This window comes from Paradesertivirga mongoliensis, from assembly GCF_024436395.1.
In the GTDB taxonomy this organism is placed as follows: domain Bacteria; phylum Bacteroidota; class Bacteroidia; order Sphingobacteriales; family Sphingobacteriaceae; genus Paradesertivirga; species Paradesertivirga mongoliensis.
This window is the reverse complement of record NZ_JAFMZO010000002.1, coordinates 630,599-688,269: the sequence shown is the minus strand read 5'-3', so window position 1 is coordinate 688,269 and position 57,671 is coordinate 630,599. Positions and strand designations below refer to the sequence as shown.

At 44.2% G+C, this 57,671-nt stretch carries 55 protein-coding genes (2 of these 55 running past the window's edge); 36 read left to right on the top strand and 19 right to left on the bottom strand.

Features of this window, described 5'->3' with window-relative positions; genetic code table 11:
- The 6 genes from J3P43_RS09200 to J3P43_RS09175 form a co-directional block, all read left to right on the top strand.
- Window positions 1–710, top strand: the end of a protein-coding gene (locus J3P43_RS09200) for a type I restriction-modification system subunit M (RefSeq protein WP_255901400.1). The gene continues 940 nt to the left of window position 1, outside the view; 710 of the gene's 1,650 nt are visible here — the last part of the coding sequence; its start codon lies beyond the left edge, outside the window; its stop codon occupies window positions 708–710.
- Between the two features lie 106 nt (window positions 711–816).
- Window positions 817–1,656, top strand: a complete 840-nt coding sequence (locus tag J3P43_RS09195) for a putative phage abortive infection protein (protein WP_255901396.1) — start codon at window positions 817–819, stop codon at window positions 1,654–1,656.
- A 382-nt stretch (window positions 1,657–2,038) separates the two neighbouring features.
- Complete coding sequence (locus J3P43_RS09190) at window positions 2,039–2,197, top strand: YgjP-like metallopeptidase domain-containing protein (RefSeq protein WP_379126074.1); 159 nt, start codon at window positions 2,039–2,041, stop codon at window positions 2,195–2,197.
- Window positions 2,194–3,312, top strand: coding sequence for a DGQHR domain-containing protein (locus tag J3P43_RS09185; protein ID WP_255901392.1), 1,119 nt, complete (start codon window positions 2,194–2,196; stop codon window positions 3,310–3,312). Before J3P43_RS09190 ends, J3P43_RS09185 begins: the two co-directional genes overlap by 4 nt.
- Complete coding sequence (locus J3P43_RS09180; RefSeq protein ID WP_255901390.1) at window positions 3,309–3,650, top strand: GIY-YIG nuclease family protein; 342 nt, start codon at window positions 3,309–3,311, stop codon at window positions 3,648–3,650. The genes J3P43_RS09185 and J3P43_RS09180 overlap by 4 nt, the downstream gene beginning before the upstream one ends.
- Before the next feature lie 44 nt (window positions 3,651–3,694).
- A complete protein-coding gene (locus J3P43_RS09175) occupies window positions 3,695–4,885 on the top strand; it encodes a HEPN domain-containing protein (RefSeq protein WP_255901388.1) in 1,191 nt (396 codons plus the stop codon).
- A 665-nt stretch (window positions 4,886–5,550) separates the two neighbouring features.
- Here the strand turns inward: J3P43_RS09175 and katG are convergent.
- Window positions 5,551–7,836 carry a catalase/peroxidase HPI gene (gene katG, locus J3P43_RS09170; protein WP_255901385.1) on the bottom strand — a complete coding sequence of 762 codons (2,286 nt, stop codon included), beginning with the start codon at window positions 7,834–7,836 and terminating at the stop codon, window positions 5,551–5,553.
- Between the two features lie 250 nt (window positions 7,837–8,086).
- Here katG and J3P43_RS09165 point away from each other — a divergent pair, with 250 nt between their 5' ends.
- Entirely contained in the window at window positions 8,087–8,275 is a 189-nt protein-coding gene (locus tag J3P43_RS09165) for a hypothetical protein (protein WP_255901384.1), read from the top strand.
- Between the two features lie 403 nt (window positions 8,276–8,678).
- On the opposite strand, the gene J3P43_RS09160 is transcribed toward J3P43_RS09165, so the two are convergent.
- Window positions 8,679–9,167 carry an energy transducer TonB gene (locus tag J3P43_RS09160; protein WP_255901383.1) on the bottom strand — a complete coding sequence of 163 codons (489 nt, stop codon included), beginning with the start codon at window positions 9,165–9,167 and terminating at the stop codon, window positions 8,679–8,681.
- Window positions 9,164–9,382: a helix-turn-helix domain-containing protein gene (locus tag J3P43_RS09155; protein ID WP_255901381.1), complete on the bottom strand. Its 219-nt coding sequence runs from the start codon at window positions 9,380–9,382 to the stop codon at window positions 9,164–9,166. The genes J3P43_RS09160 and J3P43_RS09155 overlap by 4 nt, the downstream gene beginning before the upstream one ends.
- A 121-nt stretch (window positions 9,383–9,503) precedes the next feature.
- Here J3P43_RS09155 and J3P43_RS09150 point away from each other — a divergent pair, with 121 nt between their 5' ends.
- From J3P43_RS09150 to J3P43_RS09140, 3 genes are all read left to right on the top strand, one after another.
- Complete coding sequence (locus J3P43_RS09150) at window positions 9,504–9,860, top strand: hypothetical protein (protein ID WP_255901380.1); 357 nt, start codon at window positions 9,504–9,506, stop codon at window positions 9,858–9,860.
- A 305-nt stretch (window positions 9,861–10,165) separates the two neighbouring features.
- Window positions 10,166–10,891 (top strand): hypothetical protein, encoded by a 726-nt coding sequence (locus J3P43_RS09145; RefSeq protein WP_255901379.1) that lies wholly within the window; start codon window positions 10,166–10,168, stop codon window positions 10,889–10,891.
- Between the two features lie 199 nt (window positions 10,892–11,090).
- Window positions 11,091–11,345, top strand: a complete 255-nt coding sequence (locus J3P43_RS09140; protein ID WP_255901377.1) for a hypothetical protein — start codon at window positions 11,091–11,093, stop codon at window positions 11,343–11,345.
- Window positions 11,346–11,443: 98 nt separating this feature from the next.
- On the opposite strand, the gene J3P43_RS09135 is transcribed toward J3P43_RS09140, so the two are convergent.
- The gene (locus J3P43_RS09135; protein WP_255901376.1) at window positions 11,444–11,833 is read right to left on the bottom strand and encodes a hypothetical protein; all 390 of its coding nucleotides are present in this window, start codon (window positions 11,831–11,833) and stop codon (window positions 11,444–11,446) included.
- A gap of 48 nt (window positions 11,834–11,881) precedes the next feature.
- Here J3P43_RS09135 and J3P43_RS09130 point away from each other — a divergent pair, with 48 nt between their 5' ends.
- Complete coding sequence (locus tag J3P43_RS09130) at window positions 11,882–12,541, top strand: hypothetical protein (protein WP_255901375.1); 660 nt, start codon at window positions 11,882–11,884, stop codon at window positions 12,539–12,541.
- Window positions 12,542–13,164: 623 nt separating this feature from the next.
- Here J3P43_RS09130 and J3P43_RS09125 read toward each other — a convergent pair.
- A complete protein-coding gene (locus J3P43_RS09125; RefSeq protein ID WP_255901374.1) occupies window positions 13,165–14,448 on the bottom strand; it encodes an energy transducer TonB in 1,284 nt (427 codons plus the stop codon).
- A gap of 459 nt (window positions 14,449–14,907) precedes the next feature.
- Window positions 14,908–16,392: an alpha/beta hydrolase family protein gene (locus J3P43_RS09120; protein WP_255901372.1), complete on the bottom strand. Its 1,485-nt coding sequence runs from the start codon at window positions 16,390–16,392 to the stop codon at window positions 14,908–14,910.
- A 249-nt stretch (window positions 16,393–16,641) separates the two neighbouring features.
- Between J3P43_RS09120 and J3P43_RS09115 the strand changes: the two genes are divergently transcribed.
- Both J3P43_RS09115 and J3P43_RS09110 read left to right on the top strand, forming a co-directional pair.
- Entirely contained in the window at window positions 16,642–17,520 is an 879-nt protein-coding gene (locus J3P43_RS09115; protein WP_255901371.1) for an alpha/beta hydrolase, read from the top strand.
- 116 nt (window positions 17,521–17,636) lie between these two features.
- Entirely contained in the window at window positions 17,637–18,392 is a 756-nt protein-coding gene (locus tag J3P43_RS09110; RefSeq protein ID WP_255901370.1) for a hypothetical protein, read from the top strand.
- Between the two features lie 123 nt (window positions 18,393–18,515).
- Here J3P43_RS09110 and J3P43_RS09105 read toward each other — a convergent pair whose 3' ends face one another.
- On the bottom strand, window positions 18,516–18,785 hold the full coding sequence (locus J3P43_RS09105; RefSeq protein WP_255901368.1) for a hypothetical protein: 270 nt from the start codon (window positions 18,783–18,785) through the stop codon (window positions 18,516–18,518).
- Between the two features lie 718 nt (window positions 18,786–19,503).
- Here J3P43_RS09105 and J3P43_RS09100 point away from each other — a divergent pair.
- From J3P43_RS09100 to J3P43_RS09090, 3 genes are all read left to right on the top strand, one after another.
- Window positions 19,504–19,908, top strand: a complete 405-nt coding sequence (locus tag J3P43_RS09100; protein WP_255901367.1) for a transcriptional regulator — start codon at window positions 19,504–19,506, stop codon at window positions 19,906–19,908.
- A gap of 28 nt (window positions 19,909–19,936) precedes the next feature.
- Complete coding sequence (locus J3P43_RS09095) at window positions 19,937–20,182, top strand: hypothetical protein (protein WP_255901366.1); 246 nt, start codon at window positions 19,937–19,939, stop codon at window positions 20,180–20,182.
- Window positions 20,183–20,399: 217 nt separating this feature from the next.
- Window positions 20,400–21,680 carry a PAS domain-containing protein gene (locus J3P43_RS09090; protein WP_255901365.1) on the top strand — a complete coding sequence of 427 codons (1,281 nt, stop codon included), beginning with the start codon at window positions 20,400–20,402 and terminating at the stop codon, window positions 21,678–21,680.
- A 397-nt stretch (window positions 21,681–22,077) separates the two neighbouring features.
- Here J3P43_RS09090 and J3P43_RS09085 read toward each other — a convergent pair whose 3' ends face one another.
- Window positions 22,078–26,142, bottom strand: coding sequence for an FG-GAP-like repeat-containing protein (locus J3P43_RS09085; RefSeq protein WP_255901363.1), 4,065 nt, complete (start codon window positions 26,140–26,142; stop codon window positions 22,078–22,080).
- Between the two features lie 411 nt (window positions 26,143–26,553).
- Between J3P43_RS09085 and J3P43_RS09080 the strand changes: the two genes are divergently transcribed.
- Together J3P43_RS09080 and J3P43_RS09075 are read left to right on the top strand one after the other, a co-directional pair.
- Window positions 26,554–27,459 carry an EamA family transporter gene (locus J3P43_RS09080; RefSeq protein ID WP_255901362.1) on the top strand — a complete coding sequence of 302 codons (906 nt, stop codon included), beginning with the start codon at window positions 26,554–26,556 and terminating at the stop codon, window positions 27,457–27,459.
- A 609-nt stretch (window positions 27,460–28,068) separates the two neighbouring features.
- Window positions 28,069–28,716, top strand: a complete 648-nt coding sequence (locus J3P43_RS09075; RefSeq protein WP_255901361.1) for an LURP-one-related family protein — start codon at window positions 28,069–28,071, stop codon at window positions 28,714–28,716.
- Window positions 28,717–29,317: 601 nt separating this feature from the next.
- Here J3P43_RS09075 and J3P43_RS09070 read toward each other — a convergent pair.
- Window positions 29,318–29,614 (bottom strand): GIY-YIG nuclease family protein, encoded by a 297-nt coding sequence (locus tag J3P43_RS09070; protein ID WP_255901359.1) that lies wholly within the window; start codon window positions 29,612–29,614, stop codon window positions 29,318–29,320.
- 375 nt (window positions 29,615–29,989) lie between these two features.
- Between J3P43_RS09070 and J3P43_RS09065 the strand changes: the two genes are divergently transcribed.
- Together J3P43_RS09065 and J3P43_RS09060 are read left to right on the top strand one after the other, a co-directional pair.
- A complete protein-coding gene (locus tag J3P43_RS09065; protein WP_255901358.1) occupies window positions 29,990–31,066 on the top strand; it encodes a calcium:cation antiporter in 1,077 nt (358 codons plus the stop codon).
- Between the two features lie 101 nt (window positions 31,067–31,167).
- Complete coding sequence (locus J3P43_RS09060; protein ID WP_255901356.1) at window positions 31,168–32,022, top strand: hypothetical protein; 855 nt, start codon at window positions 31,168–31,170, stop codon at window positions 32,020–32,022.
- 27 nt (window positions 32,023–32,049) lie between these two features.
- On the opposite strand, the gene J3P43_RS09055 is transcribed toward J3P43_RS09060, so the two are convergent.
- Both J3P43_RS09055 and J3P43_RS09050 read right to left on the bottom strand, forming a co-directional pair.
- Entirely contained in the window at window positions 32,050–32,274 is a 225-nt protein-coding gene (locus J3P43_RS09055) for a hypothetical protein (protein WP_255901355.1), read from the bottom strand.
- A gap of 553 nt (window positions 32,275–32,827) precedes the next feature.
- Complete coding sequence (locus J3P43_RS09050) at window positions 32,828–34,357, bottom strand: pectate lyase family protein (RefSeq protein ID WP_255901353.1); 1,530 nt, start codon at window positions 34,355–34,357, stop codon at window positions 32,828–32,830.
- A gap of 199 nt (window positions 34,358–34,556) precedes the next feature.
- On the opposite strand from J3P43_RS09050, the gene J3P43_RS09045 reads away from it, so the two are divergent.
- The 3 genes from J3P43_RS09045 (at window position 34,557) to J3P43_RS09035 (ending at window position 36,691) form a co-directional block, all read left to right on the top strand.
- Window positions 34,557–35,807, top strand: a complete 1,251-nt coding sequence (locus J3P43_RS09045; RefSeq protein WP_255901352.1) for a cation:proton antiporter — start codon at window positions 34,557–34,559, stop codon at window positions 35,805–35,807.
- 192 nt (window positions 35,808–35,999) lie between these two features.
- Window positions 36,000–36,236 carry a hypothetical protein gene (locus J3P43_RS09040; protein ID WP_255901351.1) on the top strand — a complete coding sequence of 79 codons (237 nt, stop codon included), beginning with the start codon at window positions 36,000–36,002 and terminating at the stop codon, window positions 36,234–36,236.
- Complete coding sequence (locus J3P43_RS09035) at window positions 36,233–36,691, top strand: hypothetical protein (RefSeq protein ID WP_255901350.1); 459 nt, start codon at window positions 36,233–36,235, stop codon at window positions 36,689–36,691. Before J3P43_RS09040 ends, J3P43_RS09035 begins: the two co-directional genes overlap by 4 nt.
- 191 nt (window positions 36,692–36,882) lie before the next feature.
- On the opposite strand, the gene J3P43_RS09030 is transcribed toward J3P43_RS09035, so the two are convergent.
- The 3 genes from J3P43_RS09030 to J3P43_RS09020 all read right to left on the bottom strand — a co-directional run bounded on the left by J3P43_RS09030 (window position 36,883) and on the right by J3P43_RS09020 (window position 39,290).
- Window positions 36,883–37,281 (bottom strand): GreA/GreB family elongation factor, encoded by a 399-nt coding sequence (locus tag J3P43_RS09030; RefSeq protein WP_255901348.1) that lies wholly within the window; start codon window positions 37,279–37,281, stop codon window positions 36,883–36,885.
- A gap of 246 nt (window positions 37,282–37,527) precedes the next feature.
- A complete protein-coding gene (locus J3P43_RS09025; protein WP_255901347.1) occupies window positions 37,528–37,671 on the bottom strand; it encodes a hypothetical protein in 144 nt (47 codons plus the stop codon).
- Between the two features lie 371 nt (window positions 37,672–38,042).
- Complete coding sequence (locus tag J3P43_RS09020; RefSeq protein ID WP_255901346.1) at window positions 38,043–39,290, bottom strand: glucuronyl esterase domain-containing protein; 1,248 nt, start codon at window positions 39,288–39,290, stop codon at window positions 38,043–38,045.
- Between the two features lie 300 nt (window positions 39,291–39,590).
- Here J3P43_RS09020 and J3P43_RS09015 point away from each other — a divergent pair, with 300 nt between their 5' ends.
- Window positions 39,591–40,559, top strand: coding sequence for a methylenetetrahydrofolate reductase (locus J3P43_RS09015; RefSeq protein WP_255901343.1), 969 nt, complete (start codon window positions 39,591–39,593; stop codon window positions 40,557–40,559).
- A gap of 368 nt (window positions 40,560–40,927) precedes the next feature.
- On the opposite strand, the gene J3P43_RS09010 is transcribed toward J3P43_RS09015, so the two are convergent.
- Window positions 40,928–43,213: a monovalent cation:proton antiporter family protein gene (locus J3P43_RS09010; RefSeq protein WP_255901342.1), complete on the bottom strand. Its 2,286-nt coding sequence runs from the start codon at window positions 43,211–43,213 to the stop codon at window positions 40,928–40,930.
- A 311-nt stretch (window positions 43,214–43,524) separates the two neighbouring features.
- On the opposite strand from J3P43_RS09010, the gene J3P43_RS09005 reads away from it, so the two are divergent.
- The 5 genes from J3P43_RS09005 to ygiD all read left to right on the top strand — a co-directional run bounded on the left by J3P43_RS09005 (window position 43,525) and on the right by ygiD (window position 46,929).
- On the top strand, window positions 43,525–44,106 hold the full coding sequence (locus tag J3P43_RS09005) for a Crp/Fnr family transcriptional regulator (RefSeq protein ID WP_255901341.1): 582 nt from the start codon (window positions 43,525–43,527) through the stop codon (window positions 44,104–44,106).
- 119 nt (window positions 44,107–44,225) lie between these two features.
- Window positions 44,226–44,888, top strand: coding sequence for an NADPH-dependent F420 reductase (locus J3P43_RS09000; protein WP_255901340.1), 663 nt, complete (start codon window positions 44,226–44,228; stop codon window positions 44,886–44,888).
- A 54-nt stretch (window positions 44,889–44,942) separates the two neighbouring features.
- Window positions 44,943–45,515: a YceI family protein gene (locus J3P43_RS08995; RefSeq protein WP_255901338.1), complete on the top strand. Its 573-nt coding sequence runs from the start codon at window positions 44,943–44,945 to the stop codon at window positions 45,513–45,515.
- A 44-nt stretch (window positions 45,516–45,559) separates the two neighbouring features.
- Entirely contained in the window at window positions 45,560–46,027 is a 468-nt protein-coding gene (locus J3P43_RS08990; protein WP_255901337.1) for a DoxX family protein, read from the top strand.
- Between the two features lie 20 nt (window positions 46,028–46,047).
- Entirely contained in the window at window positions 46,048–46,929 is an 882-nt protein-coding gene (gene ygiD / locus J3P43_RS08985; RefSeq protein ID WP_369414786.1) for a 4,5-DOPA-extradiol-dioxygenase, read from the top strand.
- 39 nt (window positions 46,930–46,968) lie between these two features.
- On the opposite strand, the gene J3P43_RS08980 is transcribed toward ygiD, so the two are convergent.
- Together J3P43_RS08980 and J3P43_RS08975 are read right to left on the bottom strand one after the other, a co-directional pair.
- A complete protein-coding gene (locus tag J3P43_RS08980) occupies window positions 46,969–47,484 on the bottom strand; it encodes a YdeI/OmpD-associated family protein (RefSeq protein WP_255901336.1) in 516 nt (171 codons plus the stop codon).
- A 115-nt stretch (window positions 47,485–47,599) separates the two neighbouring features.
- Window positions 47,600–47,956: a hypothetical protein gene (locus tag J3P43_RS08975; RefSeq protein WP_255901334.1), complete on the bottom strand. Its 357-nt coding sequence runs from the start codon at window positions 47,954–47,956 to the stop codon at window positions 47,600–47,602.
- A 260-nt stretch (window positions 47,957–48,216) separates the two neighbouring features.
- Between J3P43_RS08975 and J3P43_RS08970 the strand changes: the two genes are divergently transcribed.
- From J3P43_RS08970 to J3P43_RS08960, 3 genes are all read left to right on the top strand, one after another.
- Window positions 48,217–48,966, top strand: coding sequence for a hypothetical protein (locus J3P43_RS08970; RefSeq protein ID WP_255901323.1), 750 nt, complete (start codon window positions 48,217–48,219; stop codon window positions 48,964–48,966).
- Between the two features lie 139 nt (window positions 48,967–49,105).
- Window positions 49,106–49,675, top strand: a complete 570-nt coding sequence (locus J3P43_RS08965; protein ID WP_255901322.1) for a LemA family protein — start codon at window positions 49,106–49,108, stop codon at window positions 49,673–49,675.
- Window positions 49,668–50,615 (top strand): DUF3137 domain-containing protein, encoded by a 948-nt coding sequence (locus tag J3P43_RS08960; protein ID WP_255901320.1) that lies wholly within the window; start codon window positions 49,668–49,670, stop codon window positions 50,613–50,615. Before J3P43_RS08965 ends, J3P43_RS08960 begins: the two co-directional genes overlap by 8 nt.
- 122 nt (window positions 50,616–50,737) lie before the next feature.
- Here J3P43_RS08960 and J3P43_RS08955 read toward each other — a convergent pair whose 3' ends face one another.
- Window positions 50,738–51,589, bottom strand: coding sequence for an SDR family oxidoreductase (locus J3P43_RS08955; RefSeq protein WP_255901319.1), 852 nt, complete (start codon window positions 51,587–51,589; stop codon window positions 50,738–50,740).
- Between the two features lie 335 nt (window positions 51,590–51,924).
- On the opposite strand from J3P43_RS08955, the gene J3P43_RS08950 reads away from it, so the two are divergent.
- Window positions 51,925–52,881: a glycoside hydrolase family 43 protein gene (locus J3P43_RS08950; protein WP_255901318.1), complete on the top strand. Its 957-nt coding sequence runs from the start codon at window positions 51,925–51,927 to the stop codon at window positions 52,879–52,881.
- Between the two features lie 6 nt (window positions 52,882–52,887).
- Here the strand turns inward: J3P43_RS08950 and J3P43_RS08945 are convergent, their stop codons facing one another.
- Window positions 52,888–54,246: a glycoside hydrolase family 28 protein gene (locus J3P43_RS08945; protein ID WP_255901315.1), complete on the bottom strand. Its 1,359-nt coding sequence runs from the start codon at window positions 54,244–54,246 to the stop codon at window positions 52,888–52,890.
- Window positions 54,247–54,427: 181 nt separating this feature from the next.
- Here J3P43_RS08945 and J3P43_RS08940 point away from each other — a divergent pair, with 181 nt between their 5' ends.
- From J3P43_RS08940 to J3P43_RS08930, 3 genes are all read left to right on the top strand, one after another.
- Window positions 54,428–56,584, top strand: a complete 2,157-nt coding sequence (locus J3P43_RS08940) for a hypothetical protein (protein WP_255901314.1) — start codon at window positions 54,428–54,430, stop codon at window positions 56,582–56,584.
- A 158-nt stretch (window positions 56,585–56,742) separates the two neighbouring features.
- Window positions 56,743–57,168 (top strand): DUF1810 domain-containing protein, encoded by a 426-nt coding sequence (locus tag J3P43_RS08935; RefSeq protein ID WP_255901312.1) that lies wholly within the window; start codon window positions 56,743–56,745, stop codon window positions 57,166–57,168.
- 121 nt (window positions 57,169–57,289) lie between these two features.
- Window positions 57,290–57,671: the 5' portion of a DUF1569 domain-containing protein gene (locus tag J3P43_RS08930; protein ID WP_255901310.1), read on the top strand. 71 nt of this gene lie beyond the right edge of the window; the window shows 382 of its 453 coding nt (coding positions 1–382); it begins with the start codon at window positions 57,290–57,292; the stop codon falls past the right edge of the window.

Below are 57,671 nucleotides of genomic sequence, written 5' to 3'. Positions count from 1 at the left end.
AAATGAACCCAGCCAACAAGATAGAATTTGATGCGGTTGTTGCAAATCCGCCCTTCAGTTTACGCTGGGAGCCTAACGATGTGTTAGCAGAAGATTTCCGTTTCAAGGGGTACGGTCTTGCGCCCAAGTCGGCTGCTGACTTTGCCTTTTTATTGCACGGTTTCCACTTCTTATCAAAAGAGGGAACAATGGCTATTATCCTACCGCACGGTGTTTTATTCAGAGGTGGAGCAGAAGAAAGAATTCGTACTAAACTTTTAAAAGATAATAATGTTGACACGGTCATCGGCCTGCCTTCTAATCTGTTTTATTCTACGGGTATCCCGGTTTGTATTCTGGTATTGAAAAAGTGCAAGAAGGAGGATGATGTATTATTTATAAATGCTAGTGAGCGCTACCTGGCAGGAAAAAGGCAAAATACACTGCGAGACGGCAAAGAAGGGGAAACTAATGATATTAGGGATATTGTTGAAACTTATCAAGTTCGCCCCGATCATATTGAGAGGTATGCTCGTAGAGTATCAATGGAAGAAATTGAAAAGAACGGGTATAATTTAAATATTTCCAGGTATGTGAGCACATCAATTGACGAGGTGAAAATTGACCTGGAGGAAGTGAATGAAAAATTGACTGCTATAAATGAAAGTATAAGGGTGAATACGGAGAAGCATAATGAGTTTTTGAAAGAGTTAGGATTGCCCTTGATATAGAGAGTAAATGTTGTGTAAGGCCTAATTAGACATGGATTAACTCTTCCTTCGGACTCTGCTGTCCCTAATATATTAGACTCTGACTTAAACACTTGTTAAAAAACATATGACATCGAAAAGAGAAGGCTCAATTACTGGACTACAGATTTTTGCCGTTGGTTTAATCTTCTTTTTAATTTGCCTTGCATTGTTTCTAACATACGTCTCCTTGGAGGACAAGACTGATAGAGGTACGTTTGGCGATATGTTCGGGGTGACTAATTCTATTTTTTCAGGAATGGCTTTTCTCGGTATACTTATAGGGGTTATTCTCCAAAGGAACGAAATACATGACACCAAAGCTTCTGCGATAGCACAAGCAGAATCTTTTCGTCTTCAACAATTTGAAACCACATTTTTTAATATGGTTTCTTTGCATCATGAGCTCGTGAACGGCATACAATACAAGGGGAAGATTGGCAGAAAAGTATTTGAGGATTGCAAGGAGCGGCTAAAGGATTTTGCATCTATCGAAGAGGTGGAACTATGGGATTCCGATGGTACCCAATTAAGGATGCATCATTTCGATAGAAATATTCGTTCTGTAGAGGAGGTTACGGCGTTGATGGAGAAGGAATACCTTCAACGCTATGCTTTAGAATTCGAGCCTATTTTAAATCATTATTTCCGTAACCTATATCATATATTTAAGTTCATACACACCAGCCATTATTTAGTACCTAAGCAAAAGAAATTTTATGCTGCGTTGATACGGGCACAACTATCACAAAATGAGCTTTACGCTATTATGTTTAATTCTATGAAGTTGGGTTATGGTAATCCAAAATTTTTATACTTAGCAAATGAGTATAAAGTTCTGAAGAACTTTAGAAGCAGTGACGTTGAACCTCCCATTTTTTTTAATTCTTATGAACATATGTGCGAGCAGGTTAGAAATCCATTTTAGTGCTCCTCATTTGGTTTAAGTCTTTCGACAGGGCGGCCCTCACTGTCCGTAGAGTTCCGCAGGGCTCTACGGATTCATAATAAAAAAGGAGTCTCTGACTTGCCTACTCTAAATAGTCCCCGTTTGCAACTCTGCTCTTGTTGGTGTTGTCACCAACAAGCCCGATAATGGACTCTAGACGCTTCACGATTATTGTTTTGTTGGTGACAATACCAACAAAAGGCGAAAGCATCCGCTTGTGTTGCTCAGTTAGCTCAATTTAGTAAGTAACTAGAACATTTGCATTTCTAAATTAATTCCATAAATTCACCTCTGAGTTTTTAGATTTCACGCTGCCATCCAAACATAGTGAAAGATTACCCCTTAATTAAAGTAAGACTGTATTGAATATGTGATTGTTCATGAGTTATGCAATTTGGTACACAATTACCACAAGCAAAATTTTATAGACTTAAAAAATAAAGAACCGTCAGACTGGAAGAGACAGACAGAGAGCTTGGAGAAGTCATGGCGTAAAAACAAAATAAATTTATACCCATGAAAATCATCAGACCTGCTGCCATAGTTAAACAAGGGCAGTTAACCCTTTACACTACATCTTTGAAAGTCTCCGACTTACTGATTCCAAACTTTTATAGTGTTGAAACTCTTGATCCTAACGAAGATAATAAGGGATATCAGCGATTGTTAAATACTGCACGAGCCAAAAAGCTATCAGATTACATTGTTAGCGGACAAGATACTAAGGATGCTTTTTTACCAACCAGTATATTCATGGCTACTAACAAGAATATCGCGTTCAAGCCGGAAAACAATTCCATTGAAATAGATGTGAAAGAAATTGGTCCTTTTAGTATCGTAGATGGCCAACATAGGGTTGAAGGTTTAAAGATGGCAGCTGATAAAGATCGCAGGGTTCTAGATTTTGAAGTTCCTGTGAATATTGCAATTAATTTATCCAATATAGCTCAAATGTGTCATTTCCTTATAGTAAATACCACTCAACGGAGTGTCGAAAAAGGGGTTGAGCAGCGTATTTATTCTCGATTAACTCAAGCATTGGAAGTGGAAGATATTCCGAATCTGCCGAAATGGATATCTCGGGCAGTAGAAAAAGGAGAAGATGATTTAGCTCTCAAATTTGTCGACTTTCTAAACCGTGAAAGTCAAAGTCCGTGGTACAATAAGATTGAGATGGCTAATCAAATTAATAAAGAAGCAAGTGTCAATCAGAAGAGTTTTGTCCAATCGATCAAAAGACATGTTCTTGTTGCAAATAATCCTATTAGTATCAAAAATCAGGATATTCAGCACAAAATATTCCTTAATTATTGGAAAGCAATAACGAATATTTTAGGAACAGATGATCCGACGGTGCTATTTAAATATAACGGGGTAGAGCTGTTTTGTAAGTTTTCGGTTCCTTTCTTCAATAAAATGATAAACATGCCGGACTTCAAAGTAGAAACTATGGAAGGACTTCTTCTATCTACATTTGAAAATGTTGAAGGTGATTATGCTGGTGTCGGACATACAGAATTTTGGACCAAAGGTGGCAAAGCCAGTTTCTTAAACTCTGGAGCCATTAACCAAATAAATACAGAAATGGTGAAAGCATTACATAAGACTAATTTTCAGAAGGAAATTGAGCTGTGAAAATTGATAACTTAGACCCATTACCAGTAAAAAAGGTTCAATTCAAACTCGCCTTTATGATGCATGTGCCAAGGGAAAGTGGTTGTTATGTGCTGACCGCTTTTGATGGTACAATCTTGTATATTGGTCTAGCACTAAAATTAAATATCCGGTTCAAACAACATGTTGATAGCTTAGGTAAAGTTAAACCGACGGGAGATGGGAAAGCGGTGTGGTTTTATTATTTAGGTTATAATGAAAAGAACTTACCGAAGCTAGAGCGAACTTGGTTAAATCACTTCCAGTCTTACGAAGGTAAGTTGCCGATTTTAAATCTTATTAATTCACCATTAGGCTGACGAGTTTATCGCAGAGCAACAAAACACCTTTTTTAAATACGAATATGAAGACAAAATATACTTTCGAGATTCTATGTCTAGATGCCTCCGGCACATCGGTTATTAAATCTGAAGAAAACTTAACCTATTCTCTCCTTGCCAATAACGAATTATGGATCAATGCAAATAAAAGAGATATCTCTATTATTGATGATAAACAAAATATCTCACTTAACATAAAGCAGCTAAGTAAAGAAGAAGAAAGCGATCTAAATGTTAAAAATACCTTTCTTATAAAAGTCAAAGGAGATTTCGATCCTATGGAGCAATTTCGGATAAAAATTGTTAAATATTTAAATAATCAGGGATATAACCAGATTTATATTCTATTAGACGAAGTATCCTCTGAAATCTCTTGTCGCATTTATCCTAAAATAAACTTAGTCGAAAACCTTTTAAGAAAGTACGTTATGAAATTTTTCATAACCAAATTGGGTCCCAGTTGGTGGAACGTTACCGCAGACTCAGAAATGAAAAAGAAGGTTAATACTAGAAAGAATAATGAAACGTTTTTTTCAGGATTTATAGACAACAAGGCTTTCTTGATTGATTTTGGGGAGTTAGGTAAAATTGTGCATTCACAATCCTCGGGGTTTATTAGTCGGGAAGACATTGTCTCAAAGGTGTTAGGCTTAGAGGAGTCGCCAGCTGCAATTAAGAACTTAAAAAAGGAATTAGAAAGTAATTATACGAAGTTTTTTCAAGATACATTCAAAGAGAAGGGCTTCCAAACTAAGTGGGAAGATTTGGAGAAGATAAGACATAAAGTTGCGCATAATAATCTTTTCACCCGTATAGATTTAGATAATGCAGATACTCTTACAAAGGAGTTAGAAGAAATAATCACGAATGCTAATTCAAAAATTGATGGCATTACGTTTAGCATTGATGAAAAGGTGACGATTCAAGAAAATATTGCAAGTACATTTGCCACTTATCAAGTTATTTCCGAAGAGACTTTTTTGGAAAAATTAGCAGATAGCGAACGGTGGGCATTGAAGACTCGGGATAACTTCATCAGTTTGAAGCACTTCGTCACAAACTATTTAGGAGCGCAGGGCTATGATTATAGAACAAGTTACGATATGGTCAATGTCCTAGAACAGAAGGGGCTAATCGAACTATATGAATTTACTAGTCCTAATAACTTATACCCTATAACCGCAATACGCAAGGTGAACAAGCCAGTGGCTTGACTTGACTGTGATACGTAATATGAATGCTTCAAAAAAATCTCAATTAGCCACATTACTCCTTCAACTTCAACTCCGAACAAACATTCTCCAGCAACTCACACGGATTAACGTCCATTGCTAAAGCAATTAAATAAAGCTCATCAGCCCGGAGCTTGGCTTTTTCGTTAAGAGACAGCTCACTCAAAACGAACTTTACTTAAACCCGTACTCCCCACGCTGGTCCGAGCATGTGCTGGTTCGAGTTTGCAACTCGGACCTTTTATAATAGCTATAGTTAGCCTAACTTAAGCTTTGCCAATAGTGAAAGTCAGTGAATTCATGGAGAGTGAGTGTAACCTTTCTTGTTCAAGTCTTTGGCAGCACAGCTTATGTGATTGGTTCGTGAGGACACGAACCAAGGCTTGGGAAGGTTGACGTTTGGGCTTTGGCCTATGGAAACGGCAATAACATATTTACGTCATACCGAACGGTGGGGTCGTAGAAGTGGCGATGCGGAAGAGAGAGGTATCTCCGCGGTTTAGAGGTGAGGCTGAAGTTTTTGTGGTTTAGGTTGCTGGGTGCTTAATTGAAATAAGATTGTATTGAGCTGGTTTAAGACACAATGCCCATAAAAAAACCGCCTCATAGTGATTGACTATGAGGCGGCACTTTTTCAATACAGCTTATTACTTTAAATCAAACCTGTCGAGGTTCATCACTTTTACCCAGGCTGCTATAAAATCTTTAACAAATTTCTCTTCAGCATCTGTGCTTGCGTACACTTCTGCTACTGCTCTTAGCTCAGCATTTGATCCAAAAACAAGATCTGCACGAGTAGCGGTATACTTAGGTTGCCCGGTTTTACGGTCTGTGCCTAAATATAGTTCTTTGTCTTCGCCCATTGCCTTCCAGGCAGTGCCCATATCGAGGATATTCACTAAAAAGTCGTTTGTGAGCACACCGGGACGGTCGGTGAAAACGCCATGCTTAGAGTGATCAAAATTGGTGTTTAATGCACGCATACCGGCAAGGAGCACCGTTAATTCCGGAACTGTTAGGGTTAGCAATTGTGCTTTATCAATCAACAACGCCTCTGTAGATGCCGGGGTGTTGAATTTCCGGTAATTACGGAAACCGTCTGCCTGTGGCTCGAGGTATTTAAAAGATTCTACGTCGGTTTGTTCGGCAGATGCATCCATGCGGCCCGGACTGAAAGGAACAGCTAAGTTAAATCCTGCGTCGCTCACTGCTTTTTCAACTGCAGCGCTTCCTGCTAAGACGATCAGATCAGCAAGCGACACCTTTTTTCCGCCTTGCGCTGCTCCGTTAAAGTCGTTTTGAATGCCTTCAAGAACCGCCAATACTTTGGTGAGCTGAATAGGATTATTTACATGCCAGTCTTTTTGCGGCGCTAAGCGGATGCGGGCACCGTTGGCTCCGCCACGCTTATCAGAACCGCGGAAAGTAGAGGCAGAGGCCCAGGCTGTAGAAACCAGCTCAGAAATACTAAGTCCGGCTTCCAGAATTTTTCCTTTGAGTGCTGCTACATCCTGATCGTCGATTACGGTGTGATCAACTGCCGGGATGGGATCTTGCCATAACAGTTCTTCCTGAGGAACCTCCGGACCCAGGTACAAGGCACGCGGACCCATATCGCGATGAGTTAGTTTGAACCAGGCACGGGCGAAAGCATCGGCGAAAGCGCTCTCATCATTTAAAAATCGTCTGGAGATCTTCTCATATTCAGGATCTAAGCGCAATGCTAAATCTGTTGTGAGCATGGTAGGGCGACGTTTTTTTGAAGGATCATGGGCATCAGGAATGATCTCTCCTGCATCTTTGGCTACCCACTGATGTGCGCCACCCGGACTTTTGCTCAGTTCCCATTCAAACGCAAAAAGATTTTCAAAAAAGTTATTGCTCCATTGCGTAGGGGTGGTGGTCCAGGTAACTTCCAGTCCGCTGGTAATGGTATCGCCGGCTTTCCCTGATCCAAAACTATTAGCCCAACCAAATCCATGATGTTCAAGGCCTGCGGCTTCGGGCTCTTTGCCTACGTGATCCGATGATGCGGCTCCGTGTGTTTTTCCAAAGCTATGTCCGCCTGCAATCAGAGCCACCGTTTCCTCATCATTCATCGCCATCCGGGCGAAAGTGGTACGTATATCTTTTGCCGCTGCAATAGGGTCGGGGTTGCCGTCCGGTCCTTCCGGATTTACATAGATCAGGCCCATGTGCGCAGCAGCCAAGGGCTCTTTTAAGTCGCGGGAGTGAATTTTTCCATCTGCATCTTCATCAGAAGGTAATACACCATGATCTGCCACACCCTCAACGCCCTTCCCATAACGGTCTTCGTTACCCAGCCAGGTTTTTTCCGAGCCCCAAAATATATCTTCGGCTGGTTCCCAGACATCGGCACGGCCACCCGCGAAACCAAATGTTTTAAAGCCCATGCTTTCTAATGCGACATTTCCAGCCAGTATCATCAAATCTGCCCAAGATAGCTTCTTGCCATACTTTTGCTTAACGGGCCACAACAGCCTTCGTGCCTTGTCGAGATTTACGTTATCGGGCCAGCTGTTTAAAGGAGCAAAACGTTGCAAGCCCATGCCACCGCCACCACGGCCATCAAATACACGGTAGGTGCCCGCGCTGTGCCATGCCATCCGGATAAAAAGCGGTCCATAATGTCCGAAATCAGCAGGCCACCAATCCTGAGAATCGGTCATTAAGGCCTGCAGGTCGGCTTTTACTGCCTGCAGGTCGAGGCTTTGAAAGGCTTTTGCATAGTCAAAGTCAGGGTCCATAGGGTCAGACATCGCGGCGTGCTGGCGGAGGATACCAATATTCAGTTTATCTGGCCACCAATCGCGGTTTTTGGTGCCGCCGCCAGCAGCATTCTTCAGAGCTGCTCCTGAGAATGGGCATTTGCCAGCGCTTTCGCTGTTGATGCCTTCGATTGTATTTTCCATGTTTATAATTTGATTCGTCTGAGTATCTAATTTACGGCATTATACTATTCGATTTTATATTAAAAATTGATGATGATATAGATGGAGTTGATATGGATAGCTGAGACTAAATAGCTGTAAAATTGGATTTCCTTTCGTCCGCTCATTGGCCGCGGTGGCCTAGTCCTTTTTCTTGACAAAAAGGACCATACTTAGCGAAGCGATCTCATTTATTCCTTAAAAAGCGATGGAAACTTATAAATAAAGTCAAGTGAATTCCGAGGTGCCTTTGGGCTCTAGTCAGCGCACAGTTCTCCCATCAGCGCAGGGGCTGCGTCTGCTTGCCACCGGCGCAGAAGGCCTGGCTTCGGGCAAGCAGCCAATGCCCTTCCTTCCGCACTGGCCAGCTGATGGCAGAACTTTGGCCGGCACTGCGGAATTCACGGGCTTCGTAGGTTAGGTTTTGGGGGTATGATGGGTGGCTGGGTGTTGAGGTTGACGTTTTATTCTGTTTCCTATGGAAACGGCAATAACATATTTACGTCATACCGAACGGTTGGGTCGTGGAAGCGGTGGTGCGGAGAGAGGTATCTCCGCGGTTCGGAGGTGAGGCTGAAGTTTTGGTTTTTTCAAGGACCTGTTATATTTATCCGTTTTACATTTCCCCTTAAGGGGATAGGGGCTCTAAGGCGCCATACCTGCTCCCCTTTTTTCAAGGGGAGCTGTCAGCCCTTCGCTGACTGAGGGGTTTAAATGATGGTTTGAGGTAGTTTGAGTTTTGGAGTTTACTAGATGTTTTGTATGTGAATGAGTTCGTTAGGATAGCATTCAAAGATGATTGTCGTTGTCTTAGTCTGGATCCTTTATGACTCATGCCTTAAATCATGCTTTTTCTTCCGGCGATTTTTCAATACAGGAGCTTCTAAGTTCACAGGTAATGAATATTGAACACGAACAGGTTTCCCATTCTGCATTCCCGGAATCCATCTCTCGGACATTTTTAAAACCTTGATTAATTGTTCTCCCGTATCATAGCCAAGATCACTCAAAACTTTGAAATCTGTAAGCGATCCATCTTTATCAACAACAAAGCTAACAACTACTTTCCCTTTGACCGCAGCTTCGATAGCAGAACTTGTAAACCTATATTCTTTTTCGATAAGTTGATAAAATTTCTTCACTCCTCCTGGATAATGAGGAAGTGTTTCAACAATAACTACCAAGCCGTCGCGATATGTGGTCGAGGTATCGTTTAGTGCAGGACTATCTTGAGCTTTTGCATTAACAGATATATAAATAAAAAGAAATACAATAAAACGGGAGTATTTATTAGTTTTTGCTCTGGGCATCATTCCTCCTTCAATTTCAAATCCGAATACAAATTTTCCAATAGCTCACACGGATTAACATCCATCGCCAACGCAATCAGATAAAGTTCATCCCCTCTAAGCTGTGTAGAAGTATTATTCGACAACTCACTCAACCGTGATTTGCTTATTCCAGTTCTACGAGCAACTTCAGCTTTGTTTATAGATTTCTTAGTTAAGTATAAGCCTAACTTAGTCATTTGCGTTCCCTTTACATCTGTTAGCGAGTAAGGTACAATTGTTTAGAATTGTTAAACAATTTCGTTGGATTTGTTTTAGAATTCGTTACTTTCGTTTAGAATTATTAAACAATCCGCCGCTATGTCAAACCTCATCACCCTTCGCCTCCCCACCCAATTCCACCTCGCCTGCATCCTCCACCAAATCCAACCCCAACAATTCCTCCAGGATCTCATCTCCCACATCATCCTCCCATCAGACCACATAGACCCCGACAAGCAAACCCTCCTCGCCACCGATTACTTTCTGGAATACGTCGCATTAAATCTGTCACCTCAAGGCTCATACAGCCCCGAGCAACAGCAATTCCTGCTTCAAAAAGAAACCCGGTACCAACGTCTCCTGGCCCACTCCGGAGATTGCACTGCCCGCGAAAGGGAAGAAGTGCTCAAGCTTTTCTTTGAGCAATGGCTCCATGCATGGAATAAGCTCACTTGATAGCTCATGTCAGAAACGAAGCGTTATTAATGTTAAAAGAAATAAAATTTACTCTTGGCTCTTGCAAGTTTCATATAAACTGTTTTAATTAGCATTAACATTAAAACATTTACCTAAGACAGTTTTCAATCAGCTACCGAACTGTGCTACAGACCAGGAAAACATCTTAAAGAGTTTTAGATCAAGGATTAGTCCTTAAAATTTATTGACACAAATTATTGCTATGCACAGGCTTTGCTTTGCCCGGGCCTCTGGACGAATTTTTATTAATTAATATATCTATAAACCCTTTAATCTATTACCCTATGCCAACAAAATCAGACAGCGGCCATGCAAAGAATGTGGCCAATTTCGAAGATCTGCTTACCCGCGTGAGAAGCCTCGGTACAGATTACAATCCAAGCAAAGCCGGATTAAGCTTAACAAACCTCGAGCTTCAGCATCAGGCGGCAGCGGCAACACTAAAATCACTTGCAGCCGAACTACCCCTGTACCAGCAAGCCGTAGACGCCAAACAGGCCGCCTTTGCACCACTGGGCAAACTCGTTACCCGCGCCTTAAACATGTTTAAAGCTTCGGTCGACAATAAAGCCGAAGTAGAAAGCGCCACAAGTCTGGCAAATAAGATCCGCGGTGTCTCCTCGCCTAAGCCGGCAGCGCCCGCAGAAGGAGAGGAGCCCGTAAGAAAGATCTCTACTTCGCAGCTCTCGGCCGATATGCAGCTGGCAAACCTTGCATCTCTTATTGAAGTACTCTCGGCACACGCCTCTTACCAGCCAAATGAAGCCGAGCTTAGCGTTGCCGGACTTATGGCGCTGCATTCAGATCTGTCTAAGAAAGCCCAGGACGTAACCGAAGCACAAGTGAGAGTAGAAACCGCCCGCCTCAACCGCGATAAAATGCTTTATACACCCGGAAGCGGGATCGTTGATTTAGGAATAGGGGTTAAAACCTATGTGAAAGCAGCATTTACCCCTAAGTCGGTAAATTACAAGCCCATTTTAAGCCTCGACTTTAGAAGAGGTAAGTAATACCAGAAGGCTGTCTCTTGAAAGATCTGAGTTTTTGGTCCTTATCAGCAAGATCTGAAGAATTTGAGACAGCCTTCCTCCATCAATATACCCCACCTGAGTCTTAATAGCCAACCTCATTGTTCCGATACAGCTGCTTGTTTATAAAAAATAAGAGTCGTTGTTCTTAATTAAGCACGTTTTTTTTAAAGTAAGGACCGTGATTTATAAAGTAAGCATCGTTGCTGATAAAGTAAGCGTCGTTGCTCTTAAAGTAAGCTCCGTTGCTGTTAAAACAAGCTCCGCGATTTATAAAGTAAGCTCCGTTGCTGTTAAAGTAAGCTCCGTGATTTATAAAGTAAGCATCGTTGCTAATAAAGTAAGCTCCGTCACTCTTAAAGTAAGCGTCGTTGCTGTTAAAGTAAGCTCCGTTACTCTTAAAGTAAGCATCGTAACACACGAAGTATTTGTATAAAGTCCGGTACCTATAACAACCCCCGCCGCCCTGGTTCGTGTCCACGAAACAGGAGATCAAACCTTTTGGTTCGTGGGGGCACGAACTAATGCTTAGGCTTAGGACGAATACCTCCCCCAACGGCTGCAAACTCCGGCCTCTTTTCCATATTTGCGGAGACCTCTCACTCCGTTCGAGGTGACGAATAGGGTGGAGGGTTTCGTTGTTATAGGTTCGGTACCTATAACAACCCTCAGTACCTCTTCACCCGTCATATCGAACGGCCCTGAGCCAAGCCTTGCGGTGAGATATCTCCGCGGCCCGCAGACGGAATTAAGTATTCGCTGCTGCCCTGCTTCTAAGGTTAGGTGCTTTCGTGACACTGTTGTGTTTCCCGCCCCCCACTGGTTTAAGTCTTCCGACAGGGCGAATAAATCTTTATCATGAAAATCAGGACTCTGTCGGCACAATTGCGGCAAACCCAAGAAAAGGACAAGAACTAAAATCATACTATATCGTTCTTTACAAAATACCTTCCACACCAAATACAGCGCCATATGCGGATCTTATCTTTTATACTACTTTTTACTATTATCGGCTGCACCGAAAACTCCAGGCCTGTTGCGGTAAACGACACCACTTCGATGACCATAACCGCACCCCGGGAAGAAGCGCAGGGAAAGTTGGCAGATTCCGTACGGGAGCTTAGCAGTGTTGAGGATATTAAAAAAGAGGTTGCTTACATCAATTCAAGAATAGAGAGCGGCGATGTAGATTCGATTTCAAAGAAATATAACTGTCGTGGCGAAAAAGCAGGAACAATCACCTGGTTTTCTGAAAGGGGACAGGTGCGGATGATTAAGCACACCTATTCAGAATACAGTCATTACACGGCCAGCGATTATTATTTTGTAAAAAGAGGTGCTCCGTTTTTCGTTTATTACAGGAGTATATCCTGGGTTTTTAGTTCAAACGACAAGGGACAACAGGGTACAACAGATAATGTGGCCGAGAAACGTTTTTATATCATAAATGGGAAACCAGTTAAGTGCCTTGAAAAAGACTTTAAGATAGTATCCACAGATCATGACAAGCCGCAGCCGGAAGAGATTGCAAACAGGGATGTTGCATGCTCATCTGTAGATGCACAAATAAGGAAGTACAACACACTCGCAAAGCTTAAAAATTCTAAAAAGGAGATTAGCTGCCTTGAATAGACCTTTTTTCCGCAGAGTTCCTGAAAAACGAGAACTGCGGAAATAAAAGCAATCCTTATCCAGGCATATCTCGCGATGATACAGAATCATTGATTTCAGAACGGCTGCAAACTCCGGCCTCTTTTCCATATTGCGGAGACCTCTCCCTCCGTTCGAGGTGACGAATAGGGTGGAGGGTTTCGTTGTTATAGGTTCGGTACCCATAACAGCCCTCAGCACCTCTTCACCCGTCATATCGAACGGCCCTGAGCCGAGCCTTGCGGTGAGATATCTCCGCGGTCCGAAGACGGAATAAGTATTCGGTGCTGCCCTGCTTCTAAGGTTTAGGTGCTCTCTTGTGTTTCCCGCCGCCCTAGTTCGTGTCCCCACGAAACAGGAGAGTTTCAGGCCCGGCCCGAACATTAGTTACAAGGGTTTTGTAATCGTTGCTAAATCAACCTGGCACCGGTATATCGCTTTAGGATTGCCGATCGAGTCGGCAATGACGATCTTCGAGAAATAACGGTTGTCGTTTAAACCACGACTTGCCAAATACTCCCGCACTGGTTCGTGGGGACACGAACCAAGGCTTAATACGATTGCCGATCGGTTCGGCCCGATGACGATCATCGAGGCATTGCATGTTATTCATTCGGGAACGACCCCTGGATAGCGCCTTTCAAATCAATCATGAGCGGGAGGGTAAAGGATACTTTAACCGCTCTATTATTTTGGATTCCGGGGAACCATCCGGATGACGCTCCTTTTACTGCCCGAATGGCGGCCTCATTCACATCGGACTTTAATCCACGAATTACTTTAAGCTCAGAAAGGCGACCGTCGTGTTCCACTTTAAACGTCAGCACTATTCTTCCTTTTATATCTTTGTTCTCTTCTGTTTCCATCACGATAGGGCTTTTGAAGTTATTGAGCTTGACGTCCTGGCGAATAGAGAATGATGACTGTATCCTGGAGTAAAATCGTTTCCATCCTCCATGCGGCATTGGGCTAATCTCAATGAGATTTTTACTTGAAGTATCCGGACGAATAGCAGAGCGGCATAGTTCTGTGTTTATTCCAGCCTTTGAGTACCAGATCACGAACGCAACACTGTCTTTGACCCCCTTTTTTTCTTTCTCATTATATGCTGGTTCCCAGGCAGGAGCCTGTTGCAACATTTCCAGTATTTTTTTGCTTAAACGGGCCGCATCTCCATAGGTACTCAAGAGCGACGGGTTCGCTAATTTGCCGTCATCGGCAAGCGAAGCCCCAATTACGAATGTCGCCGGCTGGTTCTGCCCATTGCTTTGATCTTTTAGAACGGATTCTATGAACGCTTCAAACTTTGCCGACACCAGAGGCTTGCGATAAATAAGAGGTGGTTTTGTTCGAGAGATGAGCTTACCTTTTTCCCAGATCTCAACATTGGTGACGTTTCTATATTTGTCAAAAGTTATCCATTCCCCATCTACTAAATCATCGCTATAAGAACCACGGATGTATATTTCTTTACTGTCACGGAAATAGTTCCGGTATTCTCCGTTTTTTTTACCCTTCTTATAGTGTTGAACCATCTTCAATGATGAGTTGGGATAATGTTCTGTCCATATCCCTTCTTTCTCGCCATCAATAAACAGTCCTGCCCTGCGTTTGTAGTGGACTGAATCTTCGGTATGATAATAAGAAAACCTTCCATGAGAAATTTGAAGATTGGGATCTTTGTATGTTCCTTTCAATCGCAGGGAGCCGTTCATAAGATACTCGCGGGTGTGCCATAAGCTATCGGGACCTGCCGTATAAAGGATGAAAGCCTCTGCCTTAGCAGAATCACAAATCTCGTCTCTTGAGTTGATAAATAGCTTGTAAACCTGAGCGTTTCCTGATGCAGGCAAAAGAAAAAATAAAAGATAGGGAAGGAGCTTTTTCATTGTGATAAGATTTTAAAGTTAAAGAAAAACTGGTTCCGGCGCAAACGTCCGCCGCCCTGGTTCGTGTCCCCACGAAACAGGAGAGTTTCAGGTCCGGCCCGAACATTAGTTACAAGGGTTTTGTAATCGTTGCTAAATCAACCTGGCACCAGCATATCGCTTTAGGATTGCCGATCGAGTCGGCAATGACGATCTTCGAGAAATAACGGTTGTCGTTTAAACCACGATTCGTCACATATTACGGCTCGTCATTCCTGCGCAGGCAGGAATCGTAATGCAGGGCTAAATCAACCTGGCACCGGTATATCGCTTTAGGATTGCCGATCGAGTCGGCAATGACGATCTTCGAGAAATAACGGTTGTCCTGCACTGGTTCGCGTCTCCCACGAAATCAAACTTTTGGTTCGTGGGGACACGAACCAAGGCTTAAGAAAAACTGGCTCCGGCGCAAACGTCTCTTTAGCCTGCTTTATCACGATTTAACCCAGCCAAATTCTTCCTGAAAAAATCATATAGCCTTTTCAGGTCGCCCTCCCGTTGCGGAACCGAATGCCCTTTGCCGTAATCCAGCATTAGCTCCGTCCGCACTCCGATCGAATCCAGCTTCGCCTTAAAATGTTTGAGCTGTTCCTGGTAATAGCCCTCATCATCCCTGTTTAAGAAGAAAAGCACTGGTGCCGTGTTGGCCGACTGCGCCAGATATGCCGCACCCATTTGTTCCCAGCGCTCGTAGTTGTCTTTCAGCGGTCCCCAGACCCAAGGGGAGCGCGTCTCCAGGTTTCCATCTCCATCATCCGTCACCTCGTAGATCCTGGTATAATCAAATACCCCCGGCCCAAGCGCAGCTGCCTGCACTTCATCCGAAACCCCGATATTAAACCCGGAATTCTCCAGTTCGGGCACAGATCGGTCGCCCACGGCCAGCGAACCCGCAGTCGCCCCACGCGAGAAACCGTAAATTCCGATCTTGCCCGAAAGATTCAACCGGCCAGCCATTGCCCGCAAGGTGCGCACAGCAGATTTGACCTTCCTTGCGGCATCGGGATTGGTTTGGAAAGACTTATAGGCATCATTGGGGCCGCCCGGCGGCTTGCCCTTGCCCCATGGCGCGTATTTCGGATGGTCGGCTATCGCCCAGGCCATGCCCCGGGCGGCTGCGCCCTCCAGAAAAGAATCGTTAAAACCTGCCAGCGTGTTTCCCAGGTTGAGGCGCTGGTTCCTATTTGCTGCAGTCAGCCCCTTTTTCTCCTCATCCCAGCTTGCATAGCTGTTGCTGTAGGAGAAAGACAAAATAAGGGGCACAGCATGTGATGTATTTGCCGGGTAGATGATGTCCATATGTAACGTATCGCCCACGGTGTACTCGGCCGGAGTGTTGTAAATGCGGGGATCATCCACGAAATAAGGTACGTCGCGCATGATGCGGTAGCCCTCAAACAAGATATAGGAGCGGTAGCGGGAACAGTTGTGCAGTCTGGCAAAGGAGCCCGCGGCAATGGAGTCGTTAATGGCAATGATATCATAGTTGATGGCGGGAGAAACGGCTTTAGCGTGGTGCCGGTAATTGAGTTCGATCACCCGGTATCCCTGCCCGAGCAGGTATTTTACATCGGTTTTCCGCTTGTTCCCGCCTATCTTCTTAAAGCCTAATTTTTGGAGGTAGACAACTGTTATGTAATTGCCTTGATAGTCTTTTAAAGGCCTGGACGATTCGGTGACTTTATACGATATGTTGGTTCCGGTAACTTTGCTGAGCCATTTGCCTTTGGCAGCGAAAGAGGGGAGCGAAAGGCTGATGAGTAGCAGGCAGGTTAATCCAAACTTGAATCTGGTACGCTCTTGTTGGAATATATAGCTAACAAAGCGCCTGATGACTAGCTGCTGCTGAACGATAGCGATGGAAGATAGAGAGGTGCCTGATTGCTGTGGTTGTGAATGCGTCATGCCTGAAGCGCTAATTTAGCCATTCGTGGCGAGAAATGCGATTCGTCATTCCTGCGCAGGCAGGGATCGTAATGCTTTGCTAAATCAACGTGGCGCCAGTATATCGCTTTAGGATTGCCGATCGGGTCGGCAATGACGATCTTCAAGAGATGACGATTGTGGTTTAAACCATGATCCGTCCAATACTATCGTTGTCTTTTTTTTTAACATATCACTCATTTGTCCTCTTCATTTCTTCATCTTTGATTGATGAAACTGAACTTGCCTCAGCTCTTAATAGCTTTGTTTGTTGTACTTGCCTCACATTCCAGCTTTGGCCAGTTGCTTCCGCCTGCAAATTACCGGCTGACAAAGGATCTGATCTACAAAGAAGTGGGAAACTGGACCTGGAAAATGGATCTCTATGTACCGAAAGAAGGAGCTGGAGACCGGCCCCTGCTGATCTTTATTCACGGTGGGGGATGGGTTCATGGTAAAAAGGAGCAGGAGCGCGACTTCGGCATGTTCTTCGAAAAAAACTTTGTGATTGCGAATATTGAGTACCGGGTTGCCAATCAGGCTGTGGCACCAGCAGCAATTGAGGACAGCCGCTGTGCACTTCATTATTTGGTTCGGGAAGCAGGCAAACTAAGAATCGACCGGAAAAAGATAGTACTTATGGGTATCTCGGCCGGCGCCCACCTTGCTTTGATGACCGCATTCACTTCGCATGACCCGGTTTTTGCCCGCGATTGTGCAGCTGCAAAAAAAAGGAAGTTTAGGATCGCTGCGGTGATCGACTGGTCCGGGCCATCAGATCTTAACCAATGGGACGTCATACGGAAACCCGGAAAAGCATCCCGGGACTGGTTGGGAGGGAGGGAGAACGATACCTCGTTTGTAAACTTCTTATCTCCGGTCTCTTATATCCGTGCCAAGTCCCCGCCTGTGCTGATCGCTCATGGGGAAAAAGACCGTACTGTGCCCTTTGAGCAGTCCTCCATCTTATATAGTGCCTTAAAAAATGCCGGAGTATTTGCTGAACTCCATGCGCTTAAAAATGCCGGCCATTCTTTTTCGAGAGAGGACAGGGACAATTTAAAAGTACGGATCTTTGATTTCCTGGGGAAACTGAAGGTTATTAGGTAAGGGAAGGATAAAAACCAATTGTATGACTGCTGTCCTGGTTACAAGGCTTAGGACTTGCGAAAAAAAAGTTCACCGAAAGTCTTTTTTTTGGTACGTTTAACAATCAAAACCATATCATGAAACCTAAATTTTTATTTCTCTTCATTTGTCTTTATCCTTCCTTGTTGTTCTGTCAAAATATTACCAGACCGGCAATTGGTTACTCTGAAGATCATAACACGACTATTAAAAAAGTAGAAGTTACTGCATCTAATACGGTGGTAACCTTTGTACATACTTTAAGAGCGAAAGGCGCATGGGTACAATTGAATAAAAGCATGTACCTGCAGGATTCGCACGGAGAAGACCGATTTAATTACGTCCGGTCGGAAGGAATACCATTGAGGCCCGAAAAATTCACAGCCGATAAAGATTTTGAGGAAGTGGAATTTAAAGTATATTTTGAAAAGTTGAAACCAGGCATCAAAGAAATCAATATAATAGAACGTGCCCGCTCTTTTACCGAACAGAGTAGCAGTAATATAAGCTATATTAATTTCTTTAACGTAAATCTGTATAAGTCTGCACCAGATATTAAGAAGGTGGAAACTAGTGTAATTTTAACACCCCCACCACCATTTGGTGACACAAATACAGATTCTTTAATATTTAATAATCCTATGCCTGATTTTGGGGCAATGATGGGATCTATGTACAGCAATCTGCTGGATCTTCAAATAAAAACATACAGCAATCCGGAAACACTGGATAAGCTTGCTCAAATTACCAGGAACTACTATAATGCGTTGGTTAAAGCTGGCTTCAGTCAGGATTCCGCTTTGAAGATCATAACCTCTAAACCGCTTATTTCCACAGATTTCGGAAAGCAATAAAATCAAATGTAGAGTTTCCTTGTCAGGGACATTAAAAGAAAGCCCTTGTGCCTATCATAGAGAGGATTATTGTTAAAGAGAAGTTGAGGGGTTTGAGCCGTTAATAGTGGCCTAGCGACACTATTAACTGTTGCTTTGCAAATACTCTCTCAGTGTGCTTTCAATCTTTCCGCAACCCACCAAAAATGGCTTATCCTGAATGCTGATATTAAACTGCTGGCCATCTACCGTATAGGTTCCGGATACTTTGCCGAGTGGTGTGGAAATAGCAAAGCTGCCTGTGGATTGATCGCCATTGAAGGTTCCACCGGCCTGGGCGATTGCAGATTTTGCTTTTTGTACGAGCGTGTCTGCCGTTCCCGGAAATTCAATTGAAAAATTACATTTAGACATAAGTAAATCCGTTTTTAATCACAACGCCGGAACTGGAAAATAGTTCGGTTGAAAGTCCGGGCAGTCTAGCGCAAGCGGAATACGTCCTGAAACAACCATCTATAGACTTGGTGTTTTAACGCTGAACTTTCTGCGGCCCTGGTTCGTGTCCCCAGGAAGCAGGTTATCAAATTTTTTGGTTCGTGGAGACACGAACCAAGGCTAAGATGAGGAGCCTAATTGCTGTGGTTGTGAATGCGTCATGCTTCAAGCGCTAATTTAGCCATTCGTGGCGAGAAATGCGATGCTAATCAACCTGACGCCAGCATATCGCTTTAAGATTGCCGATCGGGTCGGTAACCACGATCGCCGTGGGAAGACTATTGTGTTTAAACCATGATCCGTCCAATACTACGATTCGTCATTCCTGCGCAGGCAGGAATCGTAATGCTTTGCTAAGTCAACCTGGCGCCAGCATATCGCTTTAAGATTGCCGATCGGGTCGGCAATGACGATCGCCATGAGAGTACGATTGTGTGTTTAAACCATAATCCGTCCGATACTACGATCCGTCATTCCTGCGCAGACAGGAATCGTAATGCGTTGCTAAATCAACCTATCTAGTGAACAGCTTCCTAAACGATCGATCGCTTCCTTTTAATTGGTTCGTGGGGACACGAAGGCAAAGGATAAAACCTCTCAAATCGGGCATATTTGGATTTATGCTTACCTTTGCATTGTGCAAAAATTTCCAATATATAACTATTCGAGGTATTCGGACCTTCCGTTGGATGAGTTCGATAGTAAGAACTTTGCAATATATGTCGTTAATAAAGATTGGACTTATTTGTTTGCTAACCAGTATGTGTTTGACGTCCACAACCTTGAAAGGAATGATATAATAGGAAATAACATCTGGGAAACACTGAATGAAAAAATGCAGATTGATTCCCAGTTTAGAACATTCATCCAAAATGTAAAAAAAGGAATTCCTTCTCATGTGGTTACAGTATCAGCTATAAGTAACAAGAGAGTTTCGGTGGTTGGCTACGCTTTATTGGATGCCTATTATTTTGCAGTTACCATATTGCCTGACAAGGATGAACTTCTGAATGAGCTAAGAAGAGAAATAAAGAATTCTTAAAATTTGCCTTCCATATTTAACAGACCGTATGTTTGAATTAACAGAAGATCAAGCCGCAGAACTCGAAAGATTGCAAGCAGTGGTAACATTGAAGCGAGCTAAATTATTAGAGTTGGAAAAGGCTATAAAAGTTGGAAAAGGCTATAAAAGAGGTTTTGAAATAGATCAGGAGCTTTCCATCAAACTTGAAGAGGCAGAACTGGAATTAAAAGAGGCATCATATGCATTCAATAACTTTACAGGCTCTTTACCTCTTTCAAGGAAATCCGGATAGCAAGTGGTTTATCAGGTTATTACTGTTGCCGTGTTTCGTGTCCTAACGAAACAGGTGAGGGCTTTTATTGGGATAAAAAACAGATCTCTTTTGTTTGGCTACGAAAATTACATGCCTCTAAGTACACTTCTCTGTAAGAACACTTTGTAATGTCATACAGACATTCTTATTTATAGGTAACGAACTTTTTAGCAACTCGTATACATGATACATGATCATGAAAACGAGACCTTTAACACTCTTCCGGATCCCATTTATCTATCTTGCAACAGGTTTAATCTGGATCATAGCGGGTAACGAGCTTCTTCAATTTTTAACATCCGATCTGTCTGTAGAAGCTCAGGAAACTTATCGAACTTATAAAGGCACGATGTATGTGTTGATCACGACCGTAGTGCTTTTTCTGCTACTTAGGCAACAACAAGAGAAGCTTGTAGTATCCGAAAATCAATATCGCAGCTTATTTGCAAATAATCCTAACCCCATGTACATCTTTAGTATGAAAACCATGGGAATTGTAAAAGCAAACAATGCCGCTGTAGCCAAGTACGGTTATACTATGAAAGAGTTTCGTAGAATGACGGCTTATGACATACGACCTGCAGGAGCAAAAGAAAAGCTTGATATTGCAGTGAGTGAATACGAAGGTAAACACAAGTGTTCGGGCAGATGGATTCATAGAAAGAAATCGGGTGAAGAGTTTACGGTTTCTATTATTTCGCATAAAGTGCGTTTCAATAGAGAAGAATGTATCATGGTGTTAGCCATAGATATCACCGAGGTGGTTGAAAATGAAAAGAAGATTCAGGAGGCTTACCTGATCGAGAAAGAATTGAATCAGGCACTTGAACATAATAATACCGTCTTAGAGGCTGCATATAGGGAGAACTTTAAGTTAGGAGAAGTGCTGCGTAGGATTAACAATATGGTTATTGTTATGGATAAAGATGCGAGTGTTTCCTGGGTGAACGATGCTTTTTTAGATTTTAGCGGATATACCTTTCAGGAAGTTAAAGGCAAAAAGGCAGGCGACTTACTTAGCGGTCCCAACTCCGATATATCCACTATAAAAAAGTTGATTCGCTCTATGGAAAGTGGCAAGGCATTCAGAGGAGAACTGTTGAACTACACGAAGGACAAGAAGGAGTACTGGGTAGAGATAAGTGTATCCCCTCTTTTTGATGAAAATGGTGAACTTGAAGGGATGATCTCGGTAGGAAGCGTAATTACAGACAGGAAAGAGAAGGAGGGAAGAATTAGTACGCAAAATCAAGCCTTAAGAGAGATTGCATGGATAAGTTCTCATCGTTTTAGACGTCCTGTTGCTTCTATTCTTTCATTAACCGAAATGCTTAATGATGACATTGAGAATTCCGAAAGGCTTGAATACTTAAAGCTATTGAAATCCTCGTCTGTGGAGCTGGATGAAGTTTCTAAGGAGATAGCTGCTAAAATCAATCAGGTCGAAACAGATTGCATGAAACAGCCAATATTTTAGGGTATTTAAGACACTCTGACTTGCCATGCCCTGGTTCGCGTCGCCCCGAAACAGACACGTATTTTATTGGTTCGTGGGGTCATAACCAAGGGATAGTGGGGTAGCGACACCATTAACTATTGCTCTGCAAATACTCTCTCAGTGTGCCATTGCCCTGGTTCGTGTCCCCAGGAAACAGGAGATCAAACTTTTTGGTCTCGTGGAGACACGAACCAAGGCTTAGGAAGCAGTGGTAATATGGAAGTATGCCTTTCTGGTTTAGGTCTTCCGACAGGGATATAGAGGGGGGCGTCTTATATTTTTGCTTAATCAAAGGAAAAGGGCCGCACATAAGTACGGCCCTGCAAATGGTTATAACCATTTCTTTAAAAAGAATTGGATTACAAAGGGGAGAGTTCTAGTTTACCTTTATCCCTTTAACGTTTAATACTTTGGCATTTGTAGCCAGGCGGAAGAGGTAATTACCAGCCGGTAAATTTAAACCAGAAACGCTGAAGCTATAAACTTTTCCTGCCTCCACGGTGCCTCGGTATAAGGTTTTAACTTTTATCCCTAATGAGTTATAGATATCGAGAGCCACATTTTGATTCGGTTCCCCTATGTTAAAATCTACTGTGGTCTTATCTGAAAAAGGATTTGGGTATATCTCTAAGGAACTCGTTTTTGCGGCTGGTATCACTAAATCCGGTCCGCCTTGTGCGCTGAACATAACCTTATTGCTCTTTTGCAGTAAGCAGGCACCTAACGATCCGCCTTTCTTCAATTGGGCAGGAACTGCATGCTTATTAACCGTTTTTTGCTTCCCGTCTATACAAAGCGCTATTTGATCCGGGTTTTTGCTTGTGCTTGCCGCCAGAACAGTAAGGCTAACTGTTGTAGTTGCTGTGCAACCGTTTTCATTGGTAACCGCCACAGTAAAGGTATATATCCCCGCCAAAGCAGGAGTGAACACTGGGTTATTAACGGTTGTACTGCTAAGCACTGTTTGATCAGGGTTTTCCGAACCAGCGGTCCATAAATAATTATTCACACCACCGTTAGCGGTTGAAGCCGTGAGTATTAAACTTTGAGCTCCATAACCTAAGGCAATGGTAGTGCTGTCTAGTCCGGTGAAGGTGTTATCGGTTCTGCTTACTGCGATTGATGGAACAGGTAGAGCTTCAACCGAAACCACTGTTACAGCGGATGTGTCGCTCTGGCCACTGCTGTTTGTTACCGACAGGGTATACGCCCCGGATTGATATACAAGGAGCGTTTTCGATGTTGATCCAGGTATTGCACTACCATTCAAGTACCATTGATATGAGTAAGCTGAATCTGCACTTAACGTCACACTTTCGGATGCGCAGAATTTAACCGGTCCGCTTGGCGTAATGCGAGCTACGGGAGGGAGACTATATTGAGGGTTATTTCTAAGAATAGAAATTGTATTGCTTGCCAGATTAGCAGCTACTAAATCAGGCTTTCCATCACCGTCGATATCGCCGATTGCCATGGAAAGAGGCTGACGGTCTCCTTGAAAATTCACCCTGGGGGCAAATGATATATATCTAGTGGCAGTATCTTTCTGAAGCACAGAAATCGTGTTAAAACCTCCGGATGTAGCCAAATCTGGTTTGCCATCTCCGTTTATATCGCCAATGGCAATTCCGCGGCCCGCGGCAGGAAAGGTTGAGTTAGAGAATACAATATTACCCGTACTGCTAAAATTCTTTAGCACCGACACAAATGTGCTTACACTTGACACAACCAGGTCAGGCTTGCCATCACCGTCTATATCACCAGGCATGACCGTAAAATTGCCTGCTGAGGTTACATGATCTATTTTCGGCTGAAAGGCGATACTGTCGACACGGGAATTATTCCTTAATACTGAAACGGAGTTCACGCTATTGGCTGTGACAATATCTGGCTTTCCGTCTCCATCAAGATCGGCAACAGCTACAGAGCGTGGCCCCAACCCGGTTGGAAGGTCTGTTCTCGGTGCGAAGTATATATGTCCTGGCGTTCCAACATTAGGAAGGATAGAGACCGTGTGATTATTTTGGTTAGCCGTAACAAGGTCTTGCTTTCCGTCTTTGTTAATATCGCTAATAGTAACGAATGCAGTTCCGGGGCCGGTATGAAAGTTTACGGCCGGAGCGAACGATATATTTCCCGGTCCGCCTGTGTTCCGGAAAACTGCAACCATCCCCGGACTTCCATAATTTGCTATGGCTACATCCTGCTTTCCGTCGCCATCAAGGTCTCCTATTGCTACCGATCTGGAATTTCCACCTGTTGCAAATTCTCGCCTGGCTGAAAACGCGATGTTGCCCGGAGTGCTGCTATTTAATAAAACTGAAAACGAACCTTGCTGACTAGGAGTAACAAGGTCTGGTCTGCCATCTCCGTCGATGTCGCCTATTGTTACCGCGTAGGGGCCAATTCCGGCATCAAAATTCAGGGCATAATCCATATCTGAAGTGGTGATACTGTCTTTAGCCGGGCTAAAAGTTGGCAGGAAGTAATCTCTGCTGGAGCCAATGAAGCCAGGCCCAGCGTTAATAACCGTAACGGGGGCATAGGTTGTTCCTGCCGGAACTCTTACTGTCAGGCTTGTTGAACTGGCATTAATAACTTGAGCCTTGGTGGCGCCGAAGAATACGATATTGCTATCGGTCTTTGAACTGAAATTCGTACCGCTTATTACTACATTCGTCCCAACGGAAGCACTCATTGGAGAAAAAGAATTGATGACAGGATGGTACAACACAACCGGCACGTTTACTCTCACGGTTATGATTGCCTTAGGGCTTTGACACCTCCCGGGAACAGACTGAGTGACGTAATAATATGTAACTCCCGGCACCGAGCTGTTTGGTGTGGGAGCCGTTACTGAACCCACTCTTGCGGTGTCGGAAGTATACCACAGCAAATTGGAACCTATAGCCTGCAAAGGCGTGGTTGATGCATTCAAGTCATAATTTATAACCGGCGTAACGATAGGGTTTGGAGATGATGGTGTAACAGTTACGGTGATGCTGGCCTTTGGACTCTCGCACCCGTTTTCGTTCGTTTGAGACACATAGTAGGTCATCGTTCCAGCCACTGCGGTGCTTGGAACGGGTGCTTCCGGAAGAGGCGCGAATCCTGGTCCAGGCTGAGTATACCATAATAAATTCGTACCTGTAGCTGTTAACCTGGGTGCTCCTGCGCCCTGGCAATAGGTTCTTGAACTACTTACAAGAGGTGCTGAAGGGGGATTGCCAACGGTAACTGTAATCTTTGCTCTCTTACTTTCGAGGTTCATAAATACAATCTCGGAAACGTAGTAATCGGTAGTACCGGTTTGAGAGGTTGATGGCACCGGAGCCTGGTAAGACCAAGATCCGAATTCCGGCGAAGTATACCATCGAAGAGTACCCGGAATTGCGCTTTTAATGGCTGTAAGGGGCGATGCGGGTTTGTCTTTGCAAAGTTTCACATCCTGAACACCCGGTGGAGGAGGTTCTACAAATACGAGCACCTGACGGACATTTCCGCCGGCAGAATTTGAGGCATATAAGGTAACGCTGTATATCCCCGGAACGGGGAACTTTACCTGAGGATTACGGCTGTATGGATCGCCCGAAACGTAAATTTGCCCGTTATTCACTGTAGGCCGGTGAAGTACGTTCCAGAACCAGTTAGTAGGATTACCTGTAGATTGATCCAAAAAGCTTACGGTTTGATTCGGCTGAATAAATATAGAATCTGCTGTACTGCCGTTTGCGGTGAACCTGGAAATGGGTCCTGCATTCTGGACATTAACCGTGGAGCCGTAGGTTGAACTACCAGCGGCACCTGTAGCAGTTAACGAAATTCCGTAACCACCACCCTCTGGGAAAGAAACGGCCATATCTTTTGAATTTAAGCTTCCGGATACGATAGACCAGCCGGAGGGCCCACTGACATTCCACTGCCAGGATGTTGGATTATTCAGCGATAAATCTTTGAAAACAACAGTTTGCCCCTTGCTAATATTGATATAATCCATTTGGCCGTTCATCGAAAACATAGCGGAGGGGGCATCCGGAATAACTATCTTAACAGTTTTTTCATGCCAGGCAGGGGCGCAGTGATAGCCCGGTCCCCCCTTGGCATCTACCAGAAGGGTTAACATATAGGTGCCGGGTGCGTTAAAGGTTATTGTCGGCTCGTATACTGTAGGGTCGCTGATTGAATATGCGGTAGTAGGATAATTGGGGGATACTGACCATGTATAAAAGAATTCACCACATAAATTAACAGTTTTATCTATCATTTGGTAGGGGGTACCCTTTGCGAGCGTGTATTTGTCGCCGATAGGTGCAGCTCCATTGATCTCAAAATTTGCATTCAGCTTTTCATCAAGACCAAATTGTCCTTTTGATGCGGATACACTAAGCAAACAAATAATCAGAGCAAAGATTCGAGGAAATAATCGAATGAGGCGTGTCATAATTCAGAATAATTGTGATAAGTTTCAGAGGTAAACCTCTGAATATGATTGAAATGTTACAATACCTGCTATTGGGTATTTTCCCTCCCGAACGGTTAGCGTTTCGAAGGACTCTATGAATTACCAAATAAAAGAAAGTCTCGAACCACTTCAAATATACCGTAATCGCAGCATCTACACTGTCTGTAGAGTTCTGAAGGGCCGCAGATTACCAAATAGAGAAGAGTCTCTGACTCGTAACGTTAAACAGTCTCGTCGCCGCCCTCGTTGGAGCGTGCCCTGTAAACAACATCACACCCCTGGGAATCACTGATAGCATCTAATTCTTTAATCATCTGCTTAGGCTTGGAGCATTATTTATACTTATTTTCGCGGCCTATGGTCAATACCGGCAATTTAAGCTTAAGGCACATGTTTGTGGCTCTTCTTATTGTACTGATTTGGGGGACAAATTTCATCGCTATTTTTGTGGCATTGAAATCTTACCCTCCATTCCTCTTGTCTGCTATACGGTTCGGACTTTCGGCTTTGCCCTGGGTGTTTATACTGCCTAAACCTAAGGCTCCCTTCAGATTTGTTTTAGGTTATGGTATATTCAACTTCGCTCTGCAATTCGGATTCCTCTTCAGCGGAATTCATTTGGGTTTGTCGCCGGGATTAGCTTCGCTTCTTCTCCAGGTTTCAGTCTTCTTTTCGATGGGGCTGGCCTTTTTGTTCTTCAAGGAAAAACCAAGCTTTCTGAAAGTTGTTGGCTCATTGATCTCCTTTGTTGGAATTGGCATTGTTGCCGCCCACATTGACGGGCAGGCTACGCTCATCGGCCTGGTGCTTACCTTGCTGGCTGCGTTTGCCTGGTCGGCCGGGAATATGTTCACCAAAAAAGTGAATGCCCAATCTCCATTAGCATTGGTGGTCTGGGGAAATCTGATTGCCTTTCCAATTATGGTAGTGGCTTCCATGACCATGGAAGGGCCCGCTTTAATGGAGCACTCGTTGCAAAATACCTCCTGGGCAACAGTTGCGGCAGTTTTTTATATCGTCTATATCTCAACCCATATTGGCTACGGAGCCTGGGGTTTCCTTTTGAAGTCGTATTCCGCATCAGCTGTAGTCCCGTTCACCCTGTTGATTCCGGTGATAGGTTTTTTAAGTTCAGCTATATTTCTGGGCGAAGACTTACTATGGTGGAAAATACTTGCCTCTTTGTTTATCATGGGCGGACTTGTTTTTGGCTTGCTCGAGGGGGAGGTGCGCCGGCTTTTTAAGATCTCAACTAGTAAAAAAAAGGAGAAGTATTTACCTGTTGATGGTGGATAGGTATAAATAAGTTCCAGGAGCTGCTGAAAGAGAAAGCGGGAGCTCCCGGAATATGCCTTTGGCTGGGTTCACAGAACCTGGGATAGGGCACAATTCGAAGAGCAAAGGATTTCGTTCTCATCGGTTCGGTACCTATAACAGCGCTCAGCACCACTCACCCGTCATATCGAACAGGCCCTGAGCCAGGCCTATGCGGTGAGATATCTCCGCGGCACAAAGACGAATTCTTGCCCTAAACGGCCGGGTACCTCAGCCTATTCCTTTCTTAACAGCAGCACGCCGTTGCCCGACTGGACTTCATATTTCATTCCGCTTTTTCTATAGCGCATGTTATTAATCAGCAGACGAATATCATATCCCTTTGCCTTGGTTCGTGTCCTCACGAACCAACTGACAGTCGATTCGCGCTCATCAAGTTCGTATTATGAAGATATATAACCATTTCCTTTTTTAAGGATTTACAAGGAGCTTTAATTGGTTCGTGGGGACACGAACCAAGGCGTAGGCTAATTAACAACCTGTTATCTTAGCAGTCTAAACGGATATGAGGTACAAGCTCGCACTAGCTGAAGGAAAACTTTATATATTAGCTGATCATAAAACAAAACCATGAACCAGGATTACCCCACCTTAGACAGTAGCGTTACCGAGACCCAGGAAAAGAGAGCCTTTGATTTTCCGATCACTTTCGAGTTTAAAATAGGAACATTTGCCAATGATTTTGTGGCCCGGGATGCTTCGGGAAGAACAATTGCTTATGTGCGACAGAAAATGTTCAAATTTAAAGAGGCTATCGTGATTTATCCCAATGAAGATAAAAGCGAACCTCTGTACAAAATTAACGCGGATCGGGTGATTGATTTTAACGCTAAATACACTTTTTCTGACAGGCGCGACCAGGAGATTGGAAGTGTGGGCCGGAAAGGCATGAAATCGCTCTGGAAAGCTAATTATGATGTTTTTGATCATCACAAAAACCTGGAATTTAATATTCGTGAAGAAAACCCATGGACTAAAGTAGCCGATTCATTGCTGGGAGAGATTCCGCTGCTGGGTTTGTTTACAGGATATATGTTCCACCCGAAATATGTGGTTACAAATGCACAGGGAATACCTGTTGCCCGCCTTTCTAAAGAAGCCTCGTTCTTTGGTAGAAAGTTTACACTCGATAAGCTTTCCGATATAAAGCAGAACGAGAGTGCACGAATCTTGCTTGCCTTAATGATGATGGTGCTGTTAGAGCGTAGGAGAGGGTAAGATTAAGGTTGGGCGTACCTATAAGAACCCTCAATACCTCTCCACCCGTCATATCGAACGGCCTGGAGCCAGGCTTGTGCGGTGAGATATCTCCGCGGCGCGAAGACGAAATGATACACCCAATTCTCTATGTCCGCAGAACTCCGGCTTCTTTTCCATACCGCGGAGACCTCTCACTGCCTGCCCGCACGTCCCTGGCTGGCGTTCGAGGTGACGGAGAGGGTGGAAGGTTCGTTTTCATTGGTTCTGTCTCCTATGAAAAGCCGCAGTCACATAATTCCCGTCATATCGAACGGCTCTGAGCCAGGCTTGTGTGGTGAGATATCTCCGCGGCACGAAGACGAAATTACACACCCAATTCTCTATGCCCACAGAACTCCGGCTTCGTTTCCATACCGCGGAGACCTCTCACTGCCTGCCCGCACGTCCCTGGCTGGCGTTCGAGGTGACGGAGAGGGTGGAAGGTTCGTTTTCATTGGTTCTGTCTCCTATGAAAAGCCGCAGTCACATAATTCCCGTCATATCGAACGGCTCTGAGCCAGGCTTGTGTGGTGACATATCTCCGCGGCGCGAAGACGAAACCTCGACAATATTGCTAAACTCAATCCTTTAAACTGTTGGTTAGGTCCGACCATTCCGGATTCAAACTATTAATCAATGCTTCTTTCTTCTCTCTCCTCCACTTTTTTATCTCTTTCTCTCTACCAATGGCCGCCTCTATTCTTGAAAAGAATTCATAGTATACGCAATACTCAACGTTGTATCTGGCAGTAAAGCCAGCAGGATACTGATGTTCTTTATGTTGTTCAATCCTGCTTAGTAAATCGAAAGTAACGCCGATATAAAGCGTTGTTCTGTGTTTGTTGGTCATGATATAGACGCAGCCGCCTCTTTCCATATGGTAATAGATGTGGGAGCATAATTACTGCAATTTAGATTAAGATACAACACACGAGGGATCTGTATAAGTCGGTATCTATAACAGCCTCAGCACCACCCAACAGTCATATCGAACAGGCCCTGAGCAGGATTGGGTGGTGAAGTGCAGCAGGCAATAATGTTATAGACGGCAAAAGGACGTATTATATCTGGAAGGGTGGAAGCCAGGATGAACCGTTTTTTAATCAGGTTACCACCAACTGGCAGAGCGTTGCAAGCGCAATGATTTCGAAAGAGTAAATAATAGAGTCACTAAGGCAGGGCCCTCTGCGAAAGAGCCTGCTGGAGCAAAAAACAGTTTGTTCCAACCGGTTGAAGGTATTATCTTACGAAAATGAGATTATTACTTCAGTGGACAATTGTTATTCCGGTACTGGCCTGGATTCTGTTTTTCTCCGGACTTATTTATGACAGCAGCATATTTCAGATTATAGCGAGTATACTGCTTATTTGCAGTGTGATGTCGGCGGTACATCATTCAGAGATAATAGCAGAACGGGTAGGCGAGCCTTTTGGAACCATTATCCTGGCGATTGCAATAACGGTTATCGAGGTTTCCATTATTATATCGCTGATGATGTCGGAAGGTCAGCAAGCGGCATCATTGGCCCGAGATACGGTGTATTCTGCAACCATGCTTATCCTTAACGGGATAATCGGGCTTTCGCTGCTGATTGGAGGAATTAAGCATTACGAACAGAATTTTTCTGCTTCTTCTGTAACGATAGCACTTGTTTCCTTAGTTTCGATTGTGGTGTTTACACTGGTGTTTCCAACATTTACCGAGAGCGTAAAGGGGTCCTACTATTCTACGCCCCAGCTTATTTTTGCCTCCATTGCCTGCCTGGTTATTTATTCTTCATTTCTATTTGCCCAAACCAGCAGATACCGGCAATATTTTCTCACCATCGGGCCCGATGAAAATGAGGAAGCAGCCGAACCAATAGTGGTCACTAACAGGCTGTTTATTACAAGCCTTATTTTTCTTTTGGTTAGTCTGGGTATTGTAGTGTTATTGGCTAAAACACTGTCTCCAACCATCGAAAGTATTATCACCGGATACAGCTTGCCCGAAACACTGGTGGGTGTTGTAATTGCGGTGATTATTTTGTTACCTGAGGCAACGGCTGCTATTATTGCTGCAAGGAAAAACAGGCTTCAAACGAGTATTAATTTATCGCTTGGCTCTGCCCTGGCGAGTATAGGGCTCACCATTCCGAGTGTTGCGGTTGTTTGTATTATGATGGATATGCCTATTATTTTAGGATTAGATATCAAGTCTATTGTTCTTTTGGGCCTTTCAGTATTTACCGTTATGCTGTCGTTAAGCAGGGGTAAGTCGAATGTGGTTTACGGAGTGGTGCTTCTGGTGAATTTGTTCGCTTTTGTTTTTCTAATGATTTACCCTTAAGGAGCGAAGATTCAGCTTCGTCGATTTGCCCGCAATGCATTTTACAGTGAACCACCAAAATCAGATAATCATTCTTATATTTAGGATATAATTATATCAAAATGACCTTATCTAAAAACATCTGCCTGTTAGCCATTGGCTTTAGCATTATCAGTGCTCAACCAAGTATTGCACAAAAGGAAATTCTGTTCCAGGTTAAATTCAAACCCAATAAGACGTACGTTACCGATATGGTCAACAACATCCGGATGGAGATGGATTTTGATGTTGATCCGGCGAAAAAAAAGGAGATGGAAGGGACTGGTATGAAACTGCCGATGCAGATGAATATGCTGCAGGATATGCGACTTTCTACAAAGACAGGCGCTATGCAGGCTGATAAGCGTATTCCAATGACGATGACGTACGACAAAGTAGGTATTACCATGACTATGAACGGAAACGAGATGAAGCAGCCCGACAAGTTTGCTGGTATGACGATAAAGGCTTATGCTACCGAGGGGGGCAAGGTAAGTATAGACACCATTGAAGGTAATACCGATGAAGCTACAAAAGCGGGAATACAGAAAATGGTCTCTGATGTGCTTAAAGCTGTTGAGTTTCCGAACAAAGCTCTGAAGATTGGCGATACTTTTACCCAGGAAGTACCGATGGAAATGCCGGTTAGCGGAACTATTTTAAACATGCTGGTAAATGCAACCTATACACTGAAAGAAATTAAGGGGACGCAAGCCTTGTTTGATTATACCCAGACTGTTGACATGAATATGAAAATGGAGAAGGGAAACTCATCAGCTAAGGGGTCTGGCAAGGGGACCATGGTCTACGATATGCCGGCAAATTATATTACAGACACTACCGGTGATATGAGCATGAATATGAGTATGAATATGGGAGAGATGGTTATGAAAATGAACCTGACAGCGAAAACCTCCGTCAAAGCGAAAGTTTTGTAAGGCGTATCTGCCGCGACCTTGCATTGGTTACTTGTTATGGGTTTTGTGGCCTATGCAAACGGAAGCCACATAAATCCCGTCATATCGAACAGGCGTTGAGTCCAGATTGTGCGGTGAGATATCTCCGCGGTACGCAGACGATATTAGGTATCCCAATTCTCCATCCCGCAGAACTCCGGCCTCTTTTTCATATCGCGGAGACCTCTCCCTCTGGTCGAGGTGACGGGGTAGGGTGAAAGGTTTCGTTTTCATCGGTTCTGTGGCCTATGAAAAACCGAAGCCATATAATTCCCGTCATATCGAACAGGCGTTGAGTCCAGCTTGTGCGGTGAGATATCTCCGTGGTACGCAGACGATATTAGGTATCCTAATTCTCCATCCCGCAGAACTCTGGCCTCTTTTTCATATCGCGGAGACCTCTCCCTCTGGTCGAGGTGACGGGGTAGGGTGAAAGGTTTCGTTTTCATCGGTTCTGTGGCCTATGAAAAACCGAAGCCACATAATTCCCGTCATATCGAACAGGCGTTGAGTCCGGCTTGTGCGGTGAGATATCTCCGCGGTACGCAGACGATATTAGGTATCCCAATTCTCCATCCCGCAGAACTCTGGCCTCTTTTTCATATCGCGGAGACCTCTCCCTCTGCTCGAGGTGACGGGGGTAGGGTGAAAGGTTTCGTTTTCATCGGTTCTATACAATCTGTTGCTCAAACCAAAGCCCAACCTCTAAAAGAGATTGGGCTTTGGCCAGTTTTATCTATCAGGCCATCTCGCTAAGAGTTTGGGTCTCCGATATTATTCAACCTACTTAACTAATCGTATCCAGGTTATTTCCTAAATTCCTGTAGTTGACCTTCTCCTGAGGATTAGTGCCGTTAAGGAATTCCTCAACATTGGTATAAACATCGCCATCGGAGTCCATTGCGCCGTCTGCGGCATTTTTAGGATCAAGCTTGTTTTTGATTTCCCATGCATCGGGCATACCATCGCCGTCGGTATCAGCAGGTACCTGGGCAGGATTGAATGTCAGGTTTGGATAACCGCCAACTTCAGCTACATCTTTTATAATGCCAGTTGCAGTCATCGTTTTCCCGGTGCGTACCATTTCGGTAACCCGTTTGTCAACAGCATCACGTTTGGGTAAAGTAGCTCCCGCCTTTGCCAGTACCGACTCGAAAGCAGCGCTTGCTGTCTGGTGTGGTGCTACCGGCCATCCTACAAAGGGGGTATTTACACGTGCAAGATTCTCGGGGCCGCGCATACCAGCCCAATTGTTATTATTAAGCTGTTCGTTGCCATGCATAATGTTGCCGGCTACATACCATTTGCCGGGACGGTTTGCGGCTTTAGTGTACCAGTCGCCTTCTTTCCATGCGCTGCCGGGGGAGTACATACTTCGCTGCTCGATACGGGCGAATACGGCACGCATGTTTTCCTGGGTAGCAGGCCCTGGTTTGAAGTAGTTATTAATGAGATTGATCTCGGATGTCTCGTCGCCGCCGTCTATGGAGCGGTGGCGCCAGTTGAAGATCACGTTATTGCGGAAATCAAAGGGGCCAGACATCCCTATCGAGGGGTTTCTGGCTGTGTTGCTGGCAAATAGGTTATGATGGAAGGTAGAGGGATTTCCTCCCCAGGTGCCTCCAAATGCATGTCCTCTGGCATCGAGCGCTTCGCTGGTAATAGACCATTGAATCGTCACATGCTCTGCCGGATCCTTTATTTGTGTTTTCCCGTCTAATGATGGGCGCATGGTTCGGTACATCGACATATTTTCGTCCATGCCCCAACTCGTGGAACAATGATCGATGATGACGTGATGTTGCGGGTATCCGCCTATATTATCGTCTCCCTGCCCGCCGGTAGGAACACCACGACGCACGCGTAAGTGCCGTACGATGACATTATAGGTGTTGATATTAAGTGTACCGGCAATGCAGATACCATCGCCGGGAGCAGATTGTCCTGCAATGGTGATGTCGGGATGATTGATATTAAGATCATCGTTCACTTTTAGTGTGCCAGCCACACGAAAGACGACTATGCGTGGTCCCTGTGTTTCTAAGGCAGCACGCAGGCTACCCGGACCGCTGTCGTTGAGATTGGTAACGGCAATAACTTTGCCTCCGCGTCCGCCAGTGCTGAACATGCCGCCTCCCCATGCTCCCGGAAATGCAGGGATAACTGCTTCGGGTAATCGTGGTGGATGAGGTGGTATTTGCCCTGCTTCAGGCTGGCCTGCAGAAGAGCCATTATTTTGTGCATTTGCGTCGAGGGTTGGAACTAAAAAAGCAAGCAAAAGTATGCTGCAGACCGTGATTTGATAGGATCTTTTCATTTCTTAATAGAATATTATCATTAGTTTTTGAACTATAGGTAAAATATAATAAAGCCCTTGAAATATGTGTAATATTTATGTTTCACGAGGCTGATATGCTGTGTTATGGGGCTATCTGGACACCTTAATTTGCGCGAGACAGCCGGCTGTTGAAGGTGCAAATTGGGGCGTTGGTATGATGATTGTCAGGTAAAAGCCGATGGAATATTTTCTATTGCTTGCACTTATAGGGTTGGCAGCTTTTGGGATGGCATGGATGCCAGCCATATCAAGAATAACACGAATATCCTATTCTATTATTTATCTTGTTTTGGGGATACTGTCTTATCTGTTTATTCCGGATATATTACCGGTGCCGGATATGACCGAACACAGGGAAATAGCGGTACGGGTAACCGAGTTGGTGGTCATTGTTTCTTTAATGGGAACGGGAATCAAGATAGACAGGGCCTTCACATTCAAAAATTGGTCGACACCTTTGCGATTGATCGGCATTGCCATGATTGCATGTATTGCGGTTACAACTGCGATAGGCTATTCCTTACTTGGATTAGGGCTGGCATCTGCATTATTACTTGCTTCGGCCCTTGCGCCAACAGATCCGGTTCTTGCAGGGGACGTACAGGTGGGGCCGCCTAACGAGAAGATAAAATCTGAAACGAAATTTGCACTTACTGCAGAAGCGGGGTTGAATGACGGAATGGCCTTCCCCTTCATTTGGCTGGCTATTGTGGTAGCCGGCATCTTGCAGGGCAGCATGATTCATGGGGATCTGATGTCATGGCTTAGCTATCATGTAGTTTACAAACTGCTGGCAGGCGCTGCTATCGGATATGCCCTGGGGCGGCTGGCCGGATACCTTGTTTTTACCATGACCGAAAAGTATAAGAAGCTAAAAACGAGGGACGGATTTCTGGCCATATCGCTTACTCTAATAGTTTACGGGATTACCGAAATGGCGCAGGGGTACGGCTTTATAGCGGTATTTATCAGTTCAATAACGCTTCGGCATTTCGATAAAAAGCATGAGTATCATGACGATCTGCATTCCTTTGTGGACCAGACAGAGCGCTTATTGGTTGCTATGCTTCTGCTGCTCTTCGGCGGCGCCTTGGTCAACGGAATCCTGCAGCCCCTGACCTGGAAGATGGTTCTTTTCAGCGTGCTTTTTGTTCTGGTTGTAAGGCCTGCTACTGCTTACTTAAGTTTATACGGAAAAAAAATCCATATTAAAGAGAAACTGGCTATTAGTTTTTTTGGAATCCGGGGGGTGGGATCGGTATTTTATCTGGCCTTTGCATTTGGCGAATTTAATTTTGACGCTGAAAGTGAGCTGTGGGCCACGGTTGCTTTTAGTATCTTATTGTCTATTTTACTGCATGGATTTACTGCAAGTCCGATTATGCAACATCTGCGCAGGGAGATACCCGAAGAGAATATTCCGGGGTAAAAGGAGATTAGTTGCTGCAAGTATCGGGAAGAATACTAAGTATCGGACTTCAACTGGTTGCTTATTTTGATAAACCGGGGTGTTAACAAATGTTAGGGTTTATGGGACGCAGCTTAATCAAACGACTTTTTAATTACTGGAAGAGTATAAAGCTGCTGGTAGTAGAATAGCCACTACAAGCGGAGATTAGTTATGAATACACTTAAAGAACCTTTTGAAGTCGATATTAAGGTTGCCGAAGCCGAAACCAAGAGCGTAAAGATTTATCACGAAACAGAAACGTTCGACTTTAATTTAGAGGGACAAAAAATCTCTTTAATTAATAATGGCGATAATTCCTGGAGTGGGGTGTCTGGGAGCATCGGTCAAGAAGAGATAAACCTCATAGGTGCTGAAATTGAAAAGCACTACCAGAGCCTTGAACCATGAAGCTCAATTTTTGCTACGCTGCCGGCATATCACTCTTGTTAACCAAGATAAGTCTTCCTATCGCAAATATTACAGTGAGCAGAGTCAGTTTCGCGAAAGAATCGCGTTATTTATGCCTTAAGGTATTTGCAATGAAAAAAGTTTTCTCAATGTGTTTAGTTGCCATGTTTTTTTTGGCGGCCTGCGGGTCGAAATCTGAAGGAAATGCAACTGAAACCAGTAGTTCAGCCACCCGGGCTATAAATCCTCCGCACGGAATGCCGGGACATACCTGTGCAGTGCCGGATGGGGCGCCCTTGCCTGATGCAGCGGTTCAGCCCAATCTACAGACGAGTCCGGTACAAACTGGTGTGCAAAGTTTGCCCACCGAAATGAATAAAGCAGTAAGCATTAACCCTGCGCATGGACAGCCGGGGCACCGTTGTGATATTGCGGTCGGTGCGCCTCTGAATTAAAGAAAATTTGCTGTCGGGGTATTAGTCACGCAAAAGCCTGCCGGGTGATAAAGGTCCGGCAGGCTTTTTTTATAAATACTATTTCCAAAAATCAATAATAAATGGCTTCCGGTCAGGGCGAAAAAAGAGGTGTCTTTTATGTTCTGCTCAATCATAAAGGAGACACCTCTTGCGTATATTTACCAGGAGCCTTAAAGATCCGACACCTCTTCTATCCTTATAGTGGTAATTCCGTCAGGCATTTCCCAATCTAACTCGGCACCTTCCGAGTGTCCGATGGTGGCGATGCCTACCGGAGTAAGAATAGAGGTGGTATTGTTTTTACGTTTGGCATTGGTAGTTCCAACGAAATTATAAACCTGTTCTTCGCCGGTGCTGAGCAATTTTATGCGTACTTTCTTATTGACGGTAACTACATTGGGCGGTAAATCCCTCATCAATACCTGCTGTGCTGCCCGAAGCTCGAGTGTGAGTTTTTCTTCGTTGTATTTACTTAGCTTATGTGTTCGCAGATGATCCTTTAGCAAGTCGTAAAGGCCTGTAGTTAATATTATGGGCTTAATATCGTGAATGACTGAAGTTGTGTTCATAATGTTCTTGATCTTGTTATGTGATTTTTTACTTTACCGAATTTGTTCATTAATGTGGCCCCAGCGTATTCTTCGCTGAGGCAGAACCATATGTGTCTTTTTTATGTGGAAGGTTAATTTCCATACCGCGCGCCTTAAAGATTCGAGATTCCAAATAAATGCAGGAGGATACCGCTTAAGGTATACTGAAGCAAAACAGTGTAAGAAGAAAGATGATGTACCCCAAACCCCGGGACGGGGAGGGGCCTACTGTATGAAGTCTTTGCTGCTGTTAAGCAGTGAATCTTCTAAGCTAAACTTACGGGATGAAAAATGAGTGAGGCTCGCCGCTACGGCCAGTTCCTTAGAAAATTGACGCAAATCAATATTGTTCTGAAAAAGTAAAGCCATGATTCAAATATAGGCCATTCATCGTCGTAAAGAAAATTTACCGGCTAATATGACGCAGTTATGCTGAACCAGGTTATTGGCGGTATGTTGCAAACAATCCAAATCACTCGGGCCGGCATGCAAAGGCCGAAGCGGATGGATCTAAGGTTTCTGGCTCGATAGTCAGCTCTGCATCAGCCAAGCCGGGAGAACTAACTCGGTTTGATATCCCGCTCCCGCTGATGCTTTTTTTACAATTAGCAGGCGTGCGCCTTTTGAAATTATCATTTTGCTTTATTATTTAACAGAGGTCTTTCTGAGACTTAAAAGCGATTTTCATGTAGTGCACCGAAGCAATATTCAACTTAATACGACCATTCGGGATCGTGTCATCACTTCGGAAACACCGCTTTTCGCTTTCCCCACCATTTGTACCATCTCTCATAGTCCAGATCAGTATAAGGGTGAGTGGTAATATTGGTATTTGCGGTGGTGTTACCCAGAAGAAACTTCTCTATGAACGCCTCGATCGCCGGACGCTGGCTGTCGGGAATGGCACAGTGCCCATGCTTGCCGTCTATGTAAAAACCGAAGCGATCTCCGATCCCGAAGGTTTTGTAAACCTGGTGGGTTGCCCTGGCAGAAATATAGCAGGACGGGTTGGCCAGCCATTCAAAATCTGTGTTGCCAGTTACGAGTAATGCCCTTGGCGCTATCATTGCCATCAGCTCATGGTGATCATATGGTAGCCGGGACACATTATCTCCGGCAAAGCGAAACAGATCTTCTTTAAACCACTGATGGCTGGTGGAGCCGAGCTTTTCCACTTTTCCCAGCGTTTCCGAGACTCGCCATGCCGGAGCGCCGCCTCCGCCCGATTCCTGAGCAATGGTGAGTGCGATCCGCTCATCAAAGGCACCTGCAAAAAGCGCCATTTTACCTGCATAGGAACATCCCGTAACGGCCAGATGAGATAAATCAACAGGGAGGCTCGACTGCACAAGCTCCAATCCATCAATAATCCTGCTGACTCCCCATGCCCAGGCACTGTATTGTCCGGAGTTATCGATATTCTGTTCAGGATAAAGTCTGTAGAAGGGGTCGGTATTTTTAGGGTTGTTGTATTTTGTTACCTGGTCATGGTTGAAAACAATTCTGGCAATGTTCCTGCTGCTGAAGATATCAGACGGGATGCTGCCCGAAGCCCGGTTCATTCCTATGACTGCAGGAAAGGGGCCACTCCCGACTGGAAGCATCACCTGTGATTCTAATATGAGGCTTTGGCCGTTTACGGTAACGGTCACCTTTAGCGTGCCACTGCCTGCTAATTCAGCAGGTTGGTAGCTGGCTGTTATAGTATCGGGGCGGCCCGGCTTTACTCCAATTTCGTAGTTTTCAATCTCTCTTTTTATTTCATTGCGTCTGTGTTCCCAGTCCTTAAACCTGGTAGAACGCTGCCTGCCGTTTGATCTCATAAACGGATCGGTTAAAGGGGCAATTACCGGAAGCTGATCAAGTTTGGGCAGAGGAGGAGCTGCGAAATTTGCTCCGGTGTTTTCTGAACGGTAAACCAGCGGAATCTGTGCATTTGTGAAGGACAATATCAACAGAAAACTGCACAGCAAGTAGAGGCTTTTCATATAGAAATCCATTTGTGGGGTCAATAATTAGTTAAGGTAATTTTAACGTTCATTAAGATAAAAGCATGGGCCTAATTAATATTTTAAGAATAAAAATGTTCATGTATACCTTAGTTGGGTACAGACATTAGTACCAACCCAGATGGTGAAGAAGCAGACTTATCCGTTGTGTATCCACCTTAACTTACTGCTTGGTTATGTGATAGAGTAATCAATGAATGGAAAACACACCGGCCTCATAAAAATCTTTAATCAACCACTTTATATAATTTGCTATTTTAGCCTGACAAAATCAGAGGAATGTTTTTCACAAAGATTAAAAGAAGGGAGTCAGGAGTTTTACTTTACGGAATAACACCGCCCAAAATACAGACAACGCCTGAAAGAGTTACTGAAATTGCAGCGAAAACTGTGAATGACCTGTCTTCTTTAGATCTCGATGCGCTGATTGTTTATGATGTGCAAGACGAGTCGGCCAGAACCGATGTGGAAAGACCCTTTCCTTTTACCACGGCACTCGATCCATTCGAATATGCAAGCCAATACTTACAAGATCTTGCAATACCTAAAATAATCTATCGTCCTGCCGGAAAATATAGCAGCGAAGAGTTAAGTCAATGGCTTCAGAATTTAAAAACCCACCGGTTCTACCCGATTTTTGTGGGATTGCCGTCCCCCGATTATGTGGTGAAGACCAGTCTGGCTGAGGCTTATAAGATCTGGAATGAGCAACATGGCGAGCACTCGGTAATCGGAGCGATAACTATCCCGGAGCGCCATGCCGTTTTAAACGACGAGGATGTCAGGATCATGAGTAAGGTAGAATCGGGAGTGTCGTACTTTATATCACAATGCATCTTTAATGTAGGATATACTAAAAAAATGCTGGACGATCTGCTGCTGGCTTGCCAGGCTAAGAATCAGCAGTTACCTACTATTATATTTACGCTCACCATTTGCGGCTCGGTAAAAACTCTCCATTTTATGGAGTGGCTGGGTATTCATATTCCGGATGACATCAGAGAAGACCTTCAATTGAGCGAAGATCCGGTGCGGCATTCTGTGGAACTTGCTACGGCGATTGCCAAAGAGCTGATCCAATATTGCCGGGAAAGATCTATTCCTTTTGGATTTAATATTGAAAGCGTTGCCATCAGAAGGGTAGAGATAGACGCATCTCTTGAGTTGCTGACTGCCGTTTCTGAGTTGTTAAAGTCTGGCGGTTTACGTACTGAGGTAAAAGCGGCGGGGCAGACGTTGGTTGCCTGACTCTAAAAATTCAATAGATTCTTACCGGCAAAACATTGAGGTCGTATCATCTGTGTACGCAGGCAGTGTCTGTCAAGACGATGTTTGACGATGCGCTTTAGTTGTCGGGTGGCTCTTCACCAGGCTTGGAAATAAACGATTGTATGTAAGTCATCCGATGATAGGAGACGTGCAAAGTTTAACCAACACTATTTTTACGGAAATCCATAAGGCGTTCACTGTCACCTGCTGGCGGGAATTAAAGGGGGTGATTAGCAAAATAAACTCCTGATGTCCTGCACAGCCTCCAAGCTCCAGAGCGAACCTTGGGCACTCATCAGCTTACGCTGTTCTGCTGGCCGACAGCCACGCTACCTCAATACCCTCAATCAGGAATTATCTCTTGAAGCTTCGTTCAGTTTTTGAATTTTCCCTCGTTCACCTACTATCCAAACAATATCATTCCATTCAAAAACGGTAGTGGAGGTTGGATTGATGATTCGCTCGTTATTCCGCTCTATTCCTATGATCAGGCCATTTGCGCGTTCGCGGATACCTGATTGCTGGATGGTTAAGCCTTTTAGCTTATTGTGCTCATCTACCACAAGTTTTTGTACCACGATATCTTCGACAATCTGTTCGCTATTGTCGGTTTGTTCTCTGACATCGAATACCGGCTTGAAAGTTTGCATTTGGTCGTCTGATGCGATAATCCCAAGGTGATCAAACGGAAATAACCTGCTGGTTCTGCCTGGGGCGTATATTATTCTATCGCCCCGCTTTATGTAAGCGATGTTCACCCCGTATTTTTCGCGCCAGCCCAATTCTTCTAAAGTTTTACCCACATACCCGGCCAGGGGATTTACTTCCATATCTATCATGTGAGCATCCCAGGGTGAAAGTTCTTCCTGAGGTTTGAAATGTCTGCGTAATATATTGTCGGATGACGAGTTTTTTTCTTCTGCGGCGATTTCCCGCGCGTTAAGGTTTACTAAAAATCTGCCTTCCAGTCGCTGATAGAATATCTGAATACGCTTGGAAAACAGAACCAGTACTAATATAGTTACGGGCACAGCCACCAGGATAGCTACTGTTCCCGAAAATAACTGATCTACCCAGAAGGCAACAACCAGTACTCCCACAATATTCCTTGAAATTTCTAACACCAGCAAGGGCCCGTGGCTGTACTGCCTGTCAAGCCATAATTCTTTATAGCTCATATTATTCGGTCGTTTTGCCATAAGGGCCCAAAGAAATGGAGCTGCAATGATAAGCGAGACAACCAGTGTTACAATATTCAGGGTGATTTCGCCATCAAAATATTTTTCGAGCAGTGGCTGGAGGAACCTCAACGAGAGCAACATGAGGGCCAGCAAGATAATACCGTTGGTAACTACAATGCTCACATACGCTTTTAAAACCTTTTTCCAGTTACTTTCTGCCTGAATTTTTTGAGCGCTCGATGAATAATTATTTAGTTTAGACTCCCATTTATCAGGTAATATCCGAACAATAAAATTATAGAAAGCCGGTGAAAACTTGATCATGTAAGGGGTGGTAAATGTAGTGATGGCTGATACCCCAACGGCTACAGGAAATATAAAATCGCTGGTTACACCCAGCGAAAGGCCTAAAGCGGCAACGATGAAGGCGAATTCGCCTATCTGAGCCATACTCATCCCTACCTGAACGGATTGCTTAAGTGGCTGACCTGAAAGTAAGGCCCCGAGGGTGGTGCTGATACATTTACCGAATAGGGTTAGTAGTGTAACCCAGAGAATGGGCCAGCGATATTGCACCATGGCCGAGGGATCTATGAGCATCCCCACAGAAACAAAGAAAACGGCGCCAAAAAGATCTTTAACGGGCTTAATAAGATGCTCAACTTTTTCTGCCTTTGTTGTTTCGGCCAAAATGGAACCCATGATGAAAGCTCCGAGTTCGGCCGAAAAGCCAACCTGTGTAGCTACCACCACCATTCCCAAACAAAGTCCGATAGATAAGATCAGCAGCGTCTCCTCGTCGAGCAGGGTTCTTGCTCTTTTTAAGAATGTTGGCAGTAAAAAGATTCCGGCGATAAACCATAAGAGCAGAAAGAACAGCAGCTTGACTACCATAAAAAGCATTTCCGTTCCTTCAAATTGTTTGGTTACCGCAACGGTAGACAGCATAACCATGAGGAGGATGACTACGATGTCTTCGACTACCAAAACGCCAAATACTACCCGGGCATATTGCTTGGTCTTTATTCCGAGTTCATCAAAGGCTTTGATTATTATAGTGGTGGAAGAACTTGCCAGCATACCGCCCAGAAACAAGCTGTCCATTGTGCTCCAGCCCATTGCTTTTCCTGTAAAGTATCCGGCGATGGTTATAAAGATGATTTCGACGAATGCGGTTATAGATGCAGCGCCCCCCACCCTGATAAGCTTTTTAAAGCTGAATTCGAGCCCGAGGCTAAACAAGAGGAAGATAACTCCAATCTCTGCAAGTGTTTCTATATTGGCAGTGTCTGCAACGGTGGGAGTCAAAGAAAGATATGGGCCGACAATAAAACCGGCTATAATATAACCCAGCACTAAAGGTTGCTTTATTCTTTTAAACAGCAGCGTTGTAATTGCTGCTGCAATCAGAATCAATGCTAAATCTTCTATCAGTTTTGGTAAATGCCCCATCCGGTTATGAAAATTTTAAATATAGAATAAACAAATGTAATTTCTGAATCGAACTGCGATTGTAACTGGTTGCCGGCCTTTCAGCGTTTGATGTCACGATGGATCGTAAAGACAATTTTTATGCTATTTGCTTTTAAACTACAATGTATATGTGCCGGTTTTAATAAAGCCATAAAACATGGGGATTCTGATGGCAATTGTAAAAAAATGGCGATGATTAGTGCCCACCATCAGCTGGATTTATTACCGGAAGGGCCGGCCGCCTATATTTCTTTTTTAAATCCTACTTTTGTAATCATCAGCAGGCATATATGTACGAAGTATTCTTCCGGAAATTTAATGAAAAGGTTGCGCTCCTGCCCGAAGAAGAAGAGTTTTTGAAACAATATCTCACTCCAAAAAAGCTTCGCAAAAAGCAATACCTGCTTCAGGATGATGATGTATGCAAATACAGTTGTTTTGTAGAACAAGGCGCGTTAAGAGCATACCTTGTTGATGAAAAAGGCGATGAACATATTACCGCCTTTGCGCTCGAAGGCTGGACGATTGCCGACTTGTCGAGCTTTATCAGACAAGAGCCAGCTACTCTTAATATCGACGCCCTTGAAGATTGTGAACTGGTACTCATCAGCAAATCTGCCCACGACGAATTAATGCTAAGCATGCCTAAGTACGAAACGTATTTCCGCATTCTGATAACCGACGCTTATCTGGCCCTGCAACAGCGTACTACTAATATCATCAGCCTTTCTTCCGAACAACGATATAAGGTGTTTACACAAATGTATCAGAGCATTTTTCAGCGTGTACCTCAGCATATGATCGCTTCCTTCATGGGCTTGTCGCCCGAAACTCTAAGCCGGATAAGAGGCCGCATCAGCAAAAAAAAATAACGGTCGTTGACAAAAGTCAATGCTTTGGCTTGCCTTAAGTCAAGAGTATTTCTTGCCTATTCTCAACGGAGCGGGGCCTCGCTCATCCCTAAATTTGTGTTATCAAAACAAATAAGAAAATGAGCACAAAGAAAACAATAGCAATTATAGGAGCTTCCGGAAATATGGGCTCTGCCATCTCAAAGAGTCTTTCAAAAGGGAATTACAGATTACTTCTATGTTCAGACGGGCAGGGGAAGGTTGAGGCAGTGATTGCGGATATAAAAAACAGCAATCCCGCCGCTGACGTTGAGTCGGCCGAATGCTCTGCACAAGCTTCCTGGGAGGCAGATATTATCATCTCGGCCGTTCCTTACGCTGCCGAGAAGGAAGTCGCAGCGAAAATTAAAGAAGTAGCTAATCAAAAGATTGTGATCAGTATCGCTAATCCGCTAAACGAGACCTATAATGGTTTGGTAACCGCAGCCGATACCAGTGCAGCCGAAGAGCTACAGAGGTTGCTGCCTAATTCTAAAGTGATTAAGGCTTTTAATACCACATTCGCAGCTGATTTTGCCACGCCGGTGATTGACGGGAAACAGGTGGATGCATTTATCGCCGGTGATGATGAGGAAGCTTTGCAAACAGTATCTGAGGTGGTATCTGTTGCCGGATTTAGTCCGATTGTAGCAGGAGATCTGTCTGTAAGCAGGACATTAGAAAATATGCAGCTTCTGCTGATACAGCTTGGCATGAAATACAACTACAACTGGCTGGCGGGCTGGAAAATTTTACATAATTAATTAATAAACAGTAACGAGTAATCAATTAATCAAACAACAAGAAATTAAATAATCATGAAAAAAATATCAATCATTTTATCGGCATTCGTGCTTCTGTCTTCATTTACAGTTTTAAATACCGTTTGGACTAACGATGATCCGCATTCGCAATTGGGCTTCACAGTAACTCACCTTGGTGTGGCAGATGTGCCGGGTACATTTAACGATTTTGATGCAAAAGTGACATCGTCAAAACCCGATTTCAGCGATGGTGTATTCGAATTAACCGCGAAAGTAGGGTCGATAGATACCAGGGTAGAAGCAAGAGATAATCACCTTAAAAGTGCTGATTTCTTTGATGCGGCCAAATATCCTGAACTGAATTTTAAGAGCACCTCCTTAAAAAAAGCAGGTAAGAATAAATACAAATTAACCGGTAATCTTTCACTTCATGGCGTCACCAGGCCTGTTACATTAAACCTGGAGTACAGAGGCAGTGTAGAAAATCCTATGAGCAAAAAGCAAACTGCAGGTTTCAAAGTAACCGGAACGATCAAACGTTCTGATTTCAATCTCGGCAGTGGCTTCCCGGAACCGATGATCAGCGATGAAGTACGCATTGAAGCCGATGGCGAGTTTGTAAAATAGCCCGTCAAAAAAACTCAATTAGTTAAGAAGTAAAGAACAGAGAGATGAAAAGAATATTCAACGTTGCGCAGGCCCCAAATTCAACAGATATCGCGCTTTTAATAGCCAGAGCCGGCATCGCAGCTTTAATGCTCACGCATGGTGTTCCAAAATTATTAATGCTTTTTTCGGGAGGACCGGTACAGTTTCCGGCAGTTTTTGGTATGAGTGCCGGGCTTTCTCTAGCGCTTACTGTATTTGCGGAAGTTTTGTGTTCAATATTTCTGTTGATAGGTTTTGCTACCAGGCTGGCGGTGATCCCTCTGGCAATTACCATGTTGGTAGCCGTGTTCATCATTCATGCAAGCGATCCGCTGTTGGTTAAAGAATCAGGCTTACATTACTTACTGGTTTATGTAGCATTGTTTCTGGCCGGCAGTGGTAAATACTCCGTCGACTATTTATTACAAGTAAAAAGATCAGCGATAAGCTATTCCGGTCGCGAAGCAGAAAGTTCAGAATTAGCTGTTTAGCAAGAAACTATCCGATTGGAATGGAGAGGAAGCAATTCATTAAAGCATTATTAACCGGAGCAACAGGTATGGCAACTTTATCAGCATTCAAAAATTTTACAAGTGGTTTAAGCGAACAGGAGCAGGTGATGCCGGCCCTGTTCATTGGCCATGGTTCACCAATGAATGGTATTGAAGATACTGAGTTTAGTCGGCGGTGGACAAGTATGGCAAGGGAAATACCTACGCCCAAAGCGGTGTTGGTAGTATCTGCACATTGGTTTACGAAGGGCACCAGAATTACCGCGATGGATTTTCCAAAAACGATACATGACTTTGGAGGCTTCCCTAAGGAACTCTTCGCGGTACAATACCCGGCGCCAGGCTATCCCGAACTGGCAAAAGAGACTGCCGGTTTATTGCGTTCGGCGCAGGTAGAGTTAGACCACGATTGGGGCCTTGATCATGGTACTTGGACAATCATAAAGCATATGTATCCCCAGGCAAATATTCCGGTGTTGCAGTTGAGCATCGATTATACTAAGGGGCCGCAATACCATTATGAACTAGCTCAGCAATTATTTTCTCTAAGAAAGAAGGGTGTTTTAATTGTAGGCAGCGGTAATATGGTACATAATCTTCGCATGGTGGCATGGGATAAGTTGAACGAATCTGAATACGGCTATGACTGGGCTAATCAAATGAATAGCCGCTTCAAGCAATTGATCGCTGAAGGCGACTTTAAACCGCTTATCAATTACGAAAGCTTAGGTAAAGAGGCAATGCTGGCAATTCCAACCCCAGAGCATTATCTGCCCCTCTTGTACACGCTGGGGTTGAAAGGAGAAAAGGACAATGCATCCTTCTTTAACGATAAAGCGGTGGCGGGCTCGCTTACTATGACCTCGGTTAAGTTTAGCTAATGCTGGCCTTGTTAGCCCGAATTGTTCCTGAGATGAAAATTATGGCCGGTCTCTGCCTACAAACCGGCCATTTCCTAATAAAAATTGAATTGCCCTGTTGATATTCCTGTCAATACTCTCCTCCGTTTTCAAATTGGAAATATACCGTACAATTTCATTCTGCATAGATGGAGCCAATTTGTCGAACACTGCCTTAGCGATTGGGTTTTCATCGAGGGCGGCTACGAGCTTTGGATGAGGAGCTATGGCTCTGTCGGAGGGGTCGAGCTCTATGCTGAGGTTTATGGTCTCGCCAATTCTTTTTGGCGAGTTTTTAAGCATAGTAGTATTGATGTACAGCCGCCAATCGCCACTATATTTCACTAAGGTCTGTTTATAAGGCGAGTTATTTATTGTGCCACGAACGGGAATTTTGCCTTTGTCTTTCCCCGCCTGTTTGAAAAGGTCGGTTAAGATGGATTCGGGCACAAAAACAAAAGGATTTATTCCGATAATATCGATTTCGGCCTTGAATTTATGCATGGGCGATGTTGCGCTGTTATCTTGATTCTTCATGCTGTAGCTAAGTTCGTAACACCAGCTGCTTAAATAGTGAGTCTTTTTTACCGTATGTTGAAAATGTAAAAGTCGCGGCCACTGTTCAACACTAAAAAAGCCCTCTAGGGCTTTTCTATTTTTCGCTCACGCGCTTAAACGTGTTTTTTCGCTCATTTCCCTGGAAAGTGCTTTTAATAACTATCGAATCGCCGTATAACTTTCCATTCTGCTCCATAACGCTGTTTCCAAACTGCAGCTTGAATGTGAAGTCTTCACCTTTGATCTTTCCATCGTGTAAAGGTATTTCACCGTAGGACGAAGTAACACTGCCCGTCAATGCCTCGCCCTCTGCCTTAAGTTTATAAGTAAGTTCAAGATCATCGCCATTAGGCAATTTAACAATGCCTTTCCAGATTCCCGTCAAATCGGCCGCGAAGCAGCTCAGCGCAAAAACGAATAGCAATGCCACAGAGATAATTGTCTTTTTCATAATTTATTTTTTGGTTGTTTAAAGTAATTAAATCGGAAGCCCATTTAGGGCAGTTTATAATTGGCTCATTGTATAAAAAGCCTGAGTCAAGATATATATAATTTTTATCAGATGAAATATCCTTTTTCAGGCTCATGCAAACATGATTGTTGGTATGGGGAGCTGAAGCCTGAGTGTGAAAAGATTCGATCCTGTTCTACATCCAACATCATATCAACAATCGAAAAAAAATTATATGTTTGAGAACCTAAACCCAACACATGAAATCACACTTACTTTCGCTGCTGCTGCTTGCCGGCTCTCAGTTTGTTTTTGCTCAGGTTGATGAGCGAAAAAGCTTTGTTTATTTGTATTCCGATTCGGTTGTTTACGGCAATGTAGTCGAGCTGAAAAAGCCGATGTTCGGTGCATCACATCTAAGGGTAGATTCGCTCAAGATACCGGCAGACCAGGTGAAGTTTTTTCAAGCAGAGAGAGGCTTCTTCGCCAATACGAAAGAGTTTTCCTTTACAGGAACCTCTCAGTTCAGCGAGCGGATCAGTGCAGGTAAGCTTAATCTTTACGAAAAAGAGACGCGGAGTGTTTCCTATTCGGCGAGAATGTATGGGGGAATGGGCACCAGTACCGTTACCATCAAGAATTACTACAATATGGGCTACGGCCCCTTAAAGAAAGCCACCTACGCAAACCTGAGTGCCGATCTTCAGTCGAATGCCGAAAGCATGCTTCATCTTGATAAGTATAAGTCGACGACCCGAACGCAGACCGTTCTTTACGGAGTGGGAGGGGGCGCTCTGCTGGGTGGAATAATAGCTCTGGTAAGTAACATGCAATCAGAATCGCCGTCGCCTTCCGGAACTCCGCAAGGAGATGTGAGGAAGAACTCCAAAGCCATAGCTCCCGCTGTAGCGATGCTGGGAGTTGGTGCCGGGTGTTTCTGGGCTTCATACTTTGTTTCTCTGTCGAAGCCTAAACGTCTAAAGCGGGCGGTCGACGCGTACAATTATTAGACTCCGCTCTGGCTTGCTGATTTGGATAACAACGACGAAACTATCGATTTTTGCTGCTATTCGATTGCTCGTGGTGATCCCTGATTGCAATCCCTTTTTAATTCTTTATTTTTATATTTAGCATCTAAACCCGGAAATCATGATGATCCCTTTTTTAATTGTGCTTGGCGTTCTTGTTCTGTTTGGCATCCTTCTTTACAACCGTCTTATCACTAAAAAGAACCAGGTAACCAATGCATTCTCGACTATTGACGTTATGCTTAAAAAGCGTTTTGACCTTTTGCCTAACCTCGTTGAGCTGGTTAAACAATATATGCAGCACGAAAGCAGTTTGCTTAATTCACTTACCCATCTGCGTACACAGGCATACTCTCAGGATCTTCCAGCGGAAAAGAAAATAGCCCTCGATGCCGACCTTACATCGGGTATGCGATCTGTGATGCTTAACGCGGAGAATTATCCTGACCTGAAAGCAAATACTAATTTTTTAAACCTTCAAACTGCCTGGACAGAGAGCGAGGAGCAAATTGCCGCCGCACGCAGAAATTACAATGCCTCTGTTACTGACTATAACGATGCGATAATGACCTTTCCTGGCAATATTATGGCAGGTATGATGAATTATAAGGAAGAATCGGTAATCAGTATTCCTGAAGAAGAGCGCAGAAATATCAGTGCCAGCGATCTTTTCAATCGCACAAATGCCTGAACAAGATTCACAGGCAGCGCTTCTGGAGCTTGAAGAACAGCGCCTGGCTATAAAAACGACTAAGCTCAGAAGCTTTTATTTTATGGCGGCTGGTGTATTGCTTGCAGCGGCGGGACTGATATTCGAATATCAATTGCCTGGAATAATTGGGGGCGCCCTGTTTCTAACAACAGGATTTGTGTTTTTCTATAAAGGGAGCAGTACACAAGGGGATTATGTGCATGATTTTAAGCAAAAGGTAATCCGCGCGGCGCTGCTCGATATTAACCCAAGTTTGCGCATTGAACCAGAACGTGGGTTATCCATCGGAGAGACCATACGGTCGGGGCTTTTTAGTACCATTCCGGATAGAGTTAGCAGTGAGGACCAGATCACCGGGCGTCTGGGAAAGACGGTGTTTTGTTTTTCGGAGGTGCATGCGGAATATAAGACCACTACCCGAACTAAGAACGGTACTAAGGAGACCTGGCACGACATCTTTAGAGGGATTGTTTTTGTAGCTGATTTTAATAAGAATTTTGAGGGTGTCACGGTGATAAGACCTAAAGATGCAGGAGCGGCCATTTCTGCGTGGTTTGCGAAGAATGTGCCGGTGTTGTCGTCAAGTAGCCACCAGCTTGTGCAGCTCGAAAATCCCGATTTCTGCAAGGAGTTCGTTACTTATTCCAGCGATCAGGTAGAGGCCCGGTATATTTTAACTCCTCTGATGATGGAGCGCCTCTGTGAACTTAATTCGAGATCAGAATATACCATAGCTGCGAGTTTTATCGATCATTTTATGTTTCTGGCTTTTCCTTTTGATACCAACTATTTTGAGCCGCCTGTATTTAAAACACTACTCGACCCAAATCTTCTTCATGATGATATTGAGGTGGTGAGCTTCATGTTGAGTATTGTTGAGACTCTGGATTTGAATACGCGGATTTGGGGTAAGAAATAGTGCTTAGGGACAGGTAGGCGTAAACATTCACCCTGCCACCCCAAATGCCCCCAAGACCGACTTCGGGCAAAGAGAACCCCGGCATAATTCGTCGGGTTAAAATCCAAATATGTTCGGTCGGTCTACCCAGTCTTAAGAGCCTCCGCCACGACTGTGGAAAGCCGAGTTGTTGGGCGGCCGATAAGTGAGGATAGCTGATGCCCATCGTCATACAAATCATTTTTCGATGCAGCGACATCCCAGCCTGCAATTGCCTGGGCCAGGCCTTCGGGCAACCCGAAGCTGCTCAGGGCAGCGGCATAATCCTTTTCGGGCAAATTTTTGTAAGGAATGTTTTTTCCGGTCTGCTTTGACACTTCTGCTGCTAAATCACTAAGCGTATAGGCTTCATCACCGGCCAGTTCATAAGTTCTGCCTTGCTGTCCCGCGCTTGTCAATACCGCGACTGCAGCTTCTGCATAGTCGTCCCGCGTAGCGGAAGCAATCTTTCCATCGCCTGCGCTACCCAAAAAGGCGCCGCCGGCAAGAGCGCCGGCAATAGATCCTGTATAGTTTTCGGTGTACCAGCTGTTGCGCAGAAGAGTGAAGGGAATTCCTGCCTCGCTTAACGCTTTCTCGGTTGCAAGGTGTTCTGCTGCCAGGCTAAGCGATGAATTATCAGCATGAAGAAGGCTGGTATAAACAATCCATTTTACACCGGTTTGTTGCGCTGCCTGTATGACGTTTTTGTGTTGGGCGGCGCGCTTGCCAACTTCACTCGACGAAATAAGAAGCAGTGTGTCGATCCCTGCCAGGGCAGGTTGGAGCGTTTCTGGATTATCGTAATCGGCCTCGCGTACTTCAACCCCAAGGCCTGCAGCCTTCTCCTGCGATCTGGCAAGCGCCACAATGTTTTCTGGCGACACTTTCCCTTTAAGTTTGTCGACCACGAGACGACCAAGTTGCCCAGTGGATCCGGTAATGGCAATTTTCATTTTATTCTGGCTTTTAATGTATTTAAAACCTTTGTTTAGCGCAGCATCTTTATCTATGGAATAGCCGCAATAGAGAGAATGTTTTCCTGAATGACATGTTCGTCTGCTTAACGAGATGGTGAAACAAATGCAAGGAAATTCACGCTAATGCATTTCATGTTTTCGTTTTTTTAAATATAAGTGTATTTTTCACTTCAGCATAACCTTGCAGGGAGATGAAGAACTCTGCTTAATTAAAACAGCTAAACCAAATGAACGGTATCAGATTTTTAAAGCTTTCACTAGTATTTGCGATCAGTATATGTGCACTTGCATGCAGCGTGCAAAAAAACAAAATGATCCAATTCGATAATCCGCTGGCATTGCAAAGAGCAGATCCGTTTGTAACAAAAGCTGCTGATGGTACTTACTATTTTATCGCCACGGCACCAGAGTATGATCGCATCGAAATTCGTAGTTCGAAAACCATTAATGGCATTAAAGAAGCTCAGCCCGTGGTGATATGGCGGAAGCATCAGAAAGGAGCCATGGGTAACCACATTTGGGCTCCGGAGCTGCATCGTATAGATGGGAAATGGTATATATATTTTGCGGCAGGTTCGGCAGAGGATAAATGGAAAATAAGGAAATACGCCTTATCGAATCCCTCAGCAGATCCCACAACCGGTGAATGGAAAGAGGAGGGTGAGATTCTAAGTAAACCCAATCAATTCACACTCGATGCCACTGTTTTTGAGCATAAGGGCCAGCGTTATATGGTATGGGTTGACAGAGGCAACGATAAGTTAGTGAATACGAGCCTGTATATTGCAAAAATGACCAGTCCTACCACGCTTGACGCTAAACAGGTAATTATTTCGCGACCGGAATATTCATGGGAAATAAAAGGCCACAGAGTAAACGAAGGCCCCGCCGTACTTATTCGCAACGGCAAGGTGTTCATGAGCTTTTCGGCCAGCGCTACAGACGCTAATTATGCTATTGGTTTACTTTGGGCTGAGGATGATGCAGATCTTCTTGATCCGGCATCCTGGCATAAGCTACCCGAGCCTGTGTTTTTCAGCAATGAAGCGTTTAATCGCTTTGGTCCGGGGCATAACAGTTTTACCGTGGCCGAAGATGGCAAAACAGATGTAATGATCTACCATGCCCGCGACTATAAAGATATCAAAGGCGAGCCCTTATATGATCCGAACCGTCATACCAGGGCAAGGGTATTGAGATGGACTAAAAATGGTATGCCCGATTTCGGTCAGGATTTAGACGACAACGGCGTTGCGCTGAAGAAGTAATTGCATTTACTTCGCATGCGAAGGCACCTTAACTTCCTGTCCGATAATCACGTTATTAAACACAATATTTTCGGCATTGCTCAGGCTTAATCCTGTTGCAGCCGAGTCGATTTTGACGTTTGAGAAATGAATATCTCTAACTTTCTTTGAAGGGTAGCCCTGGATTACCACTCCGGCATTTGTTGCTTTACGGCATGTTACATTGTCTACGAAAACATTCCGTATGTCGGTTTCAAATCCTTTCCCTTCGCCATGATAATAAGAAGTAATAAAAAAGCAGTCTTCTACATCAGCAAAACTTACGTTGTTTACATAGATATCGCGGATAAAGCCGCCGCGATCGGGATTTGATTTTAAGTAGATCCCGCGTTTGGTGTATCCCGAGGCAGTACAGTTTTCTACAAACACATTCTGCACTCCGGCGGACATCTCACTGCCTATAACTACCCCGTGTAAACCTTTAAATCGGCAGTTGCGGATAATGATATTTTCGGACGTAATGCCCGTTCTCCGGCCTTCATGATCGCGCCCTGCTTTAATGGCAACGTTATCATCGCCATTATTGAAATCTACATCTTCTATCAACACGTTTTTTGAATATTCCGGGTCGAAGCCATCGTTATTTCTGTTAAATGCATCGAACTTCACTTTCCGGGCAGTAATGTTTTCCGACTTGAGAAAATGAACACACCAAAAAGGCGAGTTTTTTATGGTAACTCCTTCGATCAAGATATTCTTGCACTCGAAGAACTGAATAAGCTGCGGCCGGAGAAAATGTCCTTTACCAAACATCCGCTCTTTTAGGGGTGTATTTTCATGATTCATTTTCCGGCTCAATAGCTGGCTCTCTTTTTGGTTTTCGGCCCATTTGCTAAAAGAATCGCGGGAGTTCCCATCGATTACCCCTTCGCCGATAATGGCAACATCTTCCAGCTGGTATCCATAAATAAACGGACTGTAATTGTATAGAAAGGTGCCTTCCCAGCTGGTAAGCACTGCTGGCAGGTAATCCTCCGGGTTTGATCCGAAAACCAGTTTAGCTCCTTTTTGCAACTCGATACACAGATTATTCGTCAAATGGATCGGTCCGTTAACAATATATGTTCCCGGCGGGACGATAATCTTTCCTCCTTTTTGCTCCCTGCAAGCCTCGATAGCTTTGTCGAATGCCGGTTTAGCATCAGTCAGCGAATCGCCAACCGCACCAAATTTGGTAAGCAGCATGGTATTCTCAGAGATTTTGGGAGGAACAATATTCTTTAGAATCTGGTCTCGTTTTTCCGTCCGGGATAGTTGTTTTTCAGGAGAACGATCGCAGGAAACACCGTAAACGCAAATAAAAAGGAGATATAGATATCTTTTCATATTGGCCAAATTGTATAAAATGCTCATTGTTAAATTGGTTGCTCAAGATAGGTATAGATTTCTTGTTTCGGAAAGAGCGAATCGCATCTCGTAACAATACGGCGACATCCCGGGCTTAATGAACAAACGCCGGGGCATTTAATGGCCCCTTTCCTTAGATTTGGTTATAAGCATTTTTCCAATGTCGCGAACCTTAAATAAGCTATTCCGAAACTCTCTCCCCGCTCTTATTATTTGTATTCTGCTATCGCTGATATCCGAAATCGCAGACGCTCAACAAATAGACCGCTTCAAACTGGTTAACAGGCACAATGTGGTTCTTCGGCAGATAGACCCGCTGGCTCCTTTGTCGGTGGGTAATGGTGATTTTGCATTTACTGCAGATATTACCGGAATGCAAACTTTCGAAAATTATTATCATGAGAACGGGATACCACTCGAAACGCTTTCCAACTGGGTATGGCATTCTTTTCCTAACCCCCAGAATTTAAAACTGGAGGATGCTATGAAGGAAATTGACTTCCATGGCCGAAAGATTGCCTACGCGAGTTTGGAAAAAAGCGTTGCAGGAGAGTATTACAGGCAAAATCCGCATCCGGTTCCCCTCGGGCAGATCAGCCTGGTGCAGGAAAATGGTAGGGCGCTGACCATGTCGGCGCTTAGCCACATCGATCAAAAACTCGATATCTGGAAAGGCTTAATTTCCAGTTCATACCAGGTAAACGGATCTCCGGTTCTGGTAGAAACGGTAAGCAGCCCCGATAGGAGTATGGTAGCGTTCAAAATTCGATCCGGACTTTTAAAAAGCGGCAGATTAAAACCCGCGTTTAAATTTCCCTATTCGTACGACTTGAGAACCAAAAATAAGCCGCCTTTCGATTGGACTAAGCCCTCGCTTCATCAAACCAGTATATTAAGTCGGACAGCCAATTCGGTGTTGCTGAAACGCGAGATCGGGGAGACCGTATATTACGTAGCACTCAGTTGGAAGGGGAAGGCAAAGTTTATAGAGGGTGTAAAGCACCATTTTTATCTGGATGCCGCAGGTAGCGATAGTTTGGAGCTGGTTTGTGAGTTCTCTCCTGTTGAAGGGAAGGGAGAACTCCTGGCTTTCAGTTCGGTGAAAGAAGCCAGCGCTGCCTCCTGGAAAAACTACTGGACGAAGGGAGGGGCGGTGGATCTGTCGGAAAGTACAGATCCCAGGGCAGCAGAATTGGAAAGGAGAATAGTGCTTTCGCAATACCTGATGAAGGTAAACTATGCCGGATCTTTTCCTCCGCAGGAAACCGGTCTCACTCACATCAGCTGGTATGGAAAGCATAATTCTGAGGTGTATTGGTGGCATGCAGCCCAGTTCTACCAGTGGAATCGTACAGAACTGCTGGAAAAAGGCTTTAACTGGTATCAAACGATTTTACCGAGGGCAATTACCCAGGCAAAAACAGAAGGCTTCGAGGGCGCCCGCTGGCCTAAAATGGCAGGGATCGATGGCAGAACCACGCCCGGCTCTATAAACCCGTTTATCATATGGAACCAGCCCAATCCAATTTACCTGGCCGAGCTGGTTTATCGTGAGCATAGGGATACCGCCACCTTAAATAAATACCGGGATATTGTGTTTGAATCGGCGAAGTTTCTGGCTTCCTATGCTTTCTATGATAAAAAAACCGACCGGTATATTCTTGGTCCGCCGGTTAAAAGTGTAAATGAAAGTACAGAAGAAAACACGACTCAAAACCCGAGCTTTGAGCTGGTTCAGTGGTATTATGGCTTACAGGTTGCTCAAGACTGGCGCGAGCGTTTGGGCATGCCACGGGAAAAACATTGGGATGATATCCTTAATAAATTATCCAGGCTTACCGTGCAGGGGGACAAATATGTAGAGATGGAAACCGACCCGGATATGTACAGCGGTACTGGTGGTTTTTCATCGGCGATGATTATGGCCCTCGGATATCTTCCGCAAACGCCGATGGTCGACAAACAGATTATGTCTAATACCTTTAATGCCATTTACGAGCGAAATGGATTAAGAAGTTTTGTAAGCTGGAGCCTGGGGAAGGGCGCAATGACTGCTGCCCGGTTGGGTGAACAGAAAAAAGCAGTGGATATTTTGTGCAATACGTCGCACGGTGCGGTATTCTTAAAAAATGGCCACGTACAACGAGCCAAAGAACCTTTGGGTTATGCGGCTTATTTGCCGGCAAACAGCGCTTTTTTGGCGGCCGTGGCTTTGATGGCGGCCGGTTGGGATGGTGCTCCGCCTGTTAATGCGCCGGGCTTTCCGCAGGATGGTACCTGGAAAGTGAGAGTAGAGAATATGAATAAGCTTCCCTGATGCTTAGACGTGTTTAGATTTATAATTTCTCATGGTAATGAAGTCTGACTACTTTGAATTGTATGTCAGAGTTTAAGTATATGCACTATCTCTCAACATCTTTTAGGTTTTTGTGTTGGTGTTAAGCGAATTGCATATAGCGTTCAGCAAAACACTTTATGTTATCCAATAGCCTGCATCGTTTTTATGAGGCACAGAAAGATGTGTATCAGACCGCTCTAAATGAAATACGTAGCGGAAAAAAGCAGACGCACTGGATGTGGTTTATATTTCCTCAATTGGCCGGTCTGGGGCGTACCGAAACCTCTAAATTTTATGCGATACGTGATCTGGCGGAGGCTGAACTTTATTTGAAAGATGCTGTTCTGGGGGATAGGCTTATAGAGATAAGCAGAGCGCTATTAGATATTAAAGGCAAGTCAGCATACGAAATACTTGGGAGTCCTGATGACTTGAAATTGCGATCCAGTATGACGTTGTTTAGCCTGGTTAAAAATTGCGACCCGGTATTTTCGCAGATACTTCAGCGTTATTTTTCGGGTAAAGTGGATGAGACGACCTTGCGCCTGCTTAGAAAAATATAGATTTCCGCATTCATTGCTGTACCCTTGTGAATTGTCGAGATCCAGGCATGATGACATTACATATGATTAATTTCAATTTTCCTGATATATTTAGCATCTCGGTAGCATATTAGGAAGACTAATGAAAAATATATTCGAACCCGCCATTGCTCAAGAAGTTATTGAACGTATTAACAAGCTTACGCCGGATTCCAGGCCCTTATGGGGAAAGATGACTGTGGCGCAAATGCTGGCGCATTGTAACGTAACCTACGAGTTGGTTTATGACGATAAGCATAAGAAGCCAAATGCGTTGATGAGGTTTCTCTTAAAAACGTTTGTGAAGAATAAAGTAGTAACAGAACTACCATACAAACAAAATAACCCGACGGCTCCCTTCTTTGTTATCAAGGATGGAAAAGATTTTGAATTAGAAAAAAAGCGGTTAATAGATTACATCAACAAAACTCAACAATTAGGTGCAGGGCATTTCGATAAGAAGGAATCATTTTCCTTCGGTATTC

Bases quoted from the DNA above. Each gene is read 5' to 3' on its own strand.
- J3P43_RS09195 (WP_255901396.1), top strand. From the start codon at position 817: ATGACATCGAAAAGAGAAGGCTCAATTACTGGACTACAGATTTTTGCC.
- J3P43_RS09185 (WP_255901392.1), top strand. From the start codon at position 2,194: ATGAAAATCATCAGACCTGCTGCCATAGTTAAACAAGGGCAGTTAACC.
- J3P43_RS09175 (WP_255901388.1), top strand. From the start codon at position 3,695: ATGAAGACAAAATATACTTTCGAGATTCTATGTCTAGATGCCTCCGGC.
- katG (WP_255901385.1), bottom strand. From the start codon at position 7,836: ATGGAAAATACAATCGAAGGCATCAACAGCGAAAGCGCTGGCAAATGC.
- J3P43_RS09160 (WP_255901383.1), bottom strand. From the start codon at position 9,167: ATGATGCCCAGAGCAAAAACTAATAAATACTCCCGTTTTATTGTATTT.
- J3P43_RS09155 (WP_255901381.1), bottom strand. From the start codon at position 9,382: ATGACTAAGTTAGGCTTATACTTAACTAAGAAATCTATAAACAAAGCT.
- J3P43_RS09150 (WP_255901380.1), top strand. From the start codon at position 9,504: ATGTCAAACCTCATCACCCTTCGCCTCCCCACCCAATTCCACCTCGCC.
- J3P43_RS09145 (WP_255901379.1), top strand. From the start codon at position 10,166: ATGCCAACAAAATCAGACAGCGGCCATGCAAAGAATGTGGCCAATTTC.
- J3P43_RS09135 (WP_255901376.1), bottom strand. From the start codon at position 11,833: ATGATTTTAGTTCTTGTCCTTTTCTTGGGTTTGCCGCAATTGTGCCGA.
- J3P43_RS09130 (WP_255901375.1), top strand. From the start codon at position 11,882: ATGCGGATCTTATCTTTTATACTACTTTTTACTATTATCGGCTGCACC.
- J3P43_RS09125 (WP_255901374.1), bottom strand. From the start codon at position 14,448: ATGAAAAAGCTCCTTCCCTATCTTTTATTTTTTCTTTTGCCTGCATCA.
- J3P43_RS09120 (WP_255901372.1), bottom strand. From the start codon at position 16,392: ATGACGCATTCACAACCACAGCAATCAGGCACCTCTCTATCTTCCATC.
- J3P43_RS09115 (WP_255901371.1), top strand. From the start codon at position 16,642: ATGAAACTGAACTTGCCTCAGCTCTTAATAGCTTTGTTTGTTGTACTT.
- J3P43_RS09110 (WP_255901370.1), top strand. From the start codon at position 17,637: ATGAAACCTAAATTTTTATTTCTCTTCATTTGTCTTTATCCTTCCTTG.
- J3P43_RS09105 (WP_255901368.1), bottom strand. From the start codon at position 18,785: ATGTCTAAATGTAATTTTTCAATTGAATTTCCGGGAACGGCAGACACG.
- J3P43_RS09095 (WP_255901366.1), top strand. From the start codon at position 19,937: ATGTTTGAATTAACAGAAGATCAAGCCGCAGAACTCGAAAGATTGCAA.
- J3P43_RS09090 (WP_255901365.1), top strand. From the start codon at position 20,400: ATGAAAACGAGACCTTTAACACTCTTCCGGATCCCATTTATCTATCTT.
- J3P43_RS09085 (WP_255901363.1), bottom strand. From the start codon at position 26,142: ATGACACGCCTCATTCGATTATTTCCTCGAATCTTTGCTCTGATTATT.
- J3P43_RS09080 (WP_255901362.1), top strand. From the start codon at position 26,554: ATGTTTGTGGCTCTTCTTATTGTACTGATTTGGGGGACAAATTTCATC.
- J3P43_RS09075 (WP_255901361.1), top strand. From the start codon at position 28,069: ATGAACCAGGATTACCCCACCTTAGACAGTAGCGTTACCGAGACCCAG.
- J3P43_RS09070 (WP_255901359.1), bottom strand. From the start codon at position 29,614: ATGGAAAGAGGCGGCTGCGTCTATATCATGACCAACAAACACAGAACA.
- J3P43_RS09065 (WP_255901358.1), top strand. From the start codon at position 29,990: ATGAGATTATTACTTCAGTGGACAATTGTTATTCCGGTACTGGCCTGG.
- J3P43_RS09060 (WP_255901356.1), top strand. From the start codon at position 31,168: ATGACCTTATCTAAAAACATCTGCCTGTTAGCCATTGGCTTTAGCATT.
- J3P43_RS09055 (WP_255901355.1), bottom strand. From the start codon at position 32,274: ATGAAAACGAAACCTTTCACCCTACCCCGTCACCTCGACCAGAGGGAG.
- J3P43_RS09050 (WP_255901353.1), bottom strand. From the start codon at position 34,357: ATGAAAAGATCCTATCAAATCACGGTCTGCAGCATACTTTTGCTTGCT.
- J3P43_RS09045 (WP_255901352.1), top strand. From the start codon at position 34,557: ATGGAATATTTTCTATTGCTTGCACTTATAGGGTTGGCAGCTTTTGGG.
- J3P43_RS09040 (WP_255901351.1), top strand. From the start codon at position 36,000: ATGAATACACTTAAAGAACCTTTTGAAGTCGATATTAAGGTTGCCGAA.
- J3P43_RS09035 (WP_255901350.1), top strand. From the start codon at position 36,233: ATGAAGCTCAATTTTTGCTACGCTGCCGGCATATCACTCTTGTTAACC.
- J3P43_RS09030 (WP_255901348.1), bottom strand. From the start codon at position 37,281: ATGAACACAACTTCAGTCATTCACGATATTAAGCCCATAATATTAACT.
- J3P43_RS09025 (WP_255901347.1), bottom strand. From the start codon at position 37,671: ATGGCTTTACTTTTTCAGAACAATATTGATTTGCGTCAATTTTCTAAG.
- J3P43_RS09020 (WP_255901346.1), bottom strand. From the start codon at position 39,290: ATGAAAAGCCTCTACTTGCTGTGCAGTTTTCTGTTGATATTGTCCTTC.
- J3P43_RS09015 (WP_255901343.1), top strand. From the start codon at position 39,591: ATGTTTTTCACAAAGATTAAAAGAAGGGAGTCAGGAGTTTTACTTTAC.
- J3P43_RS09010 (WP_255901342.1), bottom strand. From the start codon at position 43,213: ATGGGGCATTTACCAAAACTGATAGAAGATTTAGCATTGATTCTGATT.
- J3P43_RS09005 (WP_255901341.1), top strand. From the start codon at position 43,525: ATGTACGAAGTATTCTTCCGGAAATTTAATGAAAAGGTTGCGCTCCTG.
- J3P43_RS09000 (WP_255901340.1), top strand. From the start codon at position 44,226: ATGAGCACAAAGAAAACAATAGCAATTATAGGAGCTTCCGGAAATATG.
- J3P43_RS08995 (WP_255901338.1), top strand. From the start codon at position 44,943: ATGAAAAAAATATCAATCATTTTATCGGCATTCGTGCTTCTGTCTTCA.
- J3P43_RS08990 (WP_255901337.1), top strand. From the start codon at position 45,560: ATGAAAAGAATATTCAACGTTGCGCAGGCCCCAAATTCAACAGATATC.
- ygiD (WP_369414786.1), top strand. From the start codon at position 46,048: ATGGAGAGGAAGCAATTCATTAAAGCATTATTAACCGGAGCAACAGGT.
- J3P43_RS08980 (WP_255901336.1), bottom strand. From the start codon at position 47,484: ATGAAGAATCAAGATAACAGCGCAACATCGCCCATGCATAAATTCAAG.
- J3P43_RS08975 (WP_255901334.1), bottom strand. From the start codon at position 47,956: ATGAAAAAGACAATTATCTCTGTGGCATTGCTATTCGTTTTTGCGCTG.
- J3P43_RS08970 (WP_255901323.1), top strand. From the start codon at position 48,217: ATGAAATCACACTTACTTTCGCTGCTGCTGCTTGCCGGCTCTCAGTTT.
- J3P43_RS08965 (WP_255901322.1), top strand. From the start codon at position 49,106: ATGATGATCCCTTTTTTAATTGTGCTTGGCGTTCTTGTTCTGTTTGGC.
- J3P43_RS08960 (WP_255901320.1), top strand. From the start codon at position 49,668: ATGCCTGAACAAGATTCACAGGCAGCGCTTCTGGAGCTTGAAGAACAG.
- J3P43_RS08955 (WP_255901319.1), bottom strand. From the start codon at position 51,589: ATGAAAATTGCCATTACCGGATCCACTGGGCAACTTGGTCGTCTCGTG.
- J3P43_RS08950 (WP_255901318.1), top strand. From the start codon at position 51,925: ATGATCCAATTCGATAATCCGCTGGCATTGCAAAGAGCAGATCCGTTT.
- J3P43_RS08945 (WP_255901315.1), bottom strand. From the start codon at position 54,246: ATGAAAAGATATCTATATCTCCTTTTTATTTGCGTTTACGGTGTTTCC.
- J3P43_RS08940 (WP_255901314.1), top strand. From the start codon at position 54,428: ATGTCGCGAACCTTAAATAAGCTATTCCGAAACTCTCTCCCCGCTCTT.
- J3P43_RS08935 (WP_255901312.1), top strand. From the start codon at position 56,743: ATGTTATCCAATAGCCTGCATCGTTTTTATGAGGCACAGAAAGATGTG.